The organism is Tabrizicola soli (assembly GCF_015999335.1).
Lineage (GTDB): Bacteria > Pseudomonadota > Alphaproteobacteria > Rhodobacterales > Rhodobacteraceae > Tabrizicola > Tabrizicola soli.
In genome coordinates, this window is record NZ_JAEACP010000010.1 from 111,997 (window position 1) to 167,764 (window position 55,768).

The 55,768-nt window shown below is 68.5% G+C and carries 57 protein-coding genes (2 of these 57 running past the window's edge); 31 read left to right on the plus strand and 26 right to left on the minus strand.

The features are described from left to right. From I7S92_RS10925 to I7S92_RS11000, 16 genes are all read left to right on the plus strand, one after another. Positions 1-298 carry the 3' portion of a LysR substrate-binding domain-containing protein gene (locus I7S92_RS10925; protein ID WP_197643884.1) on the plus strand. Its footprint begins 659 nt before the window's first position, so only the last 298 of its 957 coding nucleotides appear in the window; its start codon lies beyond the left edge, outside the window; its stop codon occupies positions 296-298. A 78-nt stretch (positions 299-376) separates the two neighbouring features. Then, positions 377-1,114, plus strand: a complete 738-nt coding sequence (locus I7S92_RS10930; protein ID WP_197643886.1) for an SDR family oxidoreductase — start codon at positions 377-379, stop codon at positions 1,112-1,114. Continuing rightward, positions 1,111-1,860, plus strand: a complete 750-nt coding sequence (locus I7S92_RS10935) for an SDR family NAD(P)-dependent oxidoreductase (RefSeq protein ID WP_197643888.1) — start codon at positions 1,111-1,113, stop codon at positions 1,858-1,860. Before I7S92_RS10930 ends, I7S92_RS10935 begins: the two co-directional genes overlap by 4 nt. 107 nt (positions 1,861-1,967) lie before the next feature. Then, positions 1,968-2,999, plus strand: a complete 1,032-nt coding sequence (locus tag I7S92_RS10940; RefSeq protein ID WP_197643890.1) for an amino acid ABC transporter substrate-binding protein — start codon at positions 1,968-1,970, stop codon at positions 2,997-2,999. Positions 3,000-3,060: 61 nt separating this feature from the next. Continuing rightward, complete coding sequence (locus tag I7S92_RS10945) at positions 3,061-4,239, plus strand: ABC transporter permease subunit (protein WP_197643891.1); 1,179 nt, start codon at positions 3,061-3,063, stop codon at positions 4,237-4,239. Then, positions 4,236-5,330, plus strand: a complete 1,095-nt coding sequence (locus I7S92_RS10950; protein WP_197643893.1) for an amino acid ABC transporter permease — start codon at positions 4,236-4,238, stop codon at positions 5,328-5,330. The genes I7S92_RS10945 and I7S92_RS10950 overlap by 4 nt, the downstream gene beginning before the upstream one ends. Before the next feature lie 2 nt (positions 5,331-5,332). Further along, complete coding sequence (locus I7S92_RS10955; RefSeq protein ID WP_197643895.1) at positions 5,333-6,079, plus strand: amino acid ABC transporter ATP-binding protein; 747 nt, start codon at positions 5,333-5,335, stop codon at positions 6,077-6,079. A gap of 110 nt (positions 6,080-6,189) precedes the next feature. Further along, the gene (locus I7S92_RS10960; RefSeq protein ID WP_197643896.1) at positions 6,190-6,681 is read left to right on the plus strand and encodes a MarR family winged helix-turn-helix transcriptional regulator; all 492 of its coding nucleotides are present in this window, start codon (positions 6,190-6,192) and stop codon (positions 6,679-6,681) included. Then, positions 6,678-7,367 carry an SDR family NAD(P)-dependent oxidoreductase gene (locus I7S92_RS10965; RefSeq protein ID WP_197643898.1) on the plus strand — a complete coding sequence of 230 codons (690 nt, stop codon included), beginning with the start codon at positions 6,678-6,680 and terminating at the stop codon, positions 7,365-7,367. Before I7S92_RS10960 ends, I7S92_RS10965 begins: the two co-directional genes overlap by 4 nt. After that, the gene (locus tag I7S92_RS10970; protein WP_197643901.1) at positions 7,367-8,698 is read left to right on the plus strand and encodes an NAD(P)/FAD-dependent oxidoreductase; all 1,332 of its coding nucleotides are present in this window, start codon (positions 7,367-7,369) and stop codon (positions 8,696-8,698) included. Before I7S92_RS10965 ends, I7S92_RS10970 begins: the two co-directional genes overlap by 1 nt. A gap of 99 nt (positions 8,699-8,797) precedes the next feature. Next, the gene (locus I7S92_RS10975; RefSeq protein ID WP_197643905.1) at positions 8,798-10,450 is read left to right on the plus strand and encodes a peptide ABC transporter substrate-binding protein; all 1,653 of its coding nucleotides are present in this window, start codon (positions 8,798-8,800) and stop codon (positions 10,448-10,450) included. A gap of 71 nt (positions 10,451-10,521) precedes the next feature. After that, a complete protein-coding gene (locus tag I7S92_RS10980) occupies positions 10,522-11,472 on the plus strand; it encodes an ABC transporter permease (RefSeq protein ID WP_197643908.1) in 951 nt (316 codons plus the stop codon). A 19-nt stretch (positions 11,473-11,491) separates the two neighbouring features. Then, positions 11,492-12,370, plus strand: coding sequence for an ABC transporter permease (locus tag I7S92_RS10985; protein WP_386004162.1), 879 nt, complete (start codon positions 11,492-11,494; stop codon positions 12,368-12,370). 4 nt (positions 12,371-12,374) lie between these two features. Next, on the plus strand, positions 12,375-13,697 hold the full coding sequence (locus I7S92_RS10990) for an NAD(P)/FAD-dependent oxidoreductase (RefSeq protein WP_197643914.1): 1,323 nt from the start codon (positions 12,375-12,377) through the stop codon (positions 13,695-13,697). A gap of 12 nt (positions 13,698-13,709) precedes the next feature. Then, positions 13,710-14,057 (plus strand): cupin domain-containing protein, encoded by a 348-nt coding sequence (locus tag I7S92_RS10995; RefSeq protein WP_197643917.1) that lies wholly within the window; start codon positions 13,710-13,712, stop codon positions 14,055-14,057. Positions 14,058-14,072: 15 nt separating this feature from the next. Continuing rightward, positions 14,073-15,698: an ABC transporter ATP-binding protein gene (locus I7S92_RS11000; RefSeq protein WP_197643921.1), complete on the plus strand. Its 1,626-nt coding sequence runs from the start codon at positions 14,073-14,075 to the stop codon at positions 15,696-15,698. Between the two features lie 12 nt (positions 15,699-15,710). Here the strand turns inward: I7S92_RS11000 and I7S92_RS11005 are convergent, their stop codons facing one another. The 9 genes from I7S92_RS11005 to I7S92_RS11045 all read right to left on the minus strand — a co-directional run bounded on the left by I7S92_RS11005 (position 15,711) and on the right by I7S92_RS11045 (position 24,379). Further along, complete coding sequence (locus I7S92_RS11005; protein WP_287866464.1) at positions 15,711-16,316, minus strand: helix-turn-helix domain-containing protein; 606 nt, start codon at positions 16,314-16,316, stop codon at positions 15,711-15,713. Between the two features lie 103 nt (positions 16,317-16,419). Then, positions 16,420-17,640 carry a flavin monoamine oxidase family protein gene (locus I7S92_RS11010; RefSeq protein ID WP_197643925.1) on the minus strand — a complete coding sequence of 407 codons (1,221 nt, stop codon included), beginning with the start codon at positions 17,638-17,640 and terminating at the stop codon, positions 16,420-16,422. 22 nt (positions 17,641-17,662) lie between these two features. Further along, entirely contained in the window at positions 17,663-18,550 is an 888-nt protein-coding gene (locus I7S92_RS11015; RefSeq protein ID WP_197643927.1) for a DMT family transporter, read from the minus strand. A gap of 1 nt (position 18,551) precedes the next feature. Continuing rightward, positions 18,552-19,865: an NAD(P)/FAD-dependent oxidoreductase gene (locus I7S92_RS11020; protein WP_197643929.1), complete on the minus strand. Its 1,314-nt coding sequence runs from the start codon at positions 19,863-19,865 to the stop codon at positions 18,552-18,554. A gap of 42 nt (positions 19,866-19,907) precedes the next feature. Next, positions 19,908-20,252 carry a cupin domain-containing protein gene (locus I7S92_RS11025; RefSeq protein WP_197643931.1) on the minus strand — a complete coding sequence of 115 codons (345 nt, stop codon included), beginning with the start codon at positions 20,250-20,252 and terminating at the stop codon, positions 19,908-19,910. A gap of 21 nt (positions 20,253-20,273) precedes the next feature. After that, positions 20,274-21,323, minus strand: a complete 1,050-nt coding sequence (locus I7S92_RS11030) for an ABC transporter ATP-binding protein (RefSeq protein ID WP_197643933.1) — start codon at positions 21,321-21,323, stop codon at positions 20,274-20,276. A 15-nt stretch (positions 21,324-21,338) separates the two neighbouring features. Further along, on the minus strand, positions 21,339-22,121 hold the full coding sequence (locus I7S92_RS11035) for an ABC transporter permease (RefSeq protein ID WP_197643935.1): 783 nt from the start codon (positions 22,119-22,121) through the stop codon (positions 21,339-21,341). Further along, entirely contained in the window at positions 22,121-23,296 is a 1,176-nt protein-coding gene (locus tag I7S92_RS11040; protein WP_197643937.1) for an ABC transporter permease, read from the minus strand. The genes I7S92_RS11035 and I7S92_RS11040 overlap by 1 nt, the downstream gene beginning before the upstream one ends. Before the next feature lie 66 nt (positions 23,297-23,362). Beyond that, entirely contained in the window at positions 23,363-24,379 is a 1,017-nt protein-coding gene (locus tag I7S92_RS11045; protein WP_197643939.1) for an ABC transporter substrate-binding protein, read from the minus strand. 291 nt (positions 24,380-24,670) lie between these two features. Between I7S92_RS11045 and I7S92_RS11050 the strand changes: the two genes are divergently transcribed. Then, a complete protein-coding gene (locus tag I7S92_RS11050) occupies positions 24,671-25,738 on the plus strand; it encodes a YeeE/YedE family protein (protein WP_197644098.1) in 1,068 nt (355 codons plus the stop codon). Positions 25,739-25,855: 117 nt separating this feature from the next. On the opposite strand, the gene I7S92_RS11055 is transcribed toward I7S92_RS11050, so the two are convergent. From I7S92_RS11055 to I7S92_RS11105, 11 genes are all read right to left on the minus strand, one after another. Then, positions 25,856-26,293 carry a DUF302 domain-containing protein gene (locus tag I7S92_RS11055; RefSeq protein ID WP_197643942.1) on the minus strand — a complete coding sequence of 146 codons (438 nt, stop codon included), beginning with the start codon at positions 26,291-26,293 and terminating at the stop codon, positions 25,856-25,858. Positions 26,294-26,323: 30 nt separating this feature from the next. Continuing rightward, positions 26,324-27,229, minus strand: a complete 906-nt coding sequence (locus tag I7S92_RS11060; protein ID WP_197643945.1) for an MBL fold metallo-hydrolase — start codon at positions 27,227-27,229, stop codon at positions 26,324-26,326. A gap of 49 nt (positions 27,230-27,278) precedes the next feature. Beyond that, positions 27,279-28,394, minus strand: coding sequence for a c-type cytochrome (locus I7S92_RS11065; RefSeq protein ID WP_197643950.1), 1,116 nt, complete (start codon positions 28,392-28,394; stop codon positions 27,279-27,281). Beyond that, positions 28,378-29,637: a sulfite dehydrogenase gene (gene soxC, locus I7S92_RS11070; RefSeq protein ID WP_197643953.1), complete on the minus strand. Its 1,260-nt coding sequence runs from the start codon at positions 29,635-29,637 to the stop codon at positions 28,378-28,380. The genes I7S92_RS11065 and soxC overlap by 17 nt, the downstream gene beginning before the upstream one ends. A gap of 17 nt (positions 29,638-29,654) precedes the next feature. Continuing rightward, positions 29,655-31,346: a thiosulfohydrolase SoxB gene (gene soxB / locus I7S92_RS11075; RefSeq protein ID WP_197643956.1), complete on the minus strand. Its 1,692-nt coding sequence runs from the start codon at positions 31,344-31,346 to the stop codon at positions 29,655-29,657. A 104-nt stretch (positions 31,347-31,450) separates the two neighbouring features. Further along, the gene (gene soxA / locus I7S92_RS11080) at positions 31,451-32,314 is read right to left on the minus strand and encodes a sulfur oxidation c-type cytochrome SoxA (protein WP_197643959.1); all 864 of its coding nucleotides are present in this window, start codon (positions 32,312-32,314) and stop codon (positions 31,451-31,453) included. 21 nt (positions 32,315-32,335) lie between these two features. Continuing rightward, on the minus strand, positions 32,336-32,665 hold the full coding sequence (gene soxZ, locus I7S92_RS11085) for a thiosulfate oxidation carrier complex protein SoxZ (RefSeq protein ID WP_197643963.1): 330 nt from the start codon (positions 32,663-32,665) through the stop codon (positions 32,336-32,338). Positions 32,666-32,683: 18 nt separating this feature from the next. Beyond that, positions 32,684-33,103: a thiosulfate oxidation carrier protein SoxY gene (gene soxY, locus I7S92_RS11090; protein ID WP_354001322.1), complete on the minus strand. Its 420-nt coding sequence runs from the start codon at positions 33,101-33,103 to the stop codon at positions 32,684-32,686. 32 nt (positions 33,104-33,135) lie between these two features. Further along, complete coding sequence (gene soxX / locus I7S92_RS11095) at positions 33,136-33,609, minus strand: sulfur oxidation c-type cytochrome SoxX (protein WP_242070164.1); 474 nt, start codon at positions 33,607-33,609, stop codon at positions 33,136-33,138. Between the two features lie 116 nt (positions 33,610-33,725). Further along, positions 33,726-34,280: a SoxW family protein gene (locus tag I7S92_RS11100; RefSeq protein WP_386004152.1), complete on the minus strand. Its 555-nt coding sequence runs from the start codon at positions 34,278-34,280 to the stop codon at positions 33,726-33,728. A 13-nt stretch (positions 34,281-34,293) separates the two neighbouring features. After that, positions 34,294-35,031 (minus strand): cytochrome c biogenesis CcdA family protein, encoded by a 738-nt coding sequence (locus tag I7S92_RS11105; protein WP_197643973.1) that lies wholly within the window; start codon positions 35,029-35,031, stop codon positions 34,294-34,296. 85 nt (positions 35,032-35,116) lie between these two features. Between I7S92_RS11105 and I7S92_RS11110 the strand changes: the two genes are divergently transcribed. The 3 genes from I7S92_RS11110 (at position 35,117) to I7S92_RS11120 (ending at position 37,013) form a co-directional block, all read left to right on the plus strand. Then, positions 35,117-35,476, plus strand: a complete 360-nt coding sequence (locus I7S92_RS11110; RefSeq protein WP_197643975.1) for a thioredoxin family protein — start codon at positions 35,117-35,119, stop codon at positions 35,474-35,476. A 154-nt stretch (positions 35,477-35,630) separates the two neighbouring features. Next, positions 35,631-35,948, plus strand: coding sequence for an ArsR/SmtB family transcription factor (locus I7S92_RS11115; RefSeq protein ID WP_197643977.1), 318 nt, complete (start codon positions 35,631-35,633; stop codon positions 35,946-35,948). An 18-nt stretch (positions 35,949-35,966) separates the two neighbouring features. Further along, positions 35,967-37,013 (plus strand): YeeE/YedE family protein, encoded by a 1,047-nt coding sequence (locus I7S92_RS11120; protein WP_354001323.1) that lies wholly within the window; start codon positions 35,967-35,969, stop codon positions 37,011-37,013. Between the two features lie 7 nt (positions 37,014-37,020). Here the strand turns inward: I7S92_RS11120 and I7S92_RS11125 are convergent, their stop codons facing one another. The 4 genes from I7S92_RS11125 to torT form a co-directional block, all read right to left on the minus strand. Further along, positions 37,021-38,505, minus strand: coding sequence for a SpoVR family protein (locus I7S92_RS11125; RefSeq protein WP_197643979.1), 1,485 nt, complete (start codon positions 38,503-38,505; stop codon positions 37,021-37,023). After that, a complete protein-coding gene (locus I7S92_RS11130; RefSeq protein ID WP_197643981.1) occupies positions 38,498-39,811 on the minus strand; it encodes a YeaH/YhbH family protein in 1,314 nt (437 codons plus the stop codon). The genes I7S92_RS11125 and I7S92_RS11130 overlap by 8 nt, the downstream gene beginning before the upstream one ends. Positions 39,812-39,827: 16 nt before the next feature. Next, a complete protein-coding gene (locus tag I7S92_RS11135) occupies positions 39,828-41,762 on the minus strand; it encodes a PrkA family serine protein kinase (protein ID WP_197643983.1) in 1,935 nt (644 codons plus the stop codon). Between the two features lie 235 nt (positions 41,763-41,997). Beyond that, positions 41,998-42,960: a TMAO reductase system periplasmic protein TorT gene (gene torT, locus I7S92_RS11140; protein WP_197643986.1), complete on the minus strand. Its 963-nt coding sequence runs from the start codon at positions 42,958-42,960 to the stop codon at positions 41,998-42,000. Here torT and I7S92_RS11145 point away from each other — a divergent pair. Beyond that, positions 42,959-45,724 carry an ATP-binding protein gene (locus tag I7S92_RS11145; RefSeq protein ID WP_197643989.1) on the plus strand — a complete coding sequence of 922 codons (2,766 nt, stop codon included), beginning with the start codon at positions 42,959-42,961 and terminating at the stop codon, positions 45,722-45,724. The genes torT and I7S92_RS11145 overlap by 2 nt on opposite strands. Here I7S92_RS11145 and I7S92_RS11150 read toward each other — a convergent pair. After that, positions 45,694-46,398, minus strand: coding sequence for a response regulator (locus I7S92_RS11150; RefSeq protein ID WP_197643991.1), 705 nt, complete (start codon positions 46,396-46,398; stop codon positions 45,694-45,696). The genes I7S92_RS11145 and I7S92_RS11150 overlap by 31 nt on opposite strands. Positions 46,399-46,510: 112 nt before the next feature. Here I7S92_RS11150 and I7S92_RS11155 point away from each other — a divergent pair, with 112 nt between their 5' ends. The 10 genes from I7S92_RS11155 to I7S92_RS11200 all read left to right on the plus strand — a co-directional run bounded on the left by I7S92_RS11155 (position 46,511) and on the right by I7S92_RS11200 (position 55,487). Then, on the plus strand, positions 46,511-49,198 hold the full coding sequence (locus I7S92_RS11155; protein WP_197643994.1) for a molybdopterin-dependent oxidoreductase: 2,688 nt from the start codon (positions 46,511-46,513) through the stop codon (positions 49,196-49,198). 55 nt (positions 49,199-49,253) lie between these two features. Beyond that, positions 49,254-50,492, plus strand: a complete 1,239-nt coding sequence (locus tag I7S92_RS11160; protein ID WP_197643997.1) for a molybdopterin molybdotransferase MoeA — start codon at positions 49,254-49,256, stop codon at positions 50,490-50,492. Between the two features lie 2 nt (positions 50,493-50,494). Next, on the plus strand, positions 50,495-51,541 hold the full coding sequence (gene moaA / locus I7S92_RS11165) for a GTP 3',8-cyclase MoaA (protein WP_197644000.1): 1,047 nt from the start codon (positions 50,495-50,497) through the stop codon (positions 51,539-51,541). A gap of 12 nt (positions 51,542-51,553) precedes the next feature. Continuing rightward, the gene (moaD, locus tag I7S92_RS11170) at positions 51,554-51,799 is read left to right on the plus strand and encodes a molybdopterin converting factor subunit 1 (RefSeq protein WP_197644104.1); all 246 of its coding nucleotides are present in this window, start codon (positions 51,554-51,556) and stop codon (positions 51,797-51,799) included. 9 nt (positions 51,800-51,808) lie between these two features. Beyond that, the gene (locus I7S92_RS11175) at positions 51,809-52,588 is read left to right on the plus strand and encodes a HesA/MoeB/ThiF family protein (RefSeq protein ID WP_354001324.1); all 780 of its coding nucleotides are present in this window, start codon (positions 51,809-51,811) and stop codon (positions 52,586-52,588) included. Next, positions 52,585-53,076 (plus strand): cyclic pyranopterin monophosphate synthase MoaC, encoded by a 492-nt coding sequence (gene moaC, locus I7S92_RS11180; protein ID WP_197644007.1) that lies wholly within the window; start codon positions 52,585-52,587, stop codon positions 53,074-53,076. Before I7S92_RS11175 ends, moaC begins: the two co-directional genes overlap by 4 nt. Then, positions 53,073-53,585 carry a DUF2478 domain-containing protein gene (locus tag I7S92_RS11185; RefSeq protein ID WP_197644010.1) on the plus strand — a complete coding sequence of 171 codons (513 nt, stop codon included), beginning with the start codon at positions 53,073-53,075 and terminating at the stop codon, positions 53,583-53,585. The genes moaC and I7S92_RS11185 overlap by 4 nt, the downstream gene beginning before the upstream one ends. Continuing rightward, entirely contained in the window at positions 53,575-54,114 is a 540-nt protein-coding gene (gene mog, locus I7S92_RS11190) for a molybdopterin adenylyltransferase (RefSeq protein ID WP_197644013.1), read from the plus strand. Before I7S92_RS11185 ends, mog begins: the two co-directional genes overlap by 11 nt. 156 nt (positions 54,115-54,270) lie before the next feature. Further along, a complete protein-coding gene (locus tag I7S92_RS11195) occupies positions 54,271-54,969 on the plus strand; it encodes a cytochrome c oxidase assembly protein (RefSeq protein WP_197644016.1) in 699 nt (232 codons plus the stop codon). Then, positions 54,966-55,487, plus strand: coding sequence for a CopD family protein (locus I7S92_RS11200; protein ID WP_197644019.1), 522 nt, complete (start codon positions 54,966-54,968; stop codon positions 55,485-55,487). The genes I7S92_RS11195 and I7S92_RS11200 overlap by 4 nt, the downstream gene beginning before the upstream one ends. Here the strand turns inward: I7S92_RS11200 and I7S92_RS11205 are convergent. Further along, on the minus strand, positions 55,457-55,768 hold the 3' portion of the coding sequence (locus I7S92_RS11205; RefSeq protein ID WP_242070165.1) for a DUF2231 domain-containing protein. The gene runs 210 nt beyond the window's last position; only the last 312 of its 522 coding nucleotides appear in the window; its start codon lies off the right edge, out of view; the stop codon is at positions 55,457-55,459. The two genes, I7S92_RS11200 and I7S92_RS11205, sit on opposite strands and share 31 nt — an antisense overlap.

The window sequence follows — 55,768 nt, forward strand, 5'->3', positions numbered from 1 at the left end:
GTTGCAGGACGCGGCCACCATGCGGCGGGCGACGCTGGCGGGGCTGGGGATCGGCCTGATCTCGACCATCGACGCGGCCGAGGACCTGAAGCTGGGCAAGCTGGTCGCGCCCTTCGGGGCCGAGGCGATGCACCGGATGCCCGAGGAGCAGATCCCCGGCTTCTATCTTGTCCTGCCCAAGGCGCACCGGCGGGTGAAGACCATCGCCGCCTTCTGCCGCTGGACCCTCGCCGAAAGCTGGGACAGCCCGGACGAGCGCGAGATCCGCCGGCTGGCCGGGGGAATGGATGGCAAGTAATTCTTGTTCTTCGGACGTTTTTCTTGATTTGGTCCGGCGCCGTTCTGGTGCAGCTTTCTTCAGAGGCAGGGGGATGACATGCCAAGGGCTTTGGTAACAGGGGCAACAAGCGGGATCGGGCGGGCCATCGCCCTGGCGCTGCACGCGGCGGGCCACCGGGTCATCGCGACCGGCCGCAATCCGGCGGCGCTGGAGGAGCTTGCGGCGCAGGGCCTGACGCCCCTGGCCCTCGACCTCTCCGATCCGGACGGCCTTCCCCCCGCCCTGGCGAAGGCCCTCGCCGGGGAAGAGGTGGAGATCCTGGTGAACAATGCCGGGATGGTGACCGCCCCCGGCAACTTCTGCACCATGGCCGAGGCCGACATCCACCGCATGGTCGCCACCAACCTGACGCAGGCGCTGCTGGTGACCCATGCCGTCGCGCCGGGGATGCAGGCGCGGGGCCGGGGGCACGTCTTCTTCACCGGCTCGGTCGCGGCGCATACGCCCTATCCCAACATGGCGGTCTATGCCGCGACCAAGGCTGCGCTTGGCGCCTTCGCCCAAAGCCTGCGGCTGGACCTCTCGGCCTCGGGCGTGCGCGTGACCGAGATCGTCGCGGGCCGCGTCGAAAGCCCGCTTTACAAGGACGTGCTGACGGCCGGGGCGCGGGCGGCGATGTATGCCGGCCAGACCGCCGTCCAGCCCGAGGACGTGGCCGCCATGGTGCTGGCCGTCCTGAACCTTCCCGCGCATGTGGATGTCGCGCGCTTCGACATCCTGCCCACGCGCCAGCCCGTCACCCCCCAGGTTCCCGCAGCGGAGAAATCGAAATGAAGGGCTTGTCTGTCGTGATCGTCGGCGGGGGCGCCGGTCTCGGCGCGCTTCTGGCCCGGATGGCCGTGGCCGAGGGCGCCTCGGCCCTTGGCATCATCGACCTGAACCCCGAGGCCGCCGAAGCCGCACTGGAACCCGCCCGCGTGGCGGGCATTCCCATTGCATTCGCCGCCTGCGACATCCGCACCGCGCCCGCCGCGCATGAGGCCTTCGACCGCATCGCCGCCGCGCTTGGCCGGGTGGACACGCTGGTGAACTCGGCCGCGATCTACCCAAGGAAGCCGATCCTCGAGATCACCGACGCCGACTGGGACGCCTCGAACGCGATCAACGTCAAGGGCACCTATCACATGATGGTCGCCGCGGTCCGCCACATGCAGGCGCAAGAGGTGAAGGACCGGGTCCGGGGCCGGATCGTCAACATCACTTCGGTGGATGCGTTCAAGGCCCATCCGCAGAACGCGCATTACGCCGCCACCAAGGCCGCCGTGGTCAGCCTCACGAAAAGCATGGCCCATGCGGTTGCGCCGGACGGGATCCTGGTGAACTCGGTCGCGCCCGCCGGGATGGCGACGGAAAAGGCCCGCGAACTGGGCTTCCTCGGCGAACTGGCCAAGGCCAGCCCCCTCGGCCGCGGCGGCGAGCCCGAGGAAATGGCGGAATGGGTGCTGATGGCCGGGGGCCCGCGCAACACCTACATGACCGGCGAGAACATCATCGTCTCGGGCGGCTACATCTACGCCTGACAGAAATACCCTGACATCCCAGGGACTTGACCCCGACCGGCAGCGCAGGCCCGGCCGGTGACGGCCGACCTTTGCCTGCGCGGACCGCCAATATGGGAGTGGCACGAATGAACTGGCTCATGACGACGACGCTTGCCTTCGGGGCGCTGGCCCTGACCCCCCTCACCGCCAGCGCCGGGACGGGCGACACGCTGAAGGCCGTGCAGGCGCGCGGCACGCTGAACTGCCCGGGGGACATCGGCTCCTACCTCGGCTTCGCGGAGGTGGACGACAAGGGGGTCTGGAAGGGACTGGACATCGAGCTGTGCCGCGCGATGACCACGGCGATCTTCGGCGACCCGTCCAAGGCCAACATCATCCCGATCGACTGGGCGCAACGCTGGCCCTCGCTGCAATCGGGCGACATCGACATCGTGATCAAGGCCTCGGGCGGAACCCTTTCGCGTGACGGCGAGCTTGGCCTGCAATTCTCGAACTCCTACTACCTCGGCACCACCAAGGTCATGGCCCATGCCGAACTGGGCCTGGCCAGCCTGAAGGATGCCGCCGGAGGCTCGGTCTGCGTGCCGGCCTCGACCTCGACCGAGCGTCAGGTCAGCTCCTACCTCGCCGCGCAGGGGATCGAGATGGAGATCGTCGCGATCGAGAAGAACGAGGAAGTCGAGGCCGCCTACATGTCCGGCCGCTGCGACACCTTCGCCGCCTGGGGCCCGGTGCTGGCGATCGCCGCCTCGCAGTCCGAGAATCCGGCGGCCCACACGCTTCTGCCCGACGTGCTGGCGATGGAGCCGGAAGTGATGATCACCCGCCAGGGCGACGACAACTGGGTGGACATCGCCAACTGGACGCTCTCGGCCCTCCTCTTCGCCGAGCAGGAGGGCATCACCTCGGCCAACATCGACGAGATCAAGGCCAACCCGCCCACCGCCGAGATCGGCAAGTTCCTGGGCGCGACGCCGGGCATGGGCAAGGGCCTCGGGCTGGCGGACGACTGGGCCTACAACGTGATCAGGCAGGTCGGCAACTACTCCGAGATCTTCGAGCGCAGCCTCGGCCAGGGCTCTGCCTACAAGATGCCGCGCGAGATGACCGCGCTGTGGAAGGACGGTGGGGTCCTGTTCCCGCTGGTCGTCGACTGATCCCCTTCGCCGGCCGCGGCACAGGCGTCGCGGTCGGCCCCATCCTGAAAGCCCCATGCCGATGCCCGCAGCCCCCCTCTGGCGCAGCAGGACCACCCGCAGCCTTCTGCTGCAGGGCGGTTTCGCGCTGGCCCTCCTCGCCGCGATCGTCGCCGCCACGCTGACCGCCCGCGCGAACCTTTCGGCGCAGGGCATGACCTCGGGCTTCGACTTCCTGTGGACAAGCACGGGCTGGGAGATGAACTTCACCCTCCTGCCCGCCGCGCCGACCGATCCCTACTGGTGGTTCCTGCTCCTGGGCCTGCTGAACACCCTGCTGATGGGGCTGATCGGCCTGGGCGGGGCCAGCGTCATCGGCCTGATCGTCGGGCTGATGCGATCCGGGCGGAATCCGGCGGCGCGTTTCCTTGCCACGCTCTACATCGAGCTCTTCCGCAACCTGCCGCTGATCCTGCAGCTTTTCTTCTGGTACGCGCTGGCCAACGCCCTGCCCAACCCGCGCGCGGCGCTCGACCTTGGCCCCGCGCTCCTCTCCTCGCGCGGGATCTACCTGCCGGGGCTGGCGGTCCCCTATGGCGCTGCCATCGTCATCGCCGCCATCCTGCTTCTGGGCCTTGCCCTCGCCATCCGGGTCCTCGCCGCCCGCCGCTTCGCCCGGATGGAGCCCGTGCCGCGCCGGGTCCTCGCCCTGAGCCTGGTCTTGCTGGCGATCCTCGCCTCCGCCGCCATCGCCCTCGCCACCCATCCGCCCGGCACCGGCTGGCTGAGCCTGCCCCAGCCCAGGGGCCTGCGCATCGACGGCGGCATCCGGGTGCAGCCCGAGTTCGCCTGCCTCGCCATCGCCATCATGACCTATGGCGGCGCCTATGTCGGAGAGATCGTCCGCGGCGGTTTCAAGGCCGTGGGCCGCGGCCAGCTGGAGGCCGCCCGCGCCCTGGGCCTGTCGCCCTGGCAGGTCTTCAGCCGCGTGCGCCTGCCGCTGGCCTTCCGGGCCATGCTGCCGATCCTGATCAACCAGTATGTCTGGCTGATCAAGGCGACCACGCTGGGCATCGCCGTGGGCTTTTCCGACTTCTTCATGGTCATCGCCAGCTCGATCACCCATTCCGGCCAGACGCTGGAGCTGATCGGCATCCTGATGGGCGGCTTCCTGGTCGTCAACTTCTCGCTCGCGGCCGTCCTGAACCGGCTGAACCGGGCCATCGCGCTGAAGGGCCACAACACCGGAGGCGCCGCATGACCGCCCTGCCCGCCGCACCCGCGCTCACGCCGCCGGCCCGCAGGTTCAGGCGGCTGCGCAGGGATTATTTCGGCTCGCCGGCCTCGGCCCTGATGACGCTGGCCAGCCTCGGCATCCTTCTGGGCCTTGGCTGGTGGCTGATGAACTGGGCGCTCCTCGACGCCACCTTCTCGGCCGCCGCCACGCAGGCCGAATGCGTGCAGGCGGGCGGGGCCTGCTGGTCGGTGATCGCCGCGCGCTGGCGGGTGATCCTGTTCGGCATCTACCCCTATGACGAGCAATGGCGCCCCTCGTTCGCCTGCGCGGTCGTCGCGGGGATCATCCTCCTCTCCTGCCTGCCCCGGATGTGGAGCTTCCGCCGTCTCGCCCTGACCTGGGGCCTGGGCGCTGCGGGCTTCTACATCCTGATGCGCGGCGGCATCCTTGGCCTGTCCGTGGTCAACGAGCAGCAATGGGGCGGTCTGCCGCTGACGCTGTTCATCTTCGTGGCCACGGCGGTCGCCGGCATGCCGCTGGCGATCCTCCTCGCGCTCATGCGCCGGTCCGAGCTTCCGGTGGTCGCCCGCGTCACCGGCTGGATCATCGACACGATCCGCTCGCTGCCGCTGCTGTCCATCCTCTTCACCTTCGCCATCGTCGTGCCCTTCATGCTGCCCGGCTTCCTGATCGGCGAGAAGCTCTACCGCGTGATCTGCGGCGCGGCGCTGTTCTTCGCCGCCTATCAGGCCGAGATCATCCGCGGCGGTTTCCAGGGCATCCCGCGCGGCCAGGACGAGGCGGCCAAGGCGCTTGGCCTGCCCTATTGGCAGCGCATGTCGCGGGTCCTCCTGCCGCAGGCCTTCCGCCTGGCCCTGCCCGCCACGATCAACCAGTTCGTCGTCGCCTTCATGGAGACCTCGCTGGTCGTCGTGGTCGGTTTCATCGACCTGCTCGCGGCGGGCAACACCGCCTACAAGACCGGCGAATGGAAGTTCGCCTATGTCGAGGTCTACGCCTTCGTCGCCGCCATCTACTTCCTCTTCGTCTTCGGCCTGTCGCGCTATGGCGCCTATCTCGAGGCCCGGATGAACGCCGGACACCGCAAGGAGTGACCATGGACCTCACCGCCCCCGCCATCGCGATCCGCGACCTGAACAAGTTCTACGGCACGTTCCACGCGTTGTGCGGCCTGTCGCTGACCGTGCGGAAGGGAGAGCGCGTGGTGGTCTGCGGCCCGTCCGGCTCGGGCAAGTCGACCATGATCCGCTGCATCAACCAGCTGGAAGAGCATGACAGCGGCGAGATCCGCGTCTTCGGCACGCTTCTGGACGACAACCTCGCCTCGATCGACGCGGTCCGGCGCGAGGTGGGCATGGTCTTCCAGCACTTCAACCTGTTTCCGCACATGACCGTGCTGGAGAACTGCACCCTTGCGCCGATCCTGGTCCGCAAGACCCCCCGCGCCGTGGCCGAGGCCCTGGCGCTGAAGTTCCTGGAGAAGGTCCGCATCCTGGACCAGGCCTCGAAGTTCCCCGGCCAGCTTTCCGGCGGCCAGCAGCAGCGCGTCGCCATCGCCCGCGCGCTTTGCATGCAACCCGAGATCCTGCTGTTCGACGAGCCGACCTCGGCCCTCGACCCCGAGATGATCGCCGAGGTGCTGGACGTGATGGTGACGCTTGCGAACGAAGGCATGACCATGATCTGCGTCACGCACGAGATGGGTTTCGCCCGCAAGGTGGCCGACCGGGTGATCTTCATGGACAAGGGCGAGATCGTCGAGGAGGCCGCCCCCGCCGCCTTCTTCGAGGCGCCGAGGAACGAGCGCACGCGGCTGTTTCTTTCCGAGGTGCTGGCGCATTAATGGCGGCGGCCCGCAAAATGATTGCACTTGTCCACTAAAATTAGTTGTAATTGTCCACCATCCGGACGAGCCTGAGACAAGCGAATCGAAGGCGGGATGGGGCACTGCGCATGAACGGTCCTGACGTCAGCACGGCCACGCGGGTCGATCATGTCGACCTGGACGTGCTGGAAAACGTCCTCAGCTTCTATATCCGCGTGATCGACACCAAGGTCTCGCGCGACCTGGACCAGCGCCTGGCCAACCTCGAGGTGGCCAAGGGCAAAGGCAAGATCACCGCGCTGCTGCTGATCGACAGCCATCCGGGCATCCGGCCCTCGGTGGTGGCGGATCTGGCGGCACGGGATCGTTCGGCGATGGGACGCATCCTCGATACGCTGGAGCAGCAGGGGCTGATCACCCGCCAGACCAACGCCGAGGACAGCCGGGCGCAGGAGTTGTACATCACCCCCAAGGGCGCGGCGCTGGCGGTCAAGGTGCGCGAGATCGTGGTCCAGCAGTCCGAGGACTTCTTCGACCGCATCATCCCGCAGGATGAGCAGAAGATCCTGATCGACATCCTGAAACGTGCCTACCGGCGGTTGCAGGAGGCCGGGAAATGACCCGGGTCGCGATGATCTCCGGCGCCAGCCGCGGGATCGGGGCGGCCCTTGGCCGGCGGCTGGTGCAGGACGGCTGGGCGGTCTCGCTGGGGATGCGGCAGCCGGTGCTGCCGGACTGGGCGACCGATGCGGTGCATGTGCAGGCGCATGACGCCTCGGATCCTGCGTCGGATGCGGCATGGGTCAGGGCGGTGGCGGACCGTTTCGGCCGGATCGACGCGGTGGTGGCCAATGCCGGGGTGATGACCCCGAAATCGGTGATCGAGGCCAGCGATGACGACATCCGCGCGATGATGGATGTGCATGTGATGTCGCCCCGCCGTCTGGCGCAGGCGGCCTGGCCCCTGCTGCGGGCCAGCGGGCGCGGGCGGGTGGTCATCCTGGCCTCGCTTTCCGGCAAGCGGGTCAAGTCGGCCAAGGCCGGCAGCTACTCGCTGTCGAAATTCGCCGCCGTGGCCCTGGCCCATGGCCTGCGGCACGAGGGCTTTGCCGACGGCATCCGCGCCACCGCCGTCTGTCCGGGTTTCGTCGCCACCGACATGGCGCGGTCGATCACCGATTTCCCGGTCGACCGGATGACCGACCCGCAGGACCTGGCCCGGATCATCGCCCTGCTTCTCGACCTGCCGAACGAGGCCAGCGTCGCCGAATTCGCCGTGAACTGCCAGCTGGAGGAAAGTTTCTGATGCCCGGCCCCCATGTCGTTCCCGTCCACGGCGATCCCGACCTTCCGCGCGAGGTGGATGTGGTCGTCATCGGCGGCGGCATCATCGGCGCGTCTACTGCGCTGGAACTGGCCGAGGGCGGGCTGCGCGTGGCGCTGTGCGAAAAGGGCGGCATCGGGAAAGAGCAGTCCAGCCGCAACTGGGGCTGGGTGCGCATCTCGCGCCGCGACCCGCGCGAGGTGCCGCTGATGGCCGAGGCGCTGCGCATCTGGTCCGGCCTCGACCAGCGCATCGGCCGCGACACCGGCTATCGCCGGGCGGGCATCCTGTTCACCTGCGCCACCGATCTGCAATACGCCCAGCACGAACAGTGGAACCGCAATCTGGAAGGCTACCAGCTGGACAGCCGGATGCTTTCCCAGCGCGAGTTCAAGGACATGTTCCCCGGCGCGGACATGCCGCTGAAGGGCGCGCTCTACACCGCCGCCGACGGCAGGGCCGAGCCGCAGAAGGCCGCCCCCGCCATCGCCGAGGCCGCGCGCGACCGTGGTGCGCATGTGCTGACCGAATGCGCCGTGCGCGGGATCGAGACCTCGGGCGGGGCGGTCAGCGGCGTCGTCACCGAACGCGGCCCGATCGCCTGCAAGGCGGTGGTTCTGGCGGGCGGGGCCTGGTCCAGCCTGTTCGCGGGCAATCTGGGGATCGACTTTCCGCAATTGAAGGTGATGAACTCGGTCCTGCGCACCAAGCCGCTCGAGGGCGGGCCGGAGCAGGCGATCTGGCACGGCGACTTTGCCGTGCGGCGGCGGCAGGACGGCGGCTATACCATCGCCTCGGGGCACGAGAACATCGTCGACATCGTGCCGAAGTCCTTCCGCTACGCCTGGAGCTTCCTGCCCGCCTTCCGCAAGGAATGGCGCTCGCTCAGCTTCCGTTTCGGCTGGCGCTACTTCGACGAGGCGCGGATCCCCAACCGCTGGGCGATGGATGAGCCGAGCCCCTTCGAATACAACCGCGTGCTGGACCCGGTGCCGAACCGCAAGCTCTCCGACCGCGCGCTGGCCGCCGCCCGCCGCGCCTTCCCGGTCTTCGCCAAGGCCGAGATCGCGCAACGCTGGGCCGGCTATATCGACGTGACCCCGGATGCGGTGCCGGTGATCTCGGCCATCGACCAGGTGCCGGGGTTCTTCATGGCCTCGGGCTTTTCCGGCCACGGCTTCGGCATCGGCCCTGCGGCGGGGCGGCTCATGGCCGATCTCGTCACCGGGCGGACGCCGCTGGTCGATCCCGCCGCCTTCCGCTTCAACCGTTTCAGCGACGGATCGAAGATCGAACTGATCAGCGGGTTCTGACCCGCGCTTCGCCCCGCCCCGGCCAAGGCCAGGGCGGTTCCCCCCTCGGACAGCGGCCGGAAGAGCCGCACCGGCCCACACCCAACAGGGACCAAGCAGATGACCGAAGACAACCGCCTTACCACCACGCGCCGGCAAGCCTTGCTGCTGATGGGGGCCGCCGGCGTGACGACCCTGGTGCCGTCGCTTTCCGGCCTTGGCGCCGCCCATGCGCAGGAAGCGCCCAAGGGCCAGATCGTCCTGGGCTTCTCGCAGGAACCGACGGTGTTCAACCCGCACCTGCCGCATATCGAGGTGGACGAGGGCATCCACTATGCCATCTTCGACCCGCTGTTCGACGTGGCCCCGGACGGCAGTTTCTTCCCACTGCTCGCGACCGAGGTTCCGACCGTCGAGAACGGCGGCATCTCGGCCGATGGCCTGAACTGGAAGATCACCCTGCGCGACGACGTGAAATGGCACGACGGCACGCCCTTCACCGCCGAGGACGTCAAGTTCACGCTCGAGCTTCTGCTGGACCCCGACTTCCGCAGCTGGCGCAAGACCGGGCACGAGCATGTGCGCAACCTGACCGTGGTCTCGCCGACCGAGATCACCTGGACGATGGACAAGCCCTTCGCCCCCTATGCCGCGATCCTGGCCTCGACCTTCATCGTGCCGAAACATGCCTTCGAGGGCGTGGCGGACAAGAACGAGGCCCCGTTCAACAACGCCCCGATCGGCACCGGCGCCTTCAAGTGGAAGGAACGGGTGGCGGGCGACCATATCGAGCTTGAGGCGAACGCCGACTACTTCGGCGACGGCCCCTATCTGGAGCGGCTGGTCGTCAAGTACATTCCCGACCTGACCGTGCTTTACACCCAGTTCAAGACCGGCGACATCGACGTGGTGGGCCTGCAATGGATCACCCCGGATCACTACGAAGAGGCCAGGACGCTTGCCGACCGGGTGGTCGAGGTCGTCGGCACCGCGACCTTCGAATCGCTGACCTTCAACATGCAGCGGCCGCAGTTCCAGGACCTGAAGGTCCGCCAGGCGCTGTATCACGCGCTGGACAAGCAGGCGATCATCGACGCGCTCTACTACGGCGTGCCGACGCCGACCGAAACCTACATGCCGAAGGAATCCTTCTACTTCAACGCCGACCTGCCGAAGCACGAATATGACCCGGAAAAGGCCAAGGCCCTGCTGGACGAGGCAGGCTGGGTGCCGGGCGACGACGGCATCCGCGTCAAGGACGGGGTGCGGCTGGCCTTCACCAACTCCACCACCGCCGGCAACCATTTGCGCGAACAGGCGCAGCAGTTCTTCCAGCAGTCCTTCAAGGACATCGGGGTCGAGATGACGATCTCGAACCTGCCGCCCGCGGTGATGTGGGGCGACTACTGGATGCTGTCGCAGTTCGACTCGGTCGTCGTCGGCCTGAACACGCTGACCGGGCCGGACCCGGACACCTCGGACTTCTTCCTCTCCACCTCCTCTCCGGCGACGGGCGGTTCGGGGCAGAACACCTGGGTCTACAACAACCCCGAGGTGGACGCCCTTCTGAAGCAGGGTGGCGAGCTGGTGGCCCCCGAGGAACGCAGGCCGGTCTACCTGAAGATCCAGGAGATCATGCGCGCCGACCTGCCGTTCCTGCCGATCTTCCAGTATGCCACCATCCCCGGCTGGAAGGTGGGGGTCGAGGGCAAGACGCCCAACATCAACAACCGCATCGACACCTGGAACGTGCGCAGCTGGCGCTGGGTCTGACGCGCCGCCGCACCATCCTCCGCAGCCCCCGACCGGGGCTGCGGATCCTGCCCCTGTGACGGAGGTGCCCCGTGTTACGCTATCTGCTGCTGCGTTTCTGGCAGAGCATCGTGCTTCTGTTCCTTGTCTCGCTGATCGGATTCATGGTGCTGAACCTGGCTCCGGGCGGCCCCTTGTCGCAATACGCGCTGACGCCGGGGATGACGAAAGAGGCGCTGGACCGCATCGCGGAGCAGATGGGCCTGAACCGGCCGCTGCCGATCCAGTATCTCGACTGGTTCTGGAATCTCTTGCAGGGCGACTGGGGCAAGTCCTACCGCGACGGCCGCCCGGTGCTGGAGATCATCGGCGGCCATCTCTTCGCCACGCTGCTGCTCATGGGCTCCTCGACGCTGGTTGCCGTGCTGATCGGCACCTGGATCGGGATTCACAGCGCGGTGCGCCAGGGCTCGGTCTTCGACTATGTGACGACCGTGGGCGCCATGGTGGCGCTGTCGATCCCGACCTTCTGGTTCGGCCTGATCGCGATCTTCGTCTTCTCGCTCTGGCTGGGCTGGCTGCCCGCGGGCAACATGTACACCGTCGGCGACGGCTCGGCCGCGGACTACGCCGTCCACCTGATCATGCCCAGCCTGGTGCTGGCGCTGGTCAACGTGGCGACCTGGAGCCGCTACATGCGCTCGGCCACGCTGGACGTGATGAGCCAGGATTTCGTCCGCACCGCCCGCGCCAAGGGGCTGACGCCGCGCCGGGTGCTGATGAAGCATATCGTCGGCAACGCGCTGGTGCCGATGATCACTTTGGCCGGGCTGCAACTGCCCACCCTGCTGGGCGGCGCGCTGGTGACCGAGACGGTCTTCACCTGGCCCGGCATGGGGCGCCTGTTCCTGGATAGCCTGGGCTACAACGATTACCCGGTGGTGATGGGCCTTCTGATGTTCTCGGCCGTGCTGGTGCTGATCGGCAACCTGGCGGCCGACCTGCTGGTGGCGCTGGTCGACCCGCGCATCCGGCTGGAATGAGGGGGGAGAGCGCATGACCATGCTGACCGAGACCCCCCTGCCCCCGCCCGACCGCTGGTGGCGCAGCCGCACGATGCGCCGCTTCCTGCGCAACCGGCTGGCCATGGTCGGCGTCGCGCTGATCGTCGGCCTGACGCTGGCCTGTTTCGTCGGGCCTTATCTTTTGCCCTTCGACGACCTCTACATCGACCTGCGCGCCCGCTTCGCGCCTCCCGGCACCGGGGCGCATATCTTCGGCACCGATCCCCTGGGCCGCGACATCGCCGCGCGGCTGTTCCAGGCCGGGCAGATCTCGCTGCTGGTCGGGTTCTTCGCGATGCTCATGTCCACCGTGGTCGGCACGGTGGTGGGGGTGGTCGCCGGTTTCCGCGGCGGCTGGATGGGCGCGGTCCTGATGCGGGTGGTCGACGCCTTCCTGTCCTTCCCGTCGATCTTCCTGCTCCTGGCGCTGGCGGCCTTCATCGAGCCCAGCCCGATCATGATCACCATCATCATCGCGGTCACCAGCTGGATGGAGGTGGCCCGGATCGTCGAGGCCGAGGTGAAATCCCTGCGCGACCGCGATTTCGTGATGGCGGCGCGGATGCTTGGGCTACCCGCGTGGCAGATCATGTTCCGCGAGCTTCTGCCCAATGTCATCGGCCCGATCATCGTGGCCGCGACCCTCACGGTGGCCCGCGCCATCCTGCTCGAGGCCTATGTCAGCTTCCTGGGCTATGGCATCCAGCCGCCGCTGCCCAGCTGGGGCAACATGCTGAACGGGGCGCAGCAATACCTGGACAAGGCCCCCTGGCTGGCCATCGTGCCGGGCCTCGCGATCACCGCGGCGGTGGCCGGGTTCAACTTCATCGGCGACGGCCTGCGCGACGCGCTGGATGCCCGCTCGGACCAGAGGTAGCGCGATGACCCGCTTCTCGCCCTTCCACGCCTCGCTCTGGTCCGCCACGGCCGCGCCGCCGCCCGTGACCCGGCCGCTGGAGGGCGAGATCCGGGCCGATGTCTGCGTCGTCGGCGGCGGCTATACCGGGCTGACCACCGCGCTGGAGCTGGCCCGCGCCGGGGTCCGCGTGGTGCTCCTGGAGCGTGAGGAGATCGGCTTCGGCGGCTCGGGCCGCAACGCCGGGCATTGCACGCCGACCTTCACCCATTACAGCCTGGCCGAATTGCGCCGGATGCTGGGCGAGCCCTGGGCCGAACGCCTGATCCACCGCCAGACCCGCGCCAACGACCGGGCCGCGCGGATGATCCGCGACTACCGGATCGACTGCGAATGGGTGCAGCACGGCTATGTCATGGGCGCGCTGCGCCCCGGCCAGCGGGCGGCGCTGGAGGAGAAGGCGGAAAGCTACAACGCCGCCGGCGCCCGGACCCGCCTTCTGGACCGGGACGAGGCGCAGGCCGTCACCGGCAGCCCGCGCTTCTTCGGCGGCTGGCTGCACGAGGAGGCCGCCCATCTGAACCCGCTCGGCTATGCCCGGGGCTTGGCCCGCGCGGTCCTGCAGGAGGGCGGCACGATCCACACCGGATCGGCGGTAATCGGCTGCGAGCGGCAGGGCAACGGCTGGCGGGTGAAGACCGCGGCGGGCAAGGTGATGGCCGACAAGGTCATCTTCGCCACCGGCGCCTATACCGTGGGCGGCTGGCCGCAACTGGACCGCAGCTTCCGCATCCAGCGCGTCTTCGTCGCCGCGACCGAGCCGCTGGATCCCGAGACCCGCGCCAGCGTTATGCCGCGCAACACCACGCTGCACGACGGGCGGGGCGACATCTTCGTCTGCAAGTTCGACGCGGCCGGGCGGATCGTCGCCTCGATGTTCCCGATGGGCCGGCGGGGCCGCGATCTGGATTATACGCGGCAGGTGCTGACCGACCGCCTGCGCTGGCTCTACCCGCAGATCACCCGGCCGGTCCGCTGGGAATATCTCTGGTTCGGCGAGCTGGACATGCAAAGCCGCACCGTGCCGCGGCTCTACGGTCTGGCACCGGGAGTCGTCGCATTGACCGGGCTGTCGGGCCGTGGCGTGCCCACCGGCACCATGCTGGGCGGGATCCTGTCGGACTGGGCGCTGGGGGTGGAGGAGCAGGACCTCGACCTCCGCGTCGAGCCGCTGCGCCCTGCGCCGCTCTGGATGGCCGCCGCGCCGGCGCTGAAGCTGCGCCAGATGCGGCTGGCCGACAACCTCGCCACCCGGCGCGACCGCGCGCCCCTTCCCCCTCACGCCTGATAAGGAGAGCCCATGAGCCTGATCACCCACATCACCGCCGACGCCGACCTCACCCCCGGCCTTGCCGCCGAAGACGGCGCGAAATCCTTCCGCCGGATGATCTGGGAGGATGACGGCGCGCCCGAGACCGCGACCAAGGTCGCCGTCTGGATCGCCGAGCCCGGCATCTATCCCTACCCTCCCCGCGACCTGGAGGAGACCTTCGTCGTTCTGGAAGGCGAGGCGATGTGCAGCCTTGGCGGCGCGGCGCCCGAGAAGATCGGCCCCGGCTCGATCGTGCGTGTGCCCAGGGGCGTGGCGCCCTGGCTGCATGTGCTGACCCCGTTCCGCAAGCTGGCCACCGTCGTGCCCAAGCCCTGACCGCCGGAGTGCCCCATGACCGATGCCCAGCCCGTCCTCTCTGTCCGTGACCTGACCGTCAGCCTGCCGCAGGAGATGGAGCGCCAGCACGCCATCCGCGGCGTGTCCTTCGACCTCAACCACGGCGAGATCCTCTGCATCATCGGCGAGTCCGGGTCGGGCAAGTCGGTCACCGCCAGCACGGTCATGGGCCTTCTCTCCCCGGCGATGAAGGTTGCCGGGGGCAGCATCCTCTTCAACGGCGCCGACCTGTTGCGGATGCCCGAGCGCGAGCGGCGGTCGCTGCGCGGCAAGTCGCTGTCGATGATCTTCCAGGACCCGCTCTCGGCGCTGAATCCGCTGATGACCGTGGGCGCGCAGGTGGACGAGGTGCTGGTCGCCCACGGCTGGACCGACAAGGCCAAGCGGGTGGCCAAGGTGCTGGAGCTGCTTGAGGAGGTGGGCCTGCCCGAGCCACGGCTTCTCTGCCACCAGTATCCCTTCCGCCTGTCGGGCGGCCAGCGCCAGCGCGTGATGATCGCCATCGCCCTGGCGCTCGACCCCGACGTGCTGATCGCGGACGAGCCGACCACCGCGCTGGACGTCACCACCCAGGCGCAGATCCTGGAGCTGATCCGCCGCATCCAGCGCCGCAAGTCGATGAGCGTGCTGTTCATCACCCATGACTTCGGCGTGGTGGCCGACATCGCGGACCGGGTGATCGTGATGGAGAAGGGCCTTCTGGTGGAACAGGGCCCGGCCTCGCAGGTGCTGACCGCGCCGACGCATCCCTATACCCGACGCCTGATCGCCGCCGTCCCCCGCCTGCGCGAGGCCGATACGGCGGCCCAGGTTCCGGCCGAGGCCCCGGTCGTGTTGCAGGTCGAGGGCCTGGACAAGACCTACCGCACCGGCTCCGGCTTCTTCGGCAAGCATCGCACCGTCCATGCGGTGAAGAATGTCAGCTTCACCCTGCGGCGCGGGCAGACGCTGGGGGTGGTGGGGGAAAGCGGCTCGGGCAAGTCGTCGATGGGCCGGATCCTGATGAAGCTGATCGAGGCGGACGCCGGGCGCATCCTGCTGGACGGTACCGACATCCACCCGATGAGAGAGGCCGAGCTGCGCCCGCTGCGCCCACGCATCCAGATGGTGTTCCAGGATCCCTATGCCTCGCTGAACCCGCGCCAGACGGTGGGCACCTCGCTGACCGTGGGGCCGGTGGCGAGAGGAATGTCCCGGCCCGAGGCGCGGCAGAAGGCGCAGGCGATCCTGGCGCAGGTCGGGCTGGACGCCGCGGCCTACGACCGCTTTCCGCACGAATTCTCGGGCGGCCAGCGCCAGCGTGTCGGCATCGCCCGGGCGCTGATGTTCGACCCCGACGTTATCGTCGCCGACGAGGCGGTCTCGGCGCTGGACGTCTCGATCCAGGCGCAGATCCTGCAGCTTCTGGCCAGGGTGCAGCAGGAACGCCATCTGGCGCTGGTGTTCATCACCCATGACCTGCGGGTGGCCAGCCAGATCTGCGACGAGGTGCTGGTGATGCACCGGGGCGAAGTGGTGGAATCCGGCCCCCCCGCCCGCATCTTCCGCGCCCCGCAGCAGGACTATACCCAGCGCCTGGTCGCCGCCATTCCCGGCAGTCACTGGGAGGGCGCGGCCTGAGACGCGGCAGGATCAGACCGTGGCCGGCGCCACCACCCAGATCACCTCGCAGGTCTCCTCGCCGATGGTCCAGAACCGCACCAGGCTCGACGCCGGAAAGGCGAAGCTGTCGCCGGTGTTGATCTGCATCTCGACCCCGTTCAGCTCCAGCCCCAGGGTGCCGGCGACGACCAGGCCGCACTTGCCGCCCTCGGCATTGCTGTAGGGCTCGCCCGAGGTGGCGCCGGGCTTCATCACGAAGCGCAGCATCTGGATCTGCGGCTGGGTGTCCGGGGTCAGCAGCTCCTTGGTCAGGGCCCCGTCCAGATAGGTCAGCGACCGCCGCGCGTTGGCCGGAACCACGAACTCGGCCGCCTGGCCGCCGTTCTCGCCGTCGCGGTGGAACAGCCAGTTCACCGGCATGTCCATTGCCGCGCAGATCGCGCGCAGGGTCTTGATCGACGGCGCGACGAGGCCGCGTTCGACCTGGCTCAGCATCCCGACCGAGATCCCGGCGGGCTCGGCCACCTGTTTCAGCGACATGCCCCGCATCTGGCGGCGCAGCCGCAGGGTCTCGCCGACCTGGCGTGTATCGCTGTGGTCTCCGGTCGGAGCGGTGTCGGCAAGTGTCTGTGCCACGGGCAATCCCTGTCCTGCAATCGTCACGCCGCACCTGAAGGGCGGGTGCTCCATTATAGGGCCTGTGCCGTAGGACATAAGGCCCTGCGAAAGCCTGCCGGCCTCAGATCAGCGTCAAGAGCTTCGCCGCCCGCGCGCCCGAGTCCAGCGCACCGTTCAGCGAGGCGAAATGGGTATGCTCGCCCGCAAAGGCGATGGCCCCCGCCTTCTGGTCGAAGACCCGGTCCTGCTCCGGCTCCCAGTCGAGGCCCGGCATCGAATAGGCCCCCTCGGTATGCGGGTCGCTGCCCCAGTCGGTCAGCACGCAGGTATCGCTGACCTCGAGGTCGGTGCGGTAGGCGCGCGTCTGTTCCAGCCAATAGGCCGGTCCCTCGTCCAGTTTCAGGCTGGCCATGGTCGCCCGCCCCCCGGCGTAGGAGGTCAGGCTGCCCCGCGCCGCATCGCCCGCGTTGTTCGCGGTGCTCCACGACCACCAGGGCGCGTTCGGGGCCTGGATCCCCCGGGGCGGGGCCTTGCCGCTGACCATGGTGTTCAGCTTGGCCGCCGCGCCCATCACCCGCCCCTCGATCGCCTTGCGCATCGGCGCGGGCAGGTCCAGCGTGCCGATCAGCCGCTGAAGCTTGGGCAGCGGCACGGCGATGACGGCGGCGTCGCCGGCGAACTCCTCGCCGGTGGCCGCGCGCATCGTCACCCGCCCCGAGGCCTGCCGGACCTCGGTGATCTGCGTGTCGAAGCGCACCACGTCGCCGATCCTGCGGTGGATCTCCCTGGCAACGGCGTCGTTCCCCGCCATCACCCGGCCGCGATGTTCCACATAGCCCCCGTCATGGCCCTGGAACATCCGGGCGATGGCGATGCCGTTGACCTGATCGGGGTCGCAGGTCGTGGTGGCGAAGAGCTTCTGGCAATACGGCAGGCTGGCGTAGTCCGGCCCATAGGCCTCGCGCGCGACCTCGCGCAGCGAGACGCGATAGCCGCGGGCCTTGCACAGCCGCTCGGCCGCGGCCGAGAGATCGGCGACATGCCCGGCCAGCTCCTCCTCGGACATGATCGTGCCGTCGACCTGCCAGCGCCGGTCGAAGCTGATCCCCAGCCCGACGATGGGCAGGCCGAACTCTGCGCAGAGACGGCGGATCGTGTGGTCGGTCACACCGATGAACTCGCCGCCATGCTCGAACACCTCGCCGTTCGGCAGCCGCTCGGACCAGCAGCGGCCGCCGACCCGCGTGTTGGACTCGAACAGCTCGACCTCGTGGCCGGCCTTCTGCAACTCCCAGGCGGCATTCAGACCGGCAAGACCGGCACCAGCGACCAGAACCTTCATCTTGGATGCTCCTTGCATCGTTTCATTTCGCCCGCCCCTGCCACATGGTCAGGAGCGCGCAGCTGATCAGGACCAGCGTGCCGACGATGGTCACGCTGTCGGGGAATTCGTCGAAGAACCACCAGCCGGCGAGGATCGCGCCGATCATCTCGGTGTAGGTGAGCGGCGCGATCAGCGAGGCTTCGGCCAGCTCGTAGGCCTTGATGATGAAATACTGCACCGCAAGCCCGATCACCGACAGTTCCAGGATCAGGATCCACTCGGCCGCGCCCATCTCCTTCCACAGGAAGAAGGCCAGCGGCGCCGCCAGCAGGGCCGAGGCGACATGGGTGTAGAACGTCGTCGCCAGCGCCGAGAGCGTTCCGGCCCCCTTGCGGATGATGATGACATAGATCGCCATGCAGCCCCCCGACAGCACCGGCAGGATGCTGGCGGGCTGGAACCCCTCGGCCGCGGGGCGGATGATCATCACCACCGCCGCGAAGCCGACCAGCACGATTCCCCAGCGCAGCAGGCCGACCCTCTCGCCCAGCAGCAGCTTCGACAGGATGACGATGAAGAACGGCTGCACGAAGCTCAGCGCCAGGGTGTTGGCGATCGGCAGGTGCTCCAGCGCCAGCACGTAGCAGGTGATCGCCCCCAGGATCGAGGCCCCGAGCAGCAGGAGCGGCAGCGGACGCCGGGCATGCGGCAGGACCTCGTCCCGCCGCAGCCAGACCAGCGGCGCCAGGAACAGGACGCCCAGCGTCATGCGCTGGAACGTGCTCTGCAGCGGCGAATAGCCGTCCAGCACCAGCACCTTGGCCACCACGTCCGCCAGCGGCACCACCAGCATGGCGATGCACATCAGCATCGCCCCCAGCAGGGGCCGCGCGGCAGGCAGGGGAAGCGTTCCCGCCTGGGATGCCATGTCAGCCCGCCCGGTCGAACAGGCGCGCGGACCTGTCCAGGAAACGGTAGTAGCTGCCGACCGCCGGCAGGAACCACGGATGCCCGTTGTAGAAGTAGATGCGCGGGAAATGGCTGTTGACGATGCCCCGGTCATGGCCCGGCACGCCCAGCATCATCTCGGCCGCGCGATGGCCGAGATAGGTCATCATCGAGATCCCGCCGCCGTTGCAGCACGAGACATAGGCGATCCCGTCCGCCATCCGCCCGACATGCGAGCAGAAGTCATAGGCGAAGCAGACGTTGCCGAACCAGGAATGGGTCAGCTTCGCCTTCTCCAGCGAGGGGAAGGTGTGCAGCATGAAGCGCCGCAGCCCGACCGCCGACTGTTCCGCCGTCGAGGTCTGGAACCGCGCCCTCCCGCCGAACAGGATACGCCGGCCGTCGGGCGAGCGGCGGAAGTAGTAGAGGATATGCTTGGTGTCGCCCGCCACCCGGTTCAGGGGCATCAGCTCCTCGAGCTGGTCGAAGGGCAGCGGTTCCGTCGCGATCATGTAGCTTTGCACCGGGATCGTCCGGTGCCGCAGCCAGGGCGCCTCGGGCCCGACATAGCCGTTGGCGGCCATCAGCAGCTTTTCCGCCGAAAGCTTCACCTCGCCCCCGGTCTGGACATCCTGCACCCGGATCTCGAACCGCCCGGCACCCCGGCTGGTGCCCAGGTAGCGGAAGCCGGTGAAGATCCGCACCCCCAGCGCCCGGGCGCGGTTGGCCAGCGCGCGCACATATTTCGCCGGATGGATCGAGCCGGTGTCATGCTTGACCAGCGCGCCGCGATAGATGTCGGTCTTCAGCACCTTCTGCATCGCCTGCGCGTCCAGCACCTCCACCGTCTTGCGCTTCTCCGGCGCCAGCCCGTCGCGATAGGCGTGGAAGGCCTTCAGGTCCTTGAAGGAATGCGCCCCCGAGACCGAGCCCGAGAGGTTCAGGTCGAAATCGTCGGCCAGCGTCGCGGCCCGCTTCAGCATGAAGGGCATTGCCTGGTCGTAATCGTCCAGGATCTCGCGCGCCCGCTGCATCCCGAAGCGGCGCGCGGCCTGCTCCAGCGAGAATTTTGCGCCCGAGCCGATCTGCCCGCCATTGCGCGAACTGGCCCCCTCGCCGATCCGCATCGCATCCACCACGGCCACATCCGCCATCCCGGCCTCGGCCAGGGTGATCGCCGCGCTGAGGCCCGCATAGCCCGAGCCGACGATCACGACCGCGAACTTGCGGCTGTCGAACTGGCGCTCGCCATGCGCGGGTTCGGCCTCTTCCCACCAGAACGGCAAGGTCTTCATCGCTTTCTCCTGACTCCCTGTTGTCTGCGCCGAAGATCCCGCTCAGGGATCGACGTAGAAGAACACCTTCCGGACCGGCGAGATCGTGCGCCATGTCCCCTGGAAATCCGGGTCGATCCGCACCAGATCGCCCGCCGCGAACCGCCGGGGGGCCGCGCCTTCCTCGGTCAGCTCGATTTCGCCCTCCAGCAGGTAGAAATGCTCGATCCCGCTGCCGGTCCGGTCCATCCGGTGCAGCCCCGGCGTGGCGGCCCAGAACCCGGCCTGCACCGGATCGTCGCCGCTGCAGGGCCAGGCGCGGAACTCGGGTTTCCCCTCCAGCAGTCGGTCGGGATCCGGGCGGTCGATGACCGGCTCCGCGGGCTTCAGGTGTTTCAGCTTGGACAAGGGGAAGGCTCCTTTCGAAATTCAGTCCAGAACGATGGCGTTTTCGGGGGCGAAGATGGCGAACAGCGCCGCGCCGTCCGGGTGCACGCCGCTGCGGGCGCTGCCATAGGCCAGGATCGGGGCGCCCGTGGGCGGGCTCAGTGTGTAAAGCGCACGGTCGCCGGAGTAGGTGGAACTGGTCACCGTCACCGGCAGGGCGATGCGGCCATCCATGGGCGCCTGTCCGGCGATCTCGACATCCTCGGGCCGCAGAAGGGCCAGCGCCTCGCCCTGCGCGCAGTCCGGAACGGGCATGGTGAAGCCGGGACCGCTGAACAGTTGCCCGCCACCGCCACGGTCGATGCGTCCCGCGAAGATGTTGGACTTGCCCACGAACTCGGCCACGAAGCGCGAGACGGGCCGGCGATAGAGCGCATGGGCGGTGTCGAACTGCTCCACCCGGCCCTGGTTCATCACGGCGATGCGGTCCGACATGTGCATCGCCTCCTCCTGGTCGTGGGTGACGTTGATGAAGGTCGTCCCCAGCGTCCGGTGGATCGCGCGCAGCTCCTCCTGCAGGTCGTGGCGCAGCTTCTTGTCCAGCGCCGACATCGGCTCGTCCAGAAGCAGCAGGTCCGGCTTGAACACCAGCGCCCGCGCCAGCGCCACGCGCTGTTGCTGGCCGCCCGAAAGCTCGTGCGGCTTGCGCCCCGCGAAGCGGTCCAGCTGCACCAGCTTCAGCAGCGCGCCGACCCGCTCCGCGATCTCGCCGCGCGGGCGGCGGCGCACCCGCAGCGGATAGGCGATGTTGTCCTCTACCGTCATGTGCGGAAACAGGGCATAGCCCTGGAACACCAGCCCGAAGTTGCGCTTCTCGGGCGGCACCCGGGTGATGTCGCGCCCCTCCAGCAAGACCCCGCCGGAGGAGACCGGCTCGAACCCGGCCAGCACTTTCAGCAGCGTCGTCTTGCCCGAGCCGGAGGGGCCGAGCAGGGTCACGAACTCGCCCTTGGGGATCGACAGCGTCACGTCATGCAGCGCCTGGAACGCGCCGTAATGCTTGGAGACCTGGGTGATTTCTATGAAGGACATCAGACGGTTCCGGGATCAGGATTTCGGGGCCGCGACGCGCATCTGCAGGCGGCGCAAGAGGGCGAGGAACAGAAGGCTCATCAGCGACAGCAGCACGGCGACCACCACGATCGACGGTTGCAGCCGGTCGCGCAGCCCTGCGAACAGCGCGATGGGCAGCGTGGTCGATCCCGGATCGGCCAGGAACAGCGCCACCACCACCTCGTCGAACGAGGTGATGAAGGCGAAGAGCGCGCCGGCGGCGAAGCCCGGCAGGGCCAGCGGCAGCGTGACGGTGCGAAAGCGGAAGCTGCGCGAGGCGCCCATCGACGCCCCCGCCAGGTCCAGGTTCGGGTCCAGCCCGCGCAAGGAGGTCAGGACCGACAGGAAGACCAGCGGCGCGCCAAGCACGGCATGCGCCAGCACCAGCGAGAAATACCCGCCGCCGATCCCCGCCCGGCCGAAGGCATAGGCGAAGGCGACGCCCACGACCACCGACGGCACGATGAGGGGCGAGACGAAGAGCCCCGTCAGCACGACCTGTAGCGCGCGCGGCACCAGGATCACGCCCGTCGCCGCCAGGCCGCCGATCACCAGCGCCAGAGCCATGGCTCCGACCGCGACCTTCAGGCTGTTCAGGAAGGCGTTGACCCAGGTCGGCTGCGTCAGCACCTGATGGAACCAGTCCAGCGTCAGCCCCTCGAGCGGATAGGTCAGGAACGAGCTGGTGTTGAACGCCAGCGGCCAGACCAGCAGCAAGGGCAGCGCCAGGAAGGCGGTGCAGAAGGTGACGGTGCTCCAGAAGATCACGCGCGACATCAGGCGGCCTCCACCTTGCGGCGCGCCGTCGCCCAGCGGGCCAGCCCGGCCAGCGCCACCAGCACGGCGACCATGGCCAGAAGCAGCACCGACAGCGCGGCGGCCATGCCCCAGTTCAGCGTCTTGTTGACGAAATCGGCGATGAACCAGGCCAGCATCTGGTCCTCGGGCCCGCCGGTCAGCGCCGGGGTGACGTAGAAGCCGAGGGACAGGATGAACACCGTCCCGCCCCCGACCGCGACCCCGCGCAGGGTCTGCGGGAAATAGACCCTGAGAAAGGTCTCGACCGGCCCGGCCCCGAGGCTGCGCGAGGCGTCGGCCTGCGAGGCGGGGATCGTCCGCATCACGTTCAGCATCGGCAGGATGGCGAAGGGCAAGAGCACATGCGTCATCGCAAGCAGCGCGCCGAAGCGATTGAAGATCAGCTGCACCGGCTCGGCCACCAGGCCCAGGCCGACGAGGACGGTGTTCACCAGCCCGTTGGTCTGCAACAGCACCACCCAGGCCGTCGTCCGCACCAGGATCGAGGTCCAGAACGACAGGAGCACCACCGCCAGCACGAAGGTGCTGACCCCGGCCGAGCCGTGGGCGGCGGCATAGGCCAGCGGATAGCCGACCAGAAGCGTCAGGATCGTCACCTGCAGCGTGATAACCAGCGTGCGCCCCATCACCCGCAGGTAAAGATCCTCGCCCGAGGCGAGGCTGCCGTCCTCGGCCAGCGTGATCCCCAGCGCGCGCTGATAGTGCTTCCAGGTGATCGGCGCGGCGTTCTCGCGGATGATCGCCCAATAGCCCGGCTCGGCCCAGCGGGCGTCGAAGGCCACCAGTCCCGCCATGGTCGGCGCGATCGCCTCCGCCTCCTTGCCGGTGGACATGATCAGCGAGCGGAAGCCGCTTCGCTGCTGGTTCAGCATCCGGGCCACCTCGCCCAGCTGCTTCTTCTCCATCGTTCCCAGGTCGGCCAGCAGGGCCGCGGCCTCGCCGTCCGGCGTCGCATCCGGTCCCAGCGCCGACAGGTTGTCGAACCGGCCGGACAGCGCCGAATTGTCCACGCTCAGCGTCACCACCGAGGACAGCGGATAGACGAAGACCAGCAGGTACAGCGCCACCGGCAGCATCAGCATCAACAGCGCAGCCGCGCGGCTGCCGTAGGGACGGGCAGGTGCAGAGGACATGGGGAAACTCCGTCAGGGGCGCCGGCCCGCCGCAACGGGCCGGCGCGCGTCACGCTTCGGCGTGGATCACTGGACGATCCAGCTGCTCCAGCGTTCCTTCAGCGCGTCGTAGTTCTCGATCCAGAAGGCGTCGGAATAGGCCAGCGCGGTGGCGATGTTGTCGCCCATCGGCAGGTTCGCCACCACGTCCGGCGGCATCATCGCCGTTGCGCCGGTGTTGGTCGGGCCATAGGGCATCCGCTCCGAGAACTTCACCTGCGCCGCCGCGTCATTGGCGATCTTCAGGAATTCCACCGACTGCTCCTTGAACGGGCTGTCCTTCGGGATCGCCCAGACATCCATGTTGTAGACATGGTTGTTCCAGACGAATTCCAGCGGCTTGCCTTCCTTCTTGGCGCTGATGATGCGGCCGTTGTAGGCCGTGCTCAGCCCGACGTTGCCCGCGACCAGCCACTCGACCGGCTGCGAGCCGGCTTCCCAAAGCTGCAGCTCGGCCTTGATCGTATCCAGCTTCGCGAAGGCCCGGTCCACGCCCTCGGGCGTCGACAGCACGGCATAGACCTCGGCCGGCGGCACCCCGTCGGCCATCAGCGCATATTCCAGGTTCATCGTCGGGTTGTTGGTCATGCCCCGCTTGCCGGGGAACTTCTCCAGGTCGAAGAAATCGGCCCAGTCCTTCGGCGCCTCGGGGAAGGCCGAGGCGTTGTAGGCAAAGCCGTTGCCGATCACCACGTTGCCGACCGCACATTCCTGCACCGCCTCGGGCAGCAGCTCGCCCCCGCCGCCAAGCGCCTCCCAGTCGATCTCCTCCAGCAGGCCCTCGTCGCAGGCCAGCTGGGCATCGGTTCCGCCCATCATCACCAGGTCCCAGGTGACGTTGCCGGTGTCGCCCATCGCCTTCAGTTCGGCGAGGCCCCCCAGATAGGTGGTTTCCAGCAGCGTCAGGCCCTGAGCGGCGGCGAAGGGCTCGAAATAGGCGGCGCGTTGGGCGTCCTGATAGTTGCCCCCCCATGCCGCGATGGTGAAGTCGCGGGCGATGGCCGGGCCAGCAGCGCAGATGATGGCCAGGGCGCTGATCGTCATGGATCTTGTATGTCGCATTGCTTCCTCCCTCGGTTCTCCTGACGGTCACGTCGCATCATGCAAACCGGGATTCACGGATCGATTCGCTGGAGCACACACGCCGCAGATAGCCAAGATTTGCATCTGTCATAAAATTTTGCCACATATTTTTTACTATTATTGCACATTGGGCGGGATGATTGCGTCCGCCGCCCATCGCCCTGCCCCGACCGCCCGGCCGGCCAAGGGTGATCCATGTCAAAGGAAATTCCCGGCGGGCCAGCTATGGTCCCGCAGTCTCTGGAGGAGTCGATGGATCTCGTCGCGCTGCTGGATCATGTGGACGAAACCACCCTCGCCACGGTCATGGGCCTGCTGACGGGTGCGGTTTTCGGCGTCGCCGCCCAGCGGTCCTCGTTCTGCCTGCGCGCGGCGACGGTCGAGTTCGCGCGGGGCTCCCTCGGGCCGCGGGTGGCGGTCTGGCTGCTGGCCTTCTCGACCGCGCTGGTCTGGGTCCAGTCGGCGCATCTTCTCGGCCTGTTCCGGGTCGAGGAGGCGCGGATGATGGCGGTCGCGGGGTCCTGGTCGGGGGCGATCCTCGGGGGGCTGATGTTCGGCGCGGGGATGGTGCTGGCGCGGGGCTGCTCGGGGCGGCTTCTGGTGCTGGCGGCGACGGGGAACCTGCGGGCGGTGATCTCGGGGCTGATCTTCGCGGTGGTGGCGCAGATGTCGCTGCACGGCTGGCTGGCGGGGCTGCGGGGCTGGCTGGCGGGGCTCTGGGTCACGCCGGGCGGGGCGAATGTGAACCTCTTGCACGCCCTCGGCCTGCCGGATGCGGCGGGGCTTGGGCTGGGGCTGGCCATCGCGGCGCTGGCCGTCGTCCTGGTCCGGGTCAACCGGCTGGGCTGGTCGGCGATGGTCTTCGCCTCGGGCGTGGGCTTCGCGGTGGCCCTGGGCTGGGTGCTGACCTTCAGCCTGGCCCAGGTCGCCTTCGAGCCGGCGGCGGTTACCTCGGCGACCTTCTCGGGGCCTTCGGCCAACACGCTGATGTTCTTTCTGACCGAGGATCCGGCGCTGGGGTTCGACATCGGGCTGGTGCCGGGGGCCTTCCTGGGGGCGCTGGTTGCGGGCTGGGTCGGGCGGGAGCTGAAATTCCAGGGTTTTGAGGGCGAGGGCCAGATGCGGCGGTCGATGACAGGGGCCGCGCTGATGGGGTTCGGGGCGATGCTGGCGGGGGGCTGCGCGATCGGGGCGGGGGTCACGGGCGGGTCGATCTTCGTGGCGACGGCCTGGCTCGCGCTGTTCTGCATGTGGGTGGGCGCGGGGGTCACCGACTGGCTGGTGGACCAGGCGGGGCTGCGGCGGGGCGCGGTGGCCTGACGGCTGCCACGCGTGGCAGCGGCGTCGACCCAAGGAAATCAATGGCTTGGCCGCGGGCGTTCAGGAAGCGTCAACCATGTCCTGCGGCGGGGAGGACAAGGCCAGCCGGGCAGCGTTCTACTGGCCTGCCGCCTCACGCGCGATCTCGTCCAGAAGGGTCTGGACCTCTTGCATCGGGCCTTCGGGCATCTGGCGGTAGCCGACCGAGACCTGGCCCGCGCGGTCCATGACGAAGACGCCATAGGGGCAATGGGCGATGTTCAGCGGATCGGCCTCCATCATCTTGCGCGACAGGACGGCGGAGCAGAACAGGAAGACGTCGGCATTGTCGTAGACCTTCACCGTGCTGCCGACATCGGCGGCGGTGCGGTTCAGCATCTCTCCGACATGGCTGCGATAGTCGATCACCAGGCCCTTGCCGATGATCGCGGCCTCGACGGCCATGGTGGCTTCGTCGAAGGTGCCGTCGAAGGGATAGGTGGTGGCCTCTTGCGCGGCGGCGGCGTTGACCGAGAGGCCAAGGGCGAGAGCGGCGGCGAGAGCTGTTCTGGTCATGGTAATCCCTTTCTGTCGGATGCTGCGCGGTCAGCCCGGAACGAAGTGATAGCCGGCCCCGCCGCGTTCGACCCGGCCGATCCCGCCTTCGGGCAGGTGGAAGCCGATGATCGTGTGGCCATCGGCGGCGAGACGGTCGAGAAGTGCGGCGCGGGTGGCGGCGGCCAGCGCCGGATCCTGATCCGAGCCGGAGGCCCAGTCGGGACGCTCGAAGGCGACATGGTGGTTGCCGATGCAGTCGCCAAGGATCATGACGGGGGCCGGCCCGGCGATTTCATAGGCGAGGTGGCCGGGGGTGTGACCCGGAGTCAGGCGGGCGATGATGCCGGGCAGCGGTTCCTCGGCATCGGCCAGAAGGCGGACGCTGTCCGCGATCACGGCCAGCCGCCGCGAGGCGCCCGCCGCGAAGGCCGCCCGCGCCTCGCCGATGGTGTTCGGGGTCTCGGGATCGGTCCAGTAGTCGTATTCGGCCTGGCCGATCATGTGCCGGGCATTGGGGAACAGGGGCTCGTCGAACTCGTCCAGCAGGCCCCAGAGATGGTCGGGGTGGCCATGGGTGAAAAGGACATGGGTCACGTCCTCGACCGTCAGGTCCATGGTGGCCAGCGCCTCGGCCAGCTTGCCGGCGGAGGGCTGGAAATCCGGGCCGGAGCCGACGTCGAACAGGATGGTGTTGGTCCCGTCGCGCAGCAGGGTGACGTTGCAGGGCGGGGTCAGCTGATCGGCCGGCAGGCCGTAGCGGGCGATGATCGCCTGCGCCTCGGCCTCGGGCATGCCGCCCAGGATGAAGTCGGCGGGCAGGACGAGGTTGCCGTCGGAGAGCGTGTCGATCCGGGTTTCGCCAAGGGTGAGGGTGCTGGCGGCCCAGAGGCGGCGGGGCGCGAGGGGCATCGCGGCGGCGGCGCTGGCGGTCAGGAAATGGCGGCGGGTCAGCATGGCGGGCCTCTGCAAAGGGCCCCCGGAATGGCTCCGGGGGGCTGTCGCGTCAGTCGGCGAAGGTGGAAAGCCAGGCGATGACGGCATCGCGGTCCTCGGCCTTCTTCAGGCCGGCGAAGGACATCTTGGTGCCGGGGGCGAAGCCCTTGGGATCCTCGAGGAAGGCGTGCAGCGCCGCCGAATCCCAGATCCCGCCGCCCGTGCCAAGGTCGGTGAGGGGTTTGGAATACTTGAAGCCCTCGGCCGAGGCGATGGCCCGGTCGACGACGCCATTCAGCGCGGGGCCGACGGCGTGCTTCGCCCCCTCGCCGACCTTGTGGCAGGCGGCGCATTTGCGGAACACCTTCTCGCCCGCCTCGATCAGGGCGGGGTCGGCGGCGGCGTGGTCCTCTGGCTCTTCGGTCTCCGGCTCTTCTGCTTCGGGTTCGGCCGCCTCGGGTGCCGGTGCGGCCTCGGGTGCGGGGTCCGCTTCAGCTTCGGCCGGGGCGGTTTCCGAGGCGGCCGTCAGGGGCGGCAGGGTGCCGGCGGGCTTGCCGTCCCCGTCCCTGGGGGTGACGTTCAGCTCGCTGGCGCGCTTGGTGACCTCGGGCGGGGCGGGGCGGCAGTCCGCCATGCAGGGTTCGACGCGGAACAGCGGGTATTCGGTTTCGGCCCGGTCGTCGGGATAGAAGCCCTCGGCATTGGGCATCACGATGGTGGCGAAGTTGTCCTTCGTGAGGGTGAAGTCATCCTCGACCAGCCCGTTCGAGTAGAGCAGGAAGGCGGTGATCGCATAGGTGTCGTCGACCGAGAGCGTCTGCGCCTGGCCGAAGGGCATCGAGCGGTGGACATAGTCGTAGACGGTGGAGAGATAGGGCCAGTAGCTGCCGATGGTCTTGACCGGACGCGGATCGGTCAGCGTGCCGTCGCCGCCGGCAAGGACGGGCCAGCTGTCCAGCCCTTCGGCGAATTCGCCGTGGCACGAGGCGCAGTTCGCGCCGAAGACGTCCTCGCCCGTCAGCACGTCGCCCGAGCCTTCGGGCAGGCCGGTGCCGTCGGGCAGGACGGTGGCGTCCCAGGCGGCGATCTCCTCGGGCAGCGCGGGGCGGCCGAGGCCCAGGGGCTCGGCCACGGCGGGGGTGGCGAGAAGGAGGGCGGCGAGGAGGATCTCAAGCGATTTCGACATTCTCGACCTCTCCGTCGGCGCGCACCCACCAGACCTGGATGCCGTTGTTGTGGTAGACGTTGTTGGTGCCCCGGATCTCGCGCAGGGCCTGTTTGGTGGGCTGGACATAGCCCGTCTCGTCCACGGCGCGGGACATGATGAACATCTCGGACCCGTCCCAGGTCATGTCGTGGTGGAAGCGGGTCAGCGCCTTGGACCGCGCCTCGCCGGTGATGCGGGCGGGGGTCCAGCTGTTGCCGCCGTCGGTCGAGATGTCGACGCGGGTGATCCTGCCGTTGCCCGACCAGGCGAGGCCGGTGATCACCAGGGGGCCGGCGCCGTGGCGGATCGGGGCCTGCGGGCTGGGCTGCGTGATGACGGATTTCGCGTCCATCACCCAGGTCCATTTCCGCGCCCGGCCGTCGGGCATCATGTCGGTGTATTTCGAGGTCTCCTCGCGGCTTTCGACGGCCTGGTCATAGACCGAGATCCGCCGCAGCCACTTGACCCACATGTTGCCCTCCCAGCCTGGAACGACGAGGCGGACCGGGTAGCCGTGTTCCTTGCGCAGGGCCTCGCCATTGGCGAAGAAGGCGACCATGACGTCGTCGAGCGCCTTTTCCAGCGGGATCGAGCGGCCGTTGGACGAGGCGTCGGCACCCTCGACATAGACCCATTTGCCCTCGGGCTTGACCCCGGCCTCGGCCAGGAGGTCGCGCAGCATGACCCCGGTGTATTCCATGTTGTGGATCATGCCCTGGGTGAACTGGCAGCCTTCCAGCTGCGCGCCGCCCCATTCCATGCCGCCGTTGGCCGCGCATTCGCAGAAGGCGATGGAGATCTGGCGCGGGAAGCGGAGGAGGTCCTCGAAGGTGAAGATCAGGGGCTTTTCGACCAGCCCGTTGATCATCAGGCGGTAGTCCTGCTTCGACAGCGTGATCGCGCCCGAATGGTGCCGCTCGAAGGCGCAGCCCTGCGGGGTGATGGTGCCTTCCAGCGCGTGGATCGGGGTGAAGTTGATCGAGGAGGCGGTGCTTTCGGTCAGCCATTCGACGTTGCGGCGGACGACATGCGATTCGAACTCGATCGGCATCCCGTAGGGCGTGGCGTCGACCGGGTCGCCGAAGACCGAGGCCCAGTCCTGCACCTCGGTGATCAGGGGGTCGGCGGTCTGGGCCGTGGCTGCGGTGGCGACAAGGCCCGCGCCGGCGGCGGCGGTGCCGGCCAGGAAGGCGCGGCGGCTGGGTTTGGGTTCGTCGGTCATCTGGCGAACGCGCTCCTTCAGAGTCCGGTCACGGCGACCGGGGTGTCGGGGGCAAGCGCGATGGTGCCCTTGCGCTTGATGTAGGCCTCGACCAGGTCGTAGATCGCGGGGCCTTCGGTGTTCTCGTTGATGCTGGCCCAGCCCGAGACGACATAGGTCCTGGCGGGGTCCAGGGCCTCGCCGGTCTTGAGCAGGGTCATGTCGGACAGACGGCTGCCCTGGGGCTTGGTCACGTCGATGGAATAGGCCATGCCGCCGACGCGGACCATGTCGCCGCCCTGCTGGTAGTAGGGGTCGGGGTTGAACAGGTTGTCGGCCACGTCTTCCAGGATCGTGTGCAGCATCTCGCCGGTCATCTCGGAACGGTAGGCGTTCGGATAGGTGATGGCGGTGCAGTTGTAGAGGTCTTCGCGCGTGATCGGCTGGCCGGGCAGCAGCGAGGGGCCCCAGCGGAAGCCGGGCGAGAGGGCGATGTCGGCCTCGCGTTCCTCGATCAGGGCGTTCAGGATCAGATCGTCCCAGGTGCCGTTGAAGTTGCCGCGCCGGTAAAGGAGGCTTTCTGTCTGGCCCAGCACCTCCTCAAGCTCGGTCTTGAAGGGTTCGCGCTCGGCGTCGATGGCGGCGGCGACCTCGGCGTCGGGGGTGATCACGTCCGAGAAGATGGGGATCAGCTTGTGGCGGAAGCCCAGCATCTTGCCGTCGCGCACATCCAGGTCGACGCGGGAGACGAACTTGCCGTTCGAGCCCGAGGCGATCAGGATCGTCTGGCCAACCAGAACCGGCTCGGGCAGGGCGTCGTGGGTGTGGCCGGTCAGGATCACGTCGATGCCGGGGACATTGCCGGCCAGCTTCCTGTCGACGTCGAAACCGTTGTGCGACAAGAGGACGACCAGCCCCGCGCCGGCATCCCGCACCTCCTGCACGACCTCGGCCATCCGTTCCTCGCGGATGCCGAAGGAGAGATTGGGGAACATCCAGGACGGGTTGGCGATCGGCATGTAGGGGAAGGCCTGGCCGATGACGGCGATCTTCACGCCGCCGCGCTCGAACATCCTGTAGGGCTCGTAGGCGGGTTCTTCCCATTCGGCGTCGAAGATGTTCGCGCCGAGGAAGGGAAAGTCGAGCGTCTCGACGATCTCGGTCACGCGGTCGATGCCAAGGGTGAATTCGAAATGCGAGGTCATCGCGTCGGGCTTCAGGAGGTTCATCACGTTGACCACGTCCTGCCCGGCGGTCTTTAGGCAGGTGTAGGAGCCCTGCCAGGTGTCGCCGCCGTCAAGCAGGAGTGCGTCGGGCCGGGCGGCGCGGATCGCCTTGACCACGGTGGCGACCCGGTCGAGCCCGCCCATCCGGCCATAGGATTTCGCCAGCGCCTCGAAGTCGGGATAGGTCAGGGCATAGGCCTCGGGCGTGCCGGGCTTGATCCCGAACATTTCCAGATAGGCGGGGCCGACGACATGCGGCGGGTTGCCCTTGGCGCCGCCGACGCCGATGTTCCATTCCGGCTCGCGGAAGTAGAGCGGCTTCAGCTGGGCGTGGATGTCGGTGATGTGGATCAGGGTGACATTGCCGAAATCGTCGAATTGCAGGAGCTGGTCCTGGGTCAGCGCCTGCTGGGCCGCCAGCCGCGACCAGTTGCCAAGGCCCGATGCGCCGTAGACCGCCGAGGCGGCCAGCGAGGCCTGAAGAAATTCGCGTCGGGTGATCATCCCCGCTCTCCTTGGTCGTGAGGGTAGAAAGACCCGGCCGGCCATGCCGGGCCGGGTCTGTCATTCGTGCTGCATGCCAGGCCGGCCGTGCCGGCGGGCGGGCGTCAGTGCCGGACCGAGACACCCTCGACCGACAGCCCGTTGCCGCGCGAGGCGACGTAAAGCTCCAGCGCCTTGAACTCGTCCGAGTTCGGCTTGAAGGTCTCGGCCCGGGTGTCGCGGACGCAGCCGACGAAACGCTGCTGCGCCGACAGGATGCCCGCGTCTTTCAGCCGGTAGGTCGGGAAGCCGTTGATCTGGCCCTGCGACAGGTGGTCGGCGCGGATCATCTTGCCCTGGTTGTCCTCATGGCAGTTGGCGCAGGACATCTCGAGCTGGCCGAAGCGCGTGTAATAGATCTCCTTGCCCTTTTCCCAGAAGGGCGCGGCCGCGCCGTCGATGGCGACGTTCACCGCCATGCCGCGCGACTGCATCGAGATCAGGGCGAGCATGTCCTTCATCTCGTCCCCGGTCCATTTCCAGGATTCCAGGCCCATCCGCTCGGTCACGCAGGCGTCGATGTAGTTCTCGACCGTCATCAGCTTGCCGGTCTTTTCGTCGACGCGGGGGGTGACGGCGCGGAGGCCGGCCATGGACTCGGGCCCCTCGTGGCAGCCGGCGCAGCTTTCGCCGCCCTTGCCGATGGCCGAGTTCCACAGGTCGAGGCCCCGGTCGACATAGACCATGCCGGGATTGTCGAAATCGTCGCGTTCCAGATCGCGGGTCTCGTCCTCGCGGTAGTGCCAGCCGGAGTAGATGGTGTCCAAGGTCTCCTGCAGGAAGGCGGGCGCGGGGGCGGTGGTGACCAGCTCGATGGTCTCGTCCTCGGCCTCGATGACGAGCTTGTCATCCACCGGATCGGCGAAGGCCACGCCCGCGAGGGCAAGACCGAAGGTCAGTGCGGCAAGCGATGTTGCTGTGCGGTGCATGGCTTCTCCTCCCCTATGCTGTCAGGCGATCGCGATCGGCTTCACGTCCTCGTAGACAGAGCCGTCGTCGTCGTACCAGGTGAACTTGAACTCCCCCGCCGCATCGACCTTGGCGTCGAATTCGAAGTAGGGATTGGTCGAGACCGCGGGTTCGACCGTCACGTCGATCACGTTCACCCCGTTCAGGTCGCAGGTGAAGCGGTTGATGATCTGGCGCGGGATCAGGTTGCCGTCCGAGCCCTTGCGCTGGCCGGATTCCATCTTGTGCGAGATCAGCGCCTTGATGGTGACGACCTCGCCGGCGGCGGCGGATTTGGGGACTTTCACCCGGGGTTTGACTTCTTCGACCATGGTGTCTCTCCTTCTGTCTCAGCCGCCGCAGCCGCCGATGGTGACCTTGACGGTGGCCTGGGCCTGCTTGATCGAGCCGTTGGCCATCCTGGCCATGGCGATGACATCCTGCGTCTTGGCCAGGCGGATGCGGGTGGCGGCGAACTGGCGGCCGGCGGCGGGGCCGAAGGTGAAGGTGGCGACCGCCGGCTCGGGGTTGCCCGAGGCGAGGAGCAGGATCGCCACCGCGCCGGGGGCGTCGACCGAGACCGGGACGGTGTTGCCGTTCTCGGCGATTTCCGGGGTGGTCAGGGTGATGCCGTCGGTGCCGGGGGCCGCGCCGGCGGTGAAGGCGGCGGTCAGTTCTTCCACCGTCGATGCGGTGGAGAGGCCGGGGATCGCGGCGAAGGCGATGCCGCCGAGGCCGAGGGTGAGTGCCTTGCGTCTGCTGAGGGTCACTGGGGTTCTCCTGTCTTTAAGCGCCTTTGGCGTCATTCCTTGAGGGTGAGGAGGTAGGCCACCACATCCTCGACCTGTTGCGCGGTGAGGATCGGCGGCAGCTCGCCCTCGGGCGCCTTGCCGGTGAAGCCGTCGCCGGGGCGGATGTAGCCTTCGGTCTTGTAGAAGGCGGGCATGAAGCTGCCCTCGAAGGTCATCTTGGCGTTGCTGACGATCCCGCGCAGCTCGGCCTCGGTCCAGCGGTCGGCGGCGCCGTCCAGCGCGGGCGCGATGGTGCCGGGGAACTGGACCTCGGGCAGGGCCGCGATGGTGTGGCAGGCCACGCAGTTGCCAAGCGCGTTGGTGGTCATCACCTTGACGCCGTTCGCCGGATCGCCCGGGACGCCGGTCAGGGAGTCCGCGACCTTGCCGGCGTCGAAATGCACCTCCTTCGGCGCGGTTTCGGCTAGGGCTGGCGCCGCGAGCGACAGCGCGACGGCTGCCGCCAGACAAGGCTGGCGTGTCATTCTGATCCTCCCCTTCATTCCTCCGTGAATTCACTATGCGACGATATGCCGCTTACGGCAAGGAAAAAGATAGTAGAAAACCTATATACCTATATTCCTAGATAAAGCTTGCCGGCTCACTGGTTTTCGGTCATCCGCTCGGCCACGAATCGCTGGAAGTTCTCGCCGCTGTCGTAGCCGCGGTCGCGGACCCAGATCAGGAGCGACTCGAACATGCCCTTGCCGATGGCGCCGGGCATCATGGCGACGGCGGCGTCGGGGGCCGACACGCCCTCGGGCACCTCTTCCGGCAGGAAGATCAGCGTCGGCGTGAACATCACGCCCCAGCGCAGCGCCATGTCCTTTTCCGACAGGACCGTGCCGTCGAAATCGGTCACCTCGACATCGCCGAAGAGGTTCAGCTGCACGACGAAATAATGGTCGCGGATCAGCTTGTCGACCGCGGGGTCGGTGAAGACCTTCTCGTGCATCTCGGTGCAGTAGATGCAGCCGCGCTGTTCGAAGACCAGCAGGAGGCGCTTGCCCTCGGCATTGGCCTCGGAGAGGTCGTCGCGCAGGTCCTTGAATGTCTCGCGCAGCCAGGCGGGCTTGTGCAGGCCGTCGTCGCCCAGCTCGACCGCCAGGGCGGGGGTGGAGAGGGCAAGGGCGGCGAGAAGGAAAAGGCGGCGCAGCATGGGGTTCCTCTCAGGTCAGGGTCGCGGACCAGTCGAAGGTGCGGATCATCCAGTCGGCGATGAGGTTGACGGTATTGGTTGCGATGAGCAGGCCGAAGACGATCAGCATCACGCCCATCGCCTTTTCGACATGGCCCATCAGGGCGCGGTGGCGGGCGACCCAGGCTAGGAACGGCCCGGCGAAGAAGGCGGCCAGCACGAAGGGCAGCGTCATCGACAGGCCGTAGATCAGAAGCAGCATCCCGCCGCGCCAGAGGTCGCCCATGCCGCTGGCGACCATCAGGATCGCGGCCAGCGCCGGGCCGACGCAGGGCGTCCAGCCAAAGCCGAAGGCAAGGCCCATGACATAGGCCCCGGCCAGCGTCCTTGGGTTGGACGAGCTTTCCACCCGCGCCTCGCGGTAGAGGAACCCGATGCGCAGGACGCCAAGGAAGTGCAGCCCGAACAGGATCAGGATGGCGGCGGCGACCCAGGAGAGCGGTTCCTTCCACTGGGCGAAGCTGCGGCCGAGGGCCGTCGCGCCAAGGCCGAGCAGGACGAAGATCGTGGTCACGCCGATGGCGAAGGCCAGCGCCTGCACGACCAGCCGGCCGCGCGCGCCGGGGGCGACGGTGTCGCCGTCGCGCAGTTCGCGCACCGAGAGGCCGGCCATGTAGGACAGGTAGAAGGGCACCATCGGCAGGATGCAGGGCGACAGGAAGGACAGAAGCCCCGCCAGCGCCGCGCCTCCGAACGTGATGTCGAGCATCGCCCCCCTCCCCCGAAGAAGCGTCGTCTTGCCGGAAAGGCAAATGTAGATTACGATAGTTCTATGTTTCTATGAGGCTGTCAACGTGACTCGTCCCGGCCTTCTGGCAGCGGCCGCGCTGGCCGTCCTTCCCGCCATCGCCGTGGCGGGAGAGCTGGAGCTTCTGATGTTCGAGCAGCCGGGCTGCATCTATTGCGCGGCCTGGAACGCCGAGGTCGCGCCGGAATACCCCTTGACCGCGGAAGGCAAGGCCGCCCCCCTGCGCCGGTTGCAGCTGCGCGATCCGCTGCCCGAGGGGTTGGAGCTGGTCGCGCCCCCGGTCTTCACCCCGACCTTCGTGCTTGCCGAGGGCGGGGTCGAGGCGGGCCGGATCGAAGGCTATCCGGGCGAGGATTTCTTCTGGCCGATGCTGGCGCTGCTGATCGGCAAGGCCGAGCGGAACTGAGGCGCGGGGGACGCGATCCTTGGCAAAGCTGGCGGCCGGGCAACAGGTGGGTTGCCCTTTGCGGATCGCGGAAGCAATAACGGGGGCAGGGAAATCCGGGGCGGGCGCTTTGGCGGAGGACGAACAGCTCAACGGCGGACAGGCGGAGAACGCCGTGTCGGACGCGCATCCCGACCTCGACGGGCTGGTTGCCCGCGCCGAAAAGGCCGCCACGCTGCTCAAGGCGATGGGGCATGACGGGCGGCTGGCGATCCTGTGCCATCTGCGCACCGGGCCGAAAAGCGTGACCGAGCTTGAAAACCTGCTGTCCGCGCGTCAGGCTATCGTGAGCCAGCAACTGGCGCGGCTGCGGCTGGAGGGCATGGTCAGCGCCCGGCGCGAGGGGCAGGCGATCTATTATTCCCTGCTGGACCCGAAGGTCACCGCGGTGATCGAGGTCCTGGCACGGCTTTACGGACCAGAGCAAGGCTGAACGGCCGGAGGAGGGCGGGTGCTGGAGACGGTTCCGATCGGAGTGCTGGCCGCCCTGGTTGGCCTGGCGGGTGGGGTGGTCCTGGGGCTGGCGGCCCGGCTGGGGGATTTCTGCACCCTGGGGGCGCTTGAATCGGCGGTCTATGGCCGCGACCAGAGGCGGATGCGGCTTTGGGGCGTGGTGCTGGCGGTGGCGATCCTGGCGACGCAGTTCGGCGCGATGGCCGGGGTGATCGACCTGGGCGGCACCTTCTACCATGCGATCCAGTGGAACGCGCTCGGCTCGATCGTCGGCGGGCTGATCTTCGGCTATGGCATGGCGATGGCTGGAAACTGCGGCTTTGGCGCGCTGGTGCGCTTTGGCGGTGGCGACCTGCGCTCGCTGGTGGTGGTGGTGGTGATGGGGATCTTCGGCTTCGTCGCGCTGTCCGGCCCGCTGGCGCCCTTGCGGGTGACGCTGTTCCCGCAGCCCGAGGCGGCGGGACCGCAGGGCATCCTGCACGACCTGGGCCAGCTGGGCCTGCCGCCGGTGGCGGTGATCCTGGCGATCGCCGGGGGATTCCTGGCCTGGGGGCTGGCGCATCCCGGCCTGCGGCAAAGCCCGCGCCAGATCGCATGGGGCGTGGCGGCGGGGCTGGCGGTGGCCTGGTGCTTCCTGGGCACCTCCTGGCTGGCGGCGGAGAGCCTGGGCGAGATCACGGTGGAGGGCCCGTCCTATACCGCGCCGGTCGGGCGGACGCTGATCTTCCTGATGACCTCGACCGCCGGGGGGATCACCTTCTCGGTCGGCTCGGTCGTGGGGGTGATGGTCGGCTCGCTGGTCGGCTCGATCCTGCGCGGCCTCTTCCGCTGGGAGGCCTGCGAGGACCCGCGCGAGCTGGGCCGTCAGGTGGGTGGCGCCGCGCTGATGGGCGTGGGGGGCGTGGTGGCGATGGGCTGTTCGGTCGGCCAGGGCGTCACGGGTTTTGCGACGCTGGCCTGGTCGGGGCCGGTGACGCTGGCCGCCATCATCGCCGGGGCGATGCTGGGCCTGCGCCAGCTGATCGCGGGCTATCAGCCCGAGTGAGGCTGGCTCAGGTTTCGCGCTGGCTGGTCAGCCGCACGTCATAACCCCAGAGCCGGCGGCAATGCTCCAGCGTCTTCCTGCGGTTGCCGTCATCCAGCGGCACGCCGTCGAACATCCGGTGTTCCAGGTGCAGGACCCGGTCACCCAGAAGGTCGACATCGGCGACCTGGATCACCGGCTCGTTCAGCGCGGGGTCGTTGGCGCGCTGAAGGGTGTCGCGCACCCGGTGGTAGCCCGCGGCGTCATGGATGGCGGACACGCGATACCAGTTCTGGTTCTCGTCGTCGGTCAGGGCGAAGAGCCGCAGGTCGCGGATCACGCGGGGGCTGAGGAACTGCTGGATGAAGCTTTCGTCGCGATAGGCGGACCAGGCGTCCTTCAGCACCCCCCGCCAGTCGCCGCAGCCCGCGACATAGGGGAACCACTCCCGGTCCTCCCCGGTCGGGTCGGTGCAGATGCGCTGGATGTCGCGCATCATGGCGAAGCCGATCGCATAGGGGTTCAGGCCCGAGAAATGCGGCGCGTCGAAGGCGGGCTGGGTCAGCACGTTGGTGTGGTTCGCCAGCACCTCGAGCATCGCGCCGTCGCCGATCCGGCCGGTTTCGTGCAGGCGGTGCATGATGTGGTAATGCACGAAGGTGGCGCAGCCCTCGTTCATGATCTTGGTCTGGCGCTGGGGATAGAAATACTGGGCGATGTGGCGGGTGATGGCCAGCACCTCGCGCTGCCAGTTCTGCAGCACCGGGCTGAAGCGTTCCAGGAAATAGAGCAGGTTCTCCTCCGGCAGGTGCATCTCGCGCTTGCGCTCCTGCATCTGGCTTTCGGCCTCCGAGCCCGGCTGGGCGCGGTCGAGGCCCGACCAGATGTAATGCACCTCGCGCTCGCGCTCGGCCTCGCGGCGGCGGGCGCGTTCCTCCTGCTCGCGCGGGGTGGGGGCCGGCGGGCGGCGGTGGCGAAAGACGCCGCAGGACATCAGCGCATGGGCGGCGTCCAGGATACGCTCGACCTCGGCGGGGCCGTGCTGGTCCTCGCAGCGGCGGATGTAGGCGCGGGCATAGGCCAGGTAGTCCAGGATGTTCTCGGCATCGGTCCATTGCCGGAACAGGTGGTTGTTGCGGAAGAAATGGTTGTGGCCGAAGGCGGCATGGGCCATCACCAGCGCCTGCATCGGCATGGTGTTCTCTTCCAGGCAATAGCTGACGCAGGGGTTGGAGTTGATGACGATCTCGTAGGCCAGCGCGCTGTGCCCGGCGGAATAGTGGCGTTCGTGGTGGATGAAATGCTTGCCGAAGGACCAGTGGCCATACATCAGCGGCATGCCGATCGCGGAATAGGCGTCCAGCATCTGCTCGGCCGAGATGATCTCGATCTGGTTGGGGTAGATCTCGAGCTCGAGGTCCTGAAGCGCCACCGCCTCGATCGCGTCATGGGTCCTGCGCAGCAGATCGAAGCTCCAGTCGCTCTGGTCGAAGAGGAGGCCGGTGTCAGCCATGGCCGGTCTCCCTGGCGAAGAGCTCGCGGAACACGGGGTAGATGTCGGCCGGCCGGGCGATGCGTTTCTGCGCGAAGTTCGGCCAGGCCTCGGCCACCGACAGGTAGGTGCGCCAGAGTTCGGTGCCGGTCTCGGGGCTGCGGATGATCGCGGCCTCTTCGGGGGCCATGATCTCGACATAGGCGAAATACTGGCAGTGGCGCATCAGCTCGTCGCGCAGGATCGTGCCGCATTTCTCGGAATCGCCGGAGAAGTTCTCTCCGTCCGAGGCCTGGGCGGCGTAGATGTTCCAGTCGGCGGGGGAATAGGTCTCGCGGATGATGCGCTGCATCTCCTCGAGCGCGGTGCTGACCACGGTGCCGCCGCTTTCGGCGGAGTGGAAGAAGGTCTCCTCGTCCACGGCGCGGGCGAGGTGGGTGTGGCGGATGAAGACCAGTTCCACCCGTTCGTAGCTGCGTTTCAGGAACAGGTGCAGAAGGACGAAGAAGCGTTTCGCCAGGTCCTTCTCGCGCTCTCCCATCGAGGCTGAGACGTCCATCAGGCAGAACATCACCGCATTGGCCGTCGGATCGGGCCGCAGGTCGAAATGGCGGTAGCGCAGGTCGACCGGGTCCAGGTAGGGCACCCGGCGCTGCCGCAGCCGCATCCGTTCCAGCTCCTGCCGCAGGCGGTCCAGCTCGCGCCGGGTGGCGTCGTTGCGCGGCGCGTTGCGTTCCAGATCCTCGATGCGCGCCGCGAGGTCGGCCACCGCCCGCAGCCCCGGCCGTTGCAGCGCGATCCGGCGGCCGATGGCCTTGCGCATGGTGCGCGTGACGCTGAGATTGGCGGGCGGGCCCGTCACCGAAAAGCCGGCGCGATGAGGATGGGTGGATTCGATCCGCTTCAGCGAGCGTTTCACCAGGTCGGGCAATTCCAGGTCCTCGAAGAACAGGTCGAGGAATTCTTCCCGCGAGAGGGTGAAGACGAAATCGTCCTCGGCCTCGCCCGACATCGATCCCTCGCGCCCGGCCGCGCCACCGCCGCCCGGGGGCGGCTTGTCGATGCGGTCGCCGGTGCGCAGCGCCCGGTTTCCGGGCAGGACATATTCGCGGTGCCCCCCCTGGCGGGCATTGCGGAAGGACGGTTCGTGAATGTCGCCGGCCGAGACGGCGACCGCGTCGCCCTGATCGACATCGGCGATGGCACGCGCCTTGACCGAGCGGTCGACCGCCGCCTTGACCGCTTCGCGCACCCGCTTGATGAAACGCCGGCGGTTGCCAAGGCTGCGGTCCTTGGGGTTGGCGCGTCTGTCGATGAAATGGGTCATGGCGCGGCCCTTCCGCCTAGCCCGCCTTGCTGACGCGCATGTACCATTCCACCAGCCGCCGCACTTGCCGCTGCGTATAGCCGCGCGCCATCATGCGGTCGACGAATTCGGCATGCTTGGCGTCGGTGTCGCGGTCGCGCTTGGCGCCGAAGCTGATCACCGGCAAAAGGTCCTCGACCCGGCTGAACATGCGCTTCTCGATCACCCGGCGCAGCTTTTCGTATTTGCGCCAGTCGGGATTGCGCCCGTCATGCTCGACCCGCGCGCGCAGGACGAATTTCACCACCTCGTTGCGGAAATCCTTGGGATTGGCGATGCCCGCCGGCTTCTCGATCTTCTCCAGCTCCTTCTCCAGCACCTCGCGGTCGAACATCTGGCCGGTGTCGGGGTCCTTGTAGTCCTGATCCTCGATCCAGGCGTCGGCATAGGCGATGTAGCGGTCGAAAAGGTTCTGGCCGTAGTCGGAGTAGGATTCGAGATAGGCCTTCTGGATCTCTTCCCCGATGAATTCGGCAAAGCGCGGGGCGAGACCGGACTTGATGAAGTCCAGATAGCGGCCCTGGGTCTCCTCGGGGAATTGCTCGCGCAGGATTGTGTTCTCCAGCACATACATCAGATGCACCGGATCGGCGGCGATCTCGTCGGTGTCGTGGTTGTAGGTCTCGGACAGGATCTTGAAGGCGAAGCGGGTCGAGGTGCCGGTCATCCCCTCGTCCACCCCGGCCTTGTCGCGGTATTCCTGCAGGGATTTCGCCTTGGGATCGGTGTCCTTGATGCTTTCGCCGTCATAGACCCGCAGCTTGGAGTAGAGGGTCGAATTCTCGTGGTCGTGCAGGCGGGTCAGGACCGAGAACCGCGCCAGCATCGGCAGGGTTTCCGGCGCGCAGGGGGCATCGGCCAGCGTGCTGTCGGCGATCAGCTTCTGATAGACCTGCGCCTCTTCGGTCGCGCGCAGGCAGTAGGGAACCTTGACCACCGTGATCCGGTCCAGGAAGGCCTCGTTGTTGCGGTTCGACTTGAACTGCAGCCATTCCGCCTCGTTCGAATGGGCCAGGATCAGGCCCTGATAGGGCATCGCGCCGATGTTCTCGGTGCCCATGTAGCTGCCTTCCTGCGTGGCGGTCAGCAGCGGGTGCAGCACCTTGATCGGGGCCTTGAACATCTCGACGAATTCCAGAAGGCCCTGCGTGGTGCGGTTCAGCCCGCCGGAATAGCTGTAGGCGTCGGGGTCGTTCTGGCTGAACTCCTCCAGCTTGCGGATGTCGAGCTTGCCGGTCAGGGTCGAGACGTCCTGGTTGTTGTCGTCCCCCGGCTCGGTCTTGGCCACGCAGATCTGCCGCAGCATCGAGGGGTAGATTCGCGCCACGGTGAATTTCGCGATGTCGCCGTCGAATTCCGCCAGCCGCTTGGCCGCCCAGGGCGAGAGCGGATAGCGCAAGAGGCTGCGGGGGATGTTGTACTTGTCGGCCAGAAGGTCGCCGAAGCGTTCGGCGTCGAACAGGCCCAGCGGGGATTCGAACAGCGGGCTCACCTGGTCGCCGGCCTTGAGCACATAGACCGGCTGCTGCTCCATCCGCCGCTTCAGGATCTCGGCGATGCTGGACTTGCCGCCGCCGACCGGGCCCAGCAGATAAAGGATCTGCTTGCGCTCCTCCAACCCCTGCGCGGCGCGCTGGAAGAAGCCGACGATGCGCTCGATCGTCTCCTCGACGCCGTACATCTCGTCGAAGGCCGGATAGCGCCGGATCGTGCGGTTGAGGAAGATGCGCCCCAGCCGCTGGTCCTGGCTGGTGTCGACCAGCCGCGGCTCGCCCAGGGCCTTCACCATCCGTTCCGCCGCGGTGGCGCGCATCGTCTGGTCGCTGCGGCATCCCAGCAGGTAGTCCTGCAGGGAGAGTTCCTCGATCTTCTGCCGTTCAAAGACTTCGGAAAAGCGGGTGAAGACCTCCATCGCTAAAGCTCCTTCGCTTGATCGGCATCCGGACGCGCCGATCGCGCCCCGCAGACCGAAAGACGCTTTGAGATCAACGGAACGCGGCACGGATCTGGCCAGTCGTCCTGTCGAAATCGAAACCATGTCACTGTGGGAAACGAGATGCGTTCGCAGTGGTTCCGGCAGGATGGAGTTTTCTTCATCCGCGGGTTGCGCAGAAAGCCCGCGGCCCCGAGGGAAGCCGGCCGGGGTCTCAGTCGAGTGCCGGAAAGTAATCGGCCGGGGACAGGTCGATGCTTGCCGGGTCGATGCCGCCTTCCTTGACGACGATCCCGGGACCGATGGGTGCGGCCGCCCGCTGCCCGGCGATCGCCGCCGCGGCTGCATCCACGGCCAGCCTTCCCTGCGCGATCGGATCGTCGAAGGGGGCGGCCATGACCCTGCCGCCGACCAGGCCCCTTGCGACCGTGTGGCTTACATAGGTCGCTGCAAGACGGGGCCGGTCCCGGCCCCTCGGGAACAGGGCCATCGCAGCTTCGATGGCGGGGGCGCTTCCGATCACCAGGTCGATACCGGGATGCGCCGCGACGGCCTTTTCCAGCAGGCGCAACTGTTCCGCCGTGCCGGTGTCCGCGCCATAGGTCGCGACGATCCTGACCGATGACCGTTCCAGACCGCGCCGCAGGCCGGATTCGAGCGGTGCGACCCATCCCGCCCCGGCCGGCCCGGAAAGCAGGACGGCATCCAGCGGCGGCGAGCCGGCGGGGAAGCGGCCGGCGAGGTTCTGTCCCAGCGCAAGCCCCATGTCGGCCCAGTCGACCCCGACGCGGGCGGTCAGGACATCCGTGTGCAGCTCGTTCACCAGCCCGATCACCGGCCGGTCCCGGGCGGCCGCCTGCACGGCGGCAAGCAGGTCCGGCGCATCGGAGGAAACGGTGCCGATCAGGATCGCGCCGGGCTGCAACGCCCGGCAGGCGGAAATCTGGTCGATCTGGCTTTTCTGGGCGTCATAGCCCCCGGCCTCGAAGAACCGCACGGAAAGCTGCCTTTCCGCCGACTGCTGCTCGATCCCGTAGGCGACGCTAAGCCAGTATTCGTCCTTGAAATGCGGCACCAGCACGCAAAGCAGGGCCTGGTCCGCCCGCGCCTCGGCCCCGAAAAGGGTGCAGAGGGCAAGGATTGCCGCGGGGACAAGCCGACGGTAAGCAGATCCCATGCGCTCCAGACGGTTCGACAGGCAGCTACAGTCGGTCTTCATGGTCCTCTCCGGGCTGATCATGGTTGTCGGCCTCGCCTCGTTCGGCGTCAACCGCTTCCTCGCCCGGACCCAGCAGCGCGTGTTGTCGGAAAGCATCGCGATCATCGAACGGACCGAGCGGGTCGCACAGGAAGCGGAACTCGCCGCCTCGCTGGCCGGGCGGCTGCGGGATGCGGAAAGCGCGGCCGTCATGGCCGAGATCTCGTCCGGTCTTGCCGACCGGGTGGGCGGGATCGAGGCGGACCTTGACGCCATGCGCCGCTTCCTTGCCCAGGCGGCGGGAGCGGGTTCGGCGACGGCCGTGGGCGATCTGGTGACGGCGATGGGCCGCGCGGTCGATCGCCGGATCAGGGCGGGGGAAGCCCTGCGCGCGGGACGGGACCGGCTGGCCGCCTCGGGCGCAAGGCTTGCGGCGATGATCTCGACCGAGGCCGACCTGGCGCGGCTTCGGATCACCGCCGGGATCTGGGAGCTATACGCGCTGCCCGGCGGGCGCGATCCGAGGCCGGGCCTCGACCGCCTCGCCGACGTGAACTTCTTCGCCTACGAGCGGCTGGCCGAGATGGCCGAGGCGGTGGCGACGCTGGACCGCCTGGCCGCGCGCATCCCGGTGGCGAAGGATGCGGCGGAACTGCAGCGGCTGGGCGCGGATTATGCGGCGGCGCTGGTGCTGGCGCGCGACCGCGCGGGCTTCATGCTGTCGCGGGCGGCGACGGACAATGCGCGGGCCGAGCTGAACGTCCTGGCGCAGGGCGGCGCACTGCTTGCGCAGCGGCTGGCCGGACTGGCGGCGGAGACCGAACTGGACAGCCTTGCGCTTCAGCTTGGGCGCGAGCTGGATCTCTTGACCTCGGAGGCGCAGCGGGGCCGGGACGAGACCCGCGTCCGGATGAAGGCGGGCGTGGCCGATGCCGGGTGGCAGGCGACAATGCTGCTGGCGGCGCTGGCGGGCGTGATCCTGCTGGCGCTGCTGGCGGCCTATCTGGTCTGGGCGCGCACCCGCCGGAAGGTCGTGCTCCGGCTGGAGGAGGTGGCCGAGCGGATGATCCTGGTCGCGGATGGCAGCGTCGGTCAGCCCATGGCGATCAGCGGCGAGGACGAGATCGGGCGGCTGGAGCAGGCGCTGAACGTGCTGCGCGACCGGACGGAGGAGGCGGCAGAGCTGCGCGACCGGCTGGAAGCGGCGGTCATCGGCCGGACTGCGGATGTGGTGGCCGAGATGCAGTCTGCCAACGCGGCCCGGGCGGATGCCGAGGAGCTGAGCCGCGCCAAGACGCATTTCCTGGCGCGGATGAGCCATGAGATCCGCACGCCGCTGAACGGGATGATCGGGCTTCTGGACCTTCTGGCCGGAGAGGAGGCCGATCCGGCGCGGCGGGGGCGGCTGGAGGCGGCCCTGACCTCGGCGCGGGATCTGCAGCGGCTGACCGAGGATATCCTGGCCTTCTCGGCCGGAGAGGAGGGGCAAGGCGGTCAGCGCAGCGAGGCCTTCGATCCCACGGCGCTTGCGCGCGGGCTTGGCGAGCTTCTGGAGGTGATGGCCGCGACCCGCGGCCTTGCGGCCGTGGTGGAGATCGCCGCCGGCCTGCCCCCGGCGGTGACCGGCGAGGCGACGAAGATCCGGCAGATCATGATGAACCTGCTGACCAATGCGGTGAAATATACCGAAGGCGGGCGGGTGGAGCTTCGCGTCTCGTCGCGCCCGGTGGCGGAGGGGCACGAGATCAGCCTTGCCGTGCGCGACACCGGGCCGGGGATGACGGCCGAGGAGACGCGGCAGGCCTTCGACATCTACGGGCGCAGCATGACCGCGCGGCGCAGCGGCGTGCGCGGGGTCGGGCTGGGCCTGGCCATCACGCGGCAACTGACCGATGCGATGGGGGCCGAACTGCGCGTCTCGACCGCGCCCGGACGCGGCAGCGTCTTCACGCTGGTCCTCTGCCTGCCCGAGGCGGACCCCGCGCAGGTCGCGCCGCCTGCCGCGCTGGCGCTGACGGGGGAAGGCAGGCGGGTGCTTGTCGTGGACGACCACCCGGTCAACCGGCTGGTGGCGCGGGGCTACCTTGAACGGATGGGATGCAGCGTGACCGAAGCCGCGACCGGGAAGGCGGCGCTGGAAGCCGTGCGCGAGGGGCGGTTCGAGGCGATCCTGGTCGACCTGGGCTTGCCGGACATGACCGGCGAGGAGGTCCTCGCACGGCTGGGGCGGACGGGCGCGAAGGTGGCGGTCCTGACGGCGGATCTGGTGCGCGACGATGCGGCGACGCGGGCGAAGTTCGGGGTGGACCGCGTGCTGACCAAGCCGATCTCGCCGCGTGCGCTGGCGTCCTTCCTGGCGGAAGCCGAGGCGCCCGCGCCGGTCGCCGGGCAGGGCGGATCGGGACCCGAGGCGGCGCTGCGCGAGGACATCACCAGCCTCGGCGCCGCGCAGACGGCGGAGATCGTCGCGGCGATGCTGGCCGAGCTGGCGGCGGCGGCGGCGCAACTGCGGGCCGAGCTCGACGCCGAGGCCCGCGCCCGGCTGGCGCACCGGCTGAAGGGGGCGGCGGCGAATTTTCACCTTCTGGACTTCTGCGCGCTGATGCAGCGGCTCCAGTCGCGGGACGTCGGCGCCATGCCGGCGCTGGAGGCGACGGCCGAGGCGGCGATCCGCGACCTCACGGCGGCGGCGCGGCGGGTCGGGCTTGCGCTTCAGCCGGGATCCGGCGCGGCGAAGCAATAGCCTTCGCCCATGCGGGTCAGGATGTGGTCGGGGCGGGCGGGATCTGCCTCGATCTTCTTGCGCAGCCGGCCGACCAGAACGTCGATGGTCCGGTCGCCGGGCCGCAAGTCGCCGCGGCCGACGATCTCGCTCAGCCGTGGGCGGCCGAAGGTGACGCCGGGGTTGCGGGTCAGGGCGTCCAGAAGGTCGAACTCCTGCGCGCTGAGCGTCTCGACCCGCGCGGCCGAGACCAGGCGGCGGCGGATGCGGTCGAAATGCCAGGGGCCGAAATCCTCGACCGCTCCGGCGCTGGGGGCGCTGCGGCCGATCTCGGTGATGCGGAACAGGAGGTTCTTGATCCGCGCCGCCAGCTCGCGCCGGTCGAAGGGCTTGGTGACATAGTCGTCGGCCCCCATCTCCAGCCCGATGATCCGGTCCACCTGCTCGTCGCGCGAGGTCAAGAGGATGATCCCCACCCGCGATTTCGCCCGCTGCTCGCGCGTGATGGTCAGCCCGTCCTTGCCCTCGAGCCCGATGTCCAGCAGCAGGATCTCGGGCGGGTCGGTGTCGATGACGTCCTGCATCGCCTCGGCATCCTCGACCTCGGTCACGCGGTGGCCGAGGCCGCGCAGATAGCCCGCCAGCCGCATCCGCGTCACGCGATCGTCTTCGACGATGAGGATATGCGCGGTCATGGCGCGGCCTTCACATCTCTTTACACCTCTTCACCGGACGGATTGAGGGCCGTCAAGGCGCCTGTAGCCGCATCCGGCCATTCTCTGGTCGCAGACAAGACGGAGATCCGCCATGACATTGATCAACCCGACCAGACGCAGCTTCCTGAAGGGGGGCGCCGCCCTCTTCGGGTCCGGCTGGCTTCTGAACTCGACCGCGCTGGCCGCCGTCGATCCGAACTCGTTCTCTGGCCGCATCTTCAGCGCCAGCCACTATGGCCCGTTCGAGGCCGTGGTGCGCGACGGCAGGATCGTCGGCATCTCGCCGATGATCGAGCTGGACCAGCGCCCGACCGAAATGCTGATGCATGGCGTCCTGGACCGCGTCTATGACAAGAGCCGGATCGACTATCCGATGGTCCGCAAGTCCTATCTGGAGAACTGGAAGTCCGGCGACGTGAAGCCGGAACTGCGCGGCAAGGAGGAATATGTCCGCGTCGACTGGGATACCGCGCTGAAGCTGACGGCCAAGGCGATCACCGACACCATCGTCGAACACGGCCACCAGGCCATCCTGTCCACCTCCTACGGCGGCTGGAGCCATGCCGGGATCATGCGGCCCAACGTGCTGCAGGGCAAGTTCTTCAACATGATCGGCGGCTGCACCAACACGGTGGGCGACTGGTCCGGCGGCGCCAGCCAGATCTCGCTGCCGCATGTGATCGGCGACATGGAGGTCTATTCGGCCCAGACCGCCTGGGAAGTGATCCGCGACAATACCGAGGTCTTCGTCCTGGTCGGCTGCGACCCGGTCAAGAACAACCGCGTCGAATACACCGTGGCCGACCACGGCATGTACACCCCCTGGGAGCAGATCCGCGACAACGGCACCAGGTTCATCTCGATCAACCCGCAGCGCACGGCGTCGGACAAGGTGCTGAACGCCGACTGGGTCCGCATCATCCCGAATACCGACGTCGCGCTGTTCTTGGCCATGGCCTACCACGTCCTGGAGCAGGGCCTGGACGACAAGGAATACATGGCGAAATACGCCACCGGCGCCGACAAGTGGATCGCCTATGTGAAGGGCGAGGGCGAGGACAAGACGGCAAAGACCCCGGAATGGGCCTCGGCCATCACCGGCATCGACGCAGCCAAGATCCGCGAACTGGCGGAACTGCTGGCCAAGTCCCGCACCGAGATCGCCGGCGCCTGGTCGCTGCAACGCGCCCACCACGGCGAGATGACCCACTGGGCGATCATCAACTTCGCCGCGCTGACCGGCAAGATCGGCAAGCCGGGCGAGGGCGTGGGCTTCTCCTGGCACTATGGCAACGGCGGCATGCCGCAATCGGGCGGCAAGACCCCGGCCGGCCTGAGCCAGGGCAAGAACTTCGTCACCGAATACATCGTCCCGGCCTCGCGCCTGACCGAGGCGCTGGAGAACCCGGGCGCGGAGGTGGTCTACAACGGCAACGTCCGCAAGTATCCGGACGTCCACATGATCTACAACGCCGGCAACAACTTCATGTCGCACCAGCAGGACACCAACCGGCTGATCAAGGCGCTGCAGAAGGTCAGGACCATCGTCAGCCAGGACGTCTGGTGGACCGCCGCGACGCGTTGGGCGGACATCGTGCTGCCTGCCTCCTCGCCGCTGGAGCGCGACGACATCTCGGTCGGCGGGACCTATTCCAACGACCGCATCTACGCGATGAAGAAGATCATCGAGCCGATCGGCGAAAGCCGCAGCGACTTCGAGATCTTCGCCGCGCTGTCCGACCTGTTCTACCGCCAGTCGCAGTACATCGAGGATCAGGCCTATCCGGAATACATCGACATCATCAAGAAGGCCTACAACGGCACCACCGCCGCCGAGACCGTCCCGTTCGAGCAGTTCTGGGAGCACGGCTATGCGCTTCAGCCGGCGCCCGAGGAGGCCCGCGCCTGGGTCCGCCACGGCGCGTTCTACACCGACCCCGAGGCGAACCCGCTGCATACGACCTCGGGCAAGATCGAGATGTTCTGCGAGACCATCGCGAACATGGGTCTCGAGGACTGCCCCGGCATGCCGATGTGGCTGGAGCCGGCCGAATACCTGGGCAACGCCAAGGACGGCCAGCTTCACGTCGTGAGCCCGCACCCCTGGCACCGCCTGCACAGCCAGATGGACCAGTCGGAATCGCTGCGCGACCTCTACAAGGTGCAGGGCCGCGAGCCGGTGCGGATCAACGCCGAGGACGCCGCGGCGCGCGGGATCGCGGATGGCGATCTGGTCGAGATCTGGAACGACCGCGGCACGGTCCTCGCCGGGGCTGTCGTCTCGGACGAGATCATGCCGGGCGTGATCTCGATCTACGAGGGCTGCTGGCCCAGCCTCGACAGCAAGGGGCGCTGCAACTCGGGTCTGGTGAACTTCCTGACCTCGACGCAGAAATCCTCGGGCCTGAGCCAGGCGACCACGGCGAACACCTGCCTCGCCTCGATCCGGAAATGCGAGGACCCGGACGGTCCGAACATGGCCTACGAAAAGCCGCCGATCCTCGAGGGCATGGAACTGGCCGCGATCGACGATGCGGACCTGGGGCTGGACCGGCTGGATACGGTGATCGAGGCGCTTTATGCCGAGATGGGTCCGGGCGAGAAGCTGTTCTACGAACGCTGCACCGTCTGCCACGGGCCGCGCGACGTGGGCGCCTTCACCCAACTGCAGTGGAAGGCGATCACGCCCTCCATGTTCCCCCGCGCCGGCCTGGACGACGACGAGGCCGCGCTGATCATGGAGTTCCTGATGGCCAACGCCTCGGACGCCGTGAAGTGACACCAACCTCTGCGGCCGGGTTCTCCGGCCGCAGATCCCTTGAAGGACCGGACCGATGAACGCCTCCAGTGACATGCCGCTGATGATCGACGTGGCCGCCGCGCGCGAGATCGCCGTCGCGCAGATCACGCCTGTCCGCGGCGTTCAGGACGTGCCCCTGCACGCGGCGCCGGGCCGGACCTGCGCCCGCGACGTGATCGCGACGAGCGCGATGCCCTTCTTCACCAATTCCGCCATGGACGGCTTTGCCCTGCGCCATGCCGACCTCGCCGGTGCGGGGACGCTGTTGCCGGTGGCCGGAACCGTCGCGGCCGGTGTGGCCGGAACCTCCCTGCCGCCGGGCGCCGCCCTGCGGATCTTCACCGGGGCGCCCCTGCCCCTTGGGGCGGATACCGTCGTGGCGCTGGAAGACACCAGCGAGGCGGGCGGCCCGGTCCGCATCGACGTGATGCGCGACATCGGCGCCAACCTGCGCCTTGCCGGCAGCGACCAGCCGCTCGGCGCCTGCCTCGTCGCCCGTGGCGCGCGGATCGCGCCGCGGCATGTCGGCCTGCTGGCCGCGAACGGGATCACCCGCGTCGCCGTCACCCGCAGGCCGCGGGTCGTCGTCCTGTCGACCGGCGACGAGCTTGCCGCCTCCGGCGCGCCACGGGCCGGGGGCCAGATCCATGATGCCAACCGTCCCATGCTGCTTGCGCTGGCCCAGGTGGCCGGCTGCGAGGCCGTGGACGGCGGCATGATGCCGGATGACGTGGACCCGCTGTCGCAGCGGCTGGCCGAGCTTTGCGCCTCGGCCGATCTGGTCCTGTCCTCGGGCGGGGTCTCGATGGGCGGGCGCGACCCGCTGCGGCCGGCCTTTGTCCGCGCGGGCGGCGAGATCGCGGGCTGGCGGGTGGCGGTCAAGCCGGGCAAACCCGTGATGTTCGGACGCCTGGGCGGGACCGCCTTCACCGGCCTGCCGGGCAATCCGATGGCGGCCTTCGTCGGCTTCCACCTGTTCGTCGCGCCGCAGATCGACCGGCTTGCCGGGGCGAAACCCCTGCCCTTCGCCCGCTGGTCGGGCACGGCCGCATCGACCTGGCAGCACCGTCCCGGCCGCCAGGAGATCGTTCCCGTCCGTTGCCTTGGCGCGGACGGGACCGGCCTTCCGCTGCTGGAACGGCTGGGCAAGGGCGTCTCGGCCACGCTGTTCCCGCTGGCGGCCGCCGACGGCCTTGCCGTGATCCCCGCCGCGTCCGAGGGCATCGCGATGGGAGAGCCTGTCGACTGGCACCCCTTCCGGCACGAGGGCTGATCATGCTGCAGACCCCCGACGCCTTCCGCACGACCGCCCTGCCCGTCTGCGCCCCGCTGACCGACAGCTTCTGCCGCAAGATCCGCTACCTGCGGGTTTCGGTCACCGACCGCTGCGATTTCCGCTGCACCTATTGCATGGCCGACCGGGTGCGTTTCCTTCCGCGCAAGGAGCTTCTGTCGCTGGAAGAGCTGGACCGCCTCTGTTCCGCCTTTGTCGGGCTGGGCGTCACCAAGCTGCGGATCACCGGCGGCGAGCCGCTGGTCCGGCGCGACATCCTGGAGTTCTTCCGCGCGATGTCGCGCCACCTCGAGACCGGCGCGCTGCGCGAGCTGACGCTGACCACCAACGGCAGCCAGCTTGCCCGCCATGCCGGGGCGCTGGCCGCCTGCGGGGTGCGGCGGGTGAATGTCTCGCTGGACACGCTGGACCCCGGCCGTTTCGCCACGCTGACGCGGCGGGGGCAACTCGCCCCGGTGCTGGAGGGGATCCGCGCGGCCAAGGCGGCCGGGCTGCGCGTCAAGATCAACACCGTCGCGCTGAAGGGGGCGACAGAGGACGAGCTTTTCCCGCTGGTCGACTGGTGCGCGGCCGAGGGCCACGACCTGACCTTCATCGAGCTGATGCCGATGGGCGAGGACGGGCTTGAGGACCGGATCGCGCAGTACCTGCCGCTCTCCGACCTGCGGAGGCGTCTGGCCGGGCGCTTCACGCTGGAGCCGCTGACGGAAAGCACCGGCGGCCCGGCGCGCTATGTGCGGCTGGCCGAGACCGGGCAGAAGATCGGCTTCATCACGCCGCTCAGCCACAGCTTCTGCGAAAGCTGCAACCGCGTGCGGCTGACCTGCACGGGCGATCTCTACACCTGCCTGGGCCAGGAGGGCGCGACCGCCCTGCGCCCGGTCCTGCGCGGCACGCCGGACGCGGCGGGACTGGAGCAGGCGATCCGCGCCGCAATCGCCCGAAAACCGCGCGGGCATGACTTCGACTATTCGCGCGGGGTGCCGCGCGGCGCGATGGCGCGCGGCATGAACCATACCGGGGGATGACCGATGGCAAGCATCGACGTGCTCTACTTCGCCTGGCTGCGCGAGCGGATCGACGCCCCGCGCGAGCGGATCGAGACCGAGGCCGGGACCGTGGCCGACCTCATGGCGGAACTGGTGGCCCGCAGCGACCGCCACGCCGCCGCCTTCGCCGATCCGGCGGCGGTGCGGGTGGCGCTGGACCAGCAGCTTGCGGACTTCGCCGCGCCGATCGCCGGCGTGGCCGAGATCGCCTTCTTCCCGCCGATGACCGGGGGCTGAGCGATGCAGATGACGGTGCCCCTGTTTGCCGAGGGCGAGTTGCCCCGCTATGCCCGCCACATCGCATTGCGCGAGATCGGCGGTCCGGGACAGGCGCGGCTGAAACGGACCTCGGTCCTGGTGGTGGGCGCGGGCGGGCTGGGCGCGCCGGTGCTCATGTACCTTGCGGCGGCGGGGGTGGGCCGGATCACGGTGGTGGACGATGACAGCGTCTCGCTGTCGAACCTGCAGCGGCAGGTGATCCACAGCCAGGACCGGCTGGACATGCCCAAGGCCGTCTCGGCCCGCATTGCTATGGCCGGGATCAATCCCTTTGTCGCCGTGACCGCGCTCGAGGCCCGGCTGGATGCGGGGAACGCGACCCAACTGGTCGCGGGACAGGATCTGGTGATCGACGCGACCGACAACCTGCCCGCGCGCCACCTGCTGAACGCCGCCTGCGTGGCGGCGCGGGTCCCGCTTCTGTCCGGCGCGATCAGCCAGTGGGAGGGTCAGGTGACGCTGTACGATCCCGCCCGGGACGCGCCCTGCCTCGCCTGCCTCTTTCCGGTGATCCCGGCCGAGGGGCTTGCCCCGGACTGCGCCAGCGCCGGCGTCATGGGGGCGCTGCCCGGCATCATCGGCGCGATGATGGCGGCCGAGGCGATCAAGCTGATCACGGGCGCGGGGCGCAGCCTGCGGGGGCGGCTTCTGATGCAGGACGTGCTTTGGGGCGAAAGCCGGGAAATCGCCGTGCACCGGCGCAAGGACTGCCCCGTCTGCCGCGGGATCAAGGGAGAGGACGCATGACCCTGACCCATTTCGACGCCGAAGGCCGCGCGCATATGGTCGACGTCTCGGACAAGCCGTTGACGGACCGTATCGCCGTGGCCGAGGCCGTGGTGCGCATGACGGCGGGGACGCTGGCCCATGTCACCGAGGGGCGGGCGAAGAAGGGCGATGTGCTGGGTGTCGCGCGGCTGGCCGGGATCATGGCGGCGAAGCGGACGGCCGACCTGATCCCGCTGTGCCATCCGCTGCCGCTGACCCGCGCCGCCGTCGATCTGGTGGCCGATCCGGCGCTTCCGGGGGTGCGGATCCGCGCGACGGTCAGGACCACGGGCACGACCGGGGTCGAAATGGAGGCGCTGACGGCGGCTTCGGTTGCCGCCCTGACGGTTTATGACATGCTGAAGGCGGTGGAAAAGTCGATGGTGGTGGACGCGATCCGGCTGGTGCTGAAGGATGGCGGCAAGTCCGGGCGCTATGTCGCCCCGGAAGCGGAGGACAAGGCATGAGGCTGGCGCATGTGAGCATCGGCGGACGGGGCGAGACCGACCGTTTCCTGGCTGCGGTCGCCGGGCGGCTGGAAGCCGCCGGGGTGCGCCTGGCGGGGACGGTGCAGACCAACGTCAGCCGCGCGGACCGCACCCGCTGCGACATGGACCTGCGCGTCCTGCCGGACGGTCCGGTGGTGCGGATCAGCGAGGATCGCGGGGCCGCCGCGCGGGGCTGCATGCTGGACCACGGCGCGCTGGAGCAGACCGTGGCCGAGGTGGCGCGGCGGCTGGAGGGGGCCGGGGTGCTGATCGTCAACAAGTTCGGCAAGGCCGAGTCCGAGGGGCGCGGGCTGGTCCCGGTGATCTCGGAGGCGCTGGCGCGGGGGATGACGGTGCTGGTCGGGGTGAACGGGCTGAACCTGCCGCTCTACCTTGACTTCGCGGGGGGGTTGTCCGAGGCGCTGCCCGCGGACGAGGCCGTGGCGACCGGCTGGTGCCTGGCGGGAGTATGTGACCATGTCGACTGACGATCCGTTGATCTCTGTGCTGGTCGTCTCGGACCGGGCCTCGCGCGGGGAGTATGAGGACAAGGGCGGGCCTGCGGCCGAGGACTGGCTGCGGCGGGTGGTGACCTCTCCGGTCCGCATCACGCGGCGGATCGTGCCGGACGGGCGGGAGTCGGTCGCGGCCGCGCTGCGGGAACTGGCGGATGCGTATGGCGCGGACCTGATCCTGGTCACCGGGGGAACCGGCCCCGCCCCGCGCGACCAGACGCCCGAGGCGCTGGACGCGGTGATCGACAAGCGCCTGCCGGGCTTTGGCGAGGCGATGCGCCTGGCCAGCCTGGCCGAAGTGCCCACGGCGATCCTGTCGCGGCAGGATGCGGGCATCCGGGGACGCTGCCTGATCATCACGCTGCCCGGCAAGCCCTCGGCGATCGCGACTTGCCTGACGGCCGTGTTCCGCGCGGTGCCCTATTGCCTCGACCTGATCGAGGCGGCGCGGATCGAGACCGATCCCGCGCTTTGCGAGGCCTTCCGCCCGAAGGGCGCTTAGGGGCGCGGCCTGATCCCGTCAGGCCGGCAGCTTTCCGGGAACGGATGGCGTCGCCGGACGTTGGAAGGGTTCCCAGGAGAAGGCGCCCCGCGTGACCCGGTCCGACTTGCGGTTTTCAGGTTCCTGTTGCGGACCGCCTGACAGGCGGGCCGGGCAATGAGCGGCTGGGAGGGCCTTTATTGCGGCCCCGCGCCCTTGCCGGCCGAGCTTCCGTGGCGCTGGAATTTCGATCCTTGGGCGCTGACGCTGCTGACCCTGCTGGCGCTTTGGGCCGGGCGCAGCCGCGCGGGCGTCGCGGCGGTCCTGGTGCTGGCCGTGGCCTTCATCTCTCCGCTTTGCGCGCTGTCCTCGGCGCTGTTCTCGGCCCGGGTGGTGCATCATGTCCTGCTGGTGGCGGTCGCCGCGCCGCTGCTGGCGCTGGCCCGCCCGGCGCGGGCGGGGACGGCGGCCGGGTTGCCGCTCTTGCTGGCGACCGCCTGCCTGTGGTTTTGGCATGTGCCCGCGCCATATGACGCCGCGCTGGGACACAAGGCGCTGTACTGGGTCATGCAGGCGAGCCTTTTCGGATCGGCCTGGGCCTTCTGGCGCGCCGCCTTCTCCCTGCGGGACGGCGCGGGGCTGGGCTGGGTCTGCCTGGCCTTCCTGGCGATGGGGATGCTGGGCGCGATCCTGGCCCTTGCGCCCGGCGCGCTTTACGCGACCCATGCGACGGCGCCCCTGCTCTGGGGCCTGTCGCCGCTGGCCGACCAGCAGCTCGGCGGCCTGGTCATGTGGATGCCCGCCGGTCTGCCCTATGTCGTCTGGGGCGGGATGCTGGCGCGGCGGGCCTGGCGCGCGACGGGGGCGACGCCGTGAGCGGGGCCGCGACCTGGGCCGAGGCGGTGGTCCCGCATCTCAAGGCGCTGCACCTCGGCTTCCTCGCGCTCTGGGTCGCCGGGCTGTTCGCCCTGCCGCAGATGCTGGCCCGGCATGACCGGACCGACCTGCGGGCCGAGTTCGCCCAGATCCGCCGCGCCACCCATTACGGCTATGTCTGGGCCATCACCCCCGCCGCCGTGCTGGCCATCCTGACCGGCGGCATCCTGATCTTCCTGCGCGAGGCGTTCACCGTCTGGCTTTTCGCCAAGCTGGTGCTGGTCGCGGGTCTGGTCGCGGTCCATGCCTGGGCGGGCCATACGATCATCGCCGTGGCCGAGACCGACGGAGAGCACGAGCCGCCGGGGCCGCTGGCGCCGACGCTGGTGACGGTCGCGCTGGTGCTGGGGATCCTGTTCCTGGTGCTGGCGAAGCCCGGGCTGGCCGATCTGCCCCTGCCCCGATGGTTGCTGGCCCCGCTGGGGCATCAGTTGCCCTTCGACGTTCCCAGCCGATAATCGAACACCAGCTTGCCGCCATGCCAGCCCGTCGCAATCACCACCAGGACCGCGAAGCCCGAGATCAGGAGGCCCCAGGGCAGCACGGCCGTCTCATAGCCTTGCAGCCGCCGGCCCCAGTTCAGCCCGAGCAGCGACAAGAGCAGCACCGCGATCACGAAATGCGTCCAGGAGGCCGCGCGGATGCGGATGCCGGGGACCATCAGCAGCTCGGCCGTGCCGGTGATCCCGGCCAGAAGGCCGAACAGGAAGGCAGTGCCGCTGGCCCAGAGCGCGGCCCA

Coding starts and splice junctions, on each gene's coding strand:
- I7S92_RS10960 (WP_197643896.1), top strand. CDS start 6,190: ATGAACGGTCCTGACGTCAGCACGGCCACGCGGGTCGATCATGTCGAC.
- soxA (WP_197643959.1), bottom strand. CDS start 32,314: ATGCACCGCACAGCAACATCGCTTGCCGCACTGACCTTCGGTCTTGCC.
- I7S92_RS11010 (WP_197643925.1), bottom strand. CDS start 17,640: ATGAAGGTTCTGGTCGCTGGTGCCGGTCTTGCCGGTCTGAATGCCGCC.
- I7S92_RS11045 (WP_197643939.1), bottom strand. CDS start 24,379: ATGACGATCAGCGCCCTGGCCATCATCTGCGCTGCTGGCCCGGCCATC.
- moaA (WP_197644000.1), top strand. CDS start 50,495: ATGCTGCAGACCCCCGACGCCTTCCGCACGACCGCCCTGCCCGTCTGC.
- soxC (WP_197643953.1), bottom strand. CDS start 29,637: ATGACCGACGAACCCAAACCCAGCCGCCGCGCCTTCCTGGCCGGCACC.
- I7S92_RS10990 (WP_197643914.1), top strand. CDS start 12,375: ATGACCCGCTTCTCGCCCTTCCACGCCTCGCTCTGGTCCGCCACGGCC.
- I7S92_RS10985 (WP_386004162.1), top strand. CDS start 11,492: ATGCTGACCGAGACCCCCCTGCCCCCGCCCGACCGCTGGTGGCGCAGC.
- I7S92_RS11145 (WP_197643989.1), top strand. CDS start 42,959: ATGCGCTCCAGACGGTTCGACAGGCAGCTACAGTCGGTCTTCATGGTC.
- I7S92_RS10955 (WP_197643895.1), top strand. CDS start 5,333: ATGGACCTCACCGCCCCCGCCATCGCGATCCGCGACCTGAACAAGTTC.
- I7S92_RS11160 (WP_197643997.1), top strand. CDS start 49,254: ATGAACGCCTCCAGTGACATGCCGCTGATGATCGACGTGGCCGCCGCG.
- I7S92_RS11020 (WP_197643929.1), bottom strand. CDS start 19,865: ATGAAGACCTTGCCGTTCTGGTGGGAAGAGGCCGAACCCGCGCATGGC.
- I7S92_RS11130 (WP_197643981.1), bottom strand. CDS start 39,811: ATGACCCATTTCATCGACAGACGCGCCAACCCCAAGGACCGCAGCCTT.
- I7S92_RS10935 (WP_197643888.1), top strand. CDS start 1,111: ATGAAGGGCTTGTCTGTCGTGATCGTCGGCGGGGGCGCCGGTCTCGGC.
- I7S92_RS11065 (WP_197643950.1), bottom strand. CDS start 28,394: ATGTCGAAATCGCTTGAGATCCTCCTCGCCGCCCTCCTTCTCGCCACC.
- I7S92_RS11175 (WP_354001324.1), top strand. CDS start 51,809: ATGACGGTGCCCCTGTTTGCCGAGGGCGAGTTGCCCCGCTATGCCCGC.
- I7S92_RS11060 (WP_197643945.1), bottom strand. CDS start 27,229: ATGCTGACCCGCCGCCATTTCCTGACCGCCAGCGCCGCCGCCGCGATG.
- I7S92_RS10940 (WP_197643890.1), top strand. CDS start 1,968: ATGAACTGGCTCATGACGACGACGCTTGCCTTCGGGGCGCTGGCCCTG.
- I7S92_RS10995 (WP_197643917.1), top strand. CDS start 13,710: ATGAGCCTGATCACCCACATCACCGCCGACGCCGACCTCACCCCCGGC.
- I7S92_RS11030 (WP_197643933.1), bottom strand. CDS start 21,323: ATGTCCTTCATAGAAATCACCCAGGTCTCCAAGCATTACGGCGCGTTC.
- I7S92_RS11035 (WP_197643935.1), bottom strand. CDS start 22,121: ATGTCGCGCGTGATCTTCTGGAGCACCGTCACCTTCTGCACCGCCTTC.
- I7S92_RS10945 (WP_197643891.1), top strand. CDS start 3,061: ATGCCCGCAGCCCCCCTCTGGCGCAGCAGGACCACCCGCAGCCTTCTG.
- I7S92_RS10965 (WP_197643898.1), top strand. CDS start 6,678: ATGACCCGGGTCGCGATGATCTCCGGCGCCAGCCGCGGGATCGGGGCG.
- I7S92_RS10930 (WP_197643886.1), top strand. CDS start 377: ATGCCAAGGGCTTTGGTAACAGGGGCAACAAGCGGGATCGGGCGGGCC.
- I7S92_RS10975 (WP_197643905.1), top strand. CDS start 8,798: ATGACCGAAGACAACCGCCTTACCACCACGCGCCGGCAAGCCTTGCTG.
- I7S92_RS11000 (WP_197643921.1), top strand. CDS start 14,073: ATGACCGATGCCCAGCCCGTCCTCTCTGTCCGTGACCTGACCGTCAGC.
- soxZ (WP_197643963.1), bottom strand. CDS start 32,665: ATGGTCGAAGAAGTCAAACCCCGGGTGAAAGTCCCCAAATCCGCCGCC.
- torT (WP_197643986.1), bottom strand. CDS start 42,960: ATGGGATCTGCTTACCGTCGGCTTGTCCCCGCGGCAATCCTTGCCCTC.
- I7S92_RS11195 (WP_197644016.1), top strand. CDS start 54,271: ATGAGCGGCTGGGAGGGCCTTTATTGCGGCCCCGCGCCCTTGCCGGCC.
- I7S92_RS11155 (WP_197643994.1), top strand. CDS start 46,511: ATGACATTGATCAACCCGACCAGACGCAGCTTCCTGAAGGGGGGCGCC.
- I7S92_RS11185 (WP_197644010.1), top strand. CDS start 53,073: ATGAGGCTGGCGCATGTGAGCATCGGCGGACGGGGCGAGACCGACCGT.
- mog (WP_197644013.1), top strand. CDS start 53,575: ATGTCGACTGACGATCCGTTGATCTCTGTGCTGGTCGTCTCGGACCGG.
- I7S92_RS10970 (WP_197643901.1), top strand. CDS start 7,367: ATGCCCGGCCCCCATGTCGTTCCCGTCCACGGCGATCCCGACCTTCCG.
- soxB (WP_197643956.1), bottom strand. CDS start 31,346: ATGATCACCCGACGCGAATTTCTTCAGGCCTCGCTGGCCGCCTCGGCG.
- moaC (WP_197644007.1), top strand. CDS start 52,585: ATGACCCTGACCCATTTCGACGCCGAAGGCCGCGCGCATATGGTCGAC.
- I7S92_RS11050 (WP_197644098.1), top strand. CDS start 24,671: ATGGATCTCGTCGCGCTGCTGGATCATGTGGACGAAACCACCCTCGCC.
- I7S92_RS11105 (WP_197643973.1), bottom strand. CDS start 35,031: ATGCTCGACATCACGTTCGGAGGCGCGGCGCTGGCGGGGCTTCTGTCC.
- I7S92_RS11040 (WP_197643937.1), bottom strand. CDS start 23,296: ATGTCCTCTGCACCTGCCCGTCCCTACGGCAGCCGCGCGGCTGCGCTG.
- I7S92_RS11055 (WP_197643942.1), bottom strand. CDS start 26,293: ATGACCAGAACAGCTCTCGCCGCCGCTCTCGCCCTTGGCCTCTCGGTC.
- soxX (WP_242070164.1), bottom strand. CDS start 33,609: ATGACACGCCAGCCTTGTCTGGCGGCAGCCGTCGCGCTGTCGCTCGCG.
- I7S92_RS11150 (WP_197643991.1), bottom strand. CDS start 46,398: ATGACCGCGCATATCCTCATCGTCGAAGACGATCGCGTGACGCGGATG.
- I7S92_RS10950 (WP_197643893.1), top strand. CDS start 4,236: ATGACCGCCCTGCCCGCCGCACCCGCGCTCACGCCGCCGGCCCGCAGG.
- I7S92_RS11125 (WP_197643979.1), bottom strand. CDS start 38,505: ATGGCTGACACCGGCCTCCTCTTCGACCAGAGCGACTGGAGCTTCGAT.
- I7S92_RS11135 (WP_197643983.1), bottom strand. CDS start 41,762: ATGGAGGTCTTCACCCGCTTTTCCGAAGTCTTTGAACGGCAGAAGATC.
- I7S92_RS11015 (WP_197643927.1), bottom strand. CDS start 18,550: ATGGCATCCCAGGCGGGAACGCTTCCCCTGCCTGCCGCGCGGCCCCTG.